This is a genomic window from Bacillus cereus group sp. N24, assembly GCF_016483345.1.
Taxonomy (GTDB): Bacteria; Bacillota; Bacilli; order Bacillales; family Bacillaceae_G; genus Bacillus_A; species Bacillus_A toyonensis.
In genome coordinates, this window is record NZ_JAEHCA010000032.1 from 1 (window position 1) to 48,493 (window position 48,493).

The window sequence follows — 48,493 nt, forward strand, 5'->3', positions numbered from 1 at the left end:
ATCGCTTCTCCTTTTTCATCTGTTATTAACTCCCCAACTACTTTTCCGTTTGAATCTTCTATATAAAACTTTGCTCCCACTAATTTTTTATCATCATTATTACTATCTACTTTTTTTATTTTTATTTTTCCTGTACTAGGCTTGTTCCAATGTTTCCAGTTAAATTTGAAATTGTGAAATTCGAATCCACCAGTTTGTTGCACTGCACCGACAAATGCTTGTCCATTAATTGAGCCGCCTTTTGTTTCTAATACAGCATTTGGAGCAAATACACTTCCAACAACACCATACCCCTCTGCTGTGATTTGTTTCGCATTAGGAAATACCCAAATCACTTTCCCATATAGCTCAGTAAACGGTGAATCTGGAGAATAGGGTTGTGATGTAGGAATTATCTCTGTAGCCCTTCCTATATTATTCGTGTCATATAGAATAGACCCATTTTTAAATGTAACCTCTCTTGCATCCGAGTACATAACAATAAAATCTTTGTCCTTAGCATTGGGTAAAAATACATCTCTTATTTCTAAATTTATTTTCCCTGTCAATTCTGATGAAACATAAATATTAGGATTGTTTATCTCTTTTCCGATGCCAAAACTCATATTTGGAATTGAGGTATTCGTTTTATATTGACCTGCATTTTGATTGACTTGGTTCACTATGTTACGGAACTCATTAAATTCCGCATCAATTTCTTGTTTTTCTTTAAAAACAATACGATCATAAGAAGATTGTATTGTACGATCTGGATCACTCTCTTTTGTCATAACGACTATTCCGTTTTGAATGATAAAAGATTCATCTCTTGATTTTTTAAATTTTCCAGACAATAACAAGGACGGATATCCTTCATCACTCCATTTTTCGCCAACTATATTAGATGTACCTGCCGCTGCACCTACAATCGTATAACCTGATGCATCCATATCACCTTGAACTGCGATTGCACCTTCAACGTCTCCACCAACTGCTTTATGGTTACCAAAGATAACTGCATTATAACGCGATATGTCACCTAAACCTTTTAAGTCTACCGTGGATCCATAAACTTCTTTTGGTACATATATGACAAAACTTACACATATCATTAACAAAACCATTAAATGAATACTTACCAGCTTTAATCGTAGCCTCAATTTCCTTGTTCCCACCTTTACCGTATTTTTCTACTGTCAAAAAAAGTGAACATTAATCAGTGTGGATTTACTTCATCCCTTCTATACCTTCCTTACTTATCCCTAAATTAATGGATCCACTGCCCGTTATTGCGGGATACATGCAATTTATCTAGTTATTTTTTTCTTATAAATTACGACTAGAAACGCACATAACAATAGGATTGGAACTATTACAACTATTACCGTCCACTTATTAAACATAAATACCTCTGTACTTATTTCTTGTTTTTCTTTCTGGTTGAACTCTACACGCTCACCTCGAACGAGCAATCTATTTGTATTTACTCCATAAGGCGTACATGTAATTAATGTTGTATAATCTTTATTTTCCACAATTTTCAAATCGTCCGTTTCGTGTGGTAAAACTACTTTAATTTGATCTACTTTATAAGCAAGAATTTTGTCTAAAGAGTGAATATAAAAAAGATCTCCTTCACTTAACTTATCTAAATCTGAAAATAACTTTGCTGATGGTAAACCACGATGTCCGGTTAAAATAGTGTGCGTATTCTCACCACCTACCGGGAGTGACGAATAATCTAAATGACCTATCCCCCGACTCAATACTTCTTCAGAGGTACCTTGATAGATTGGCAGTTTTATTTTAATTTTCGATATTTCAATATACCCCATTACATCACCTAAATTTAACGCATCGGCATACGCTTGTTGATTTCTATTTTCCTCAGCAAATGGATCTGCAAATGTTTTCGTGGAAGTTTGAACTTGTTTATTATAGTCGGCTGCTTCTTTTTCCCTACGTTCAATTTCTTTCTTTTGTAGCGCTTTAATCTTCTTATCATAAGAACTAATCTCAGAATAATGAGCACGAGTCGCCAACCAATTACTAATAGTAGGATATAAAAAAATACCTAATCCAAATAAAAAAATACCTCCTAAAAAAAGATTTCGTTTCATATTTCCACCTCTGTATATACTAAAATATCGAAAAGAGGAAAGCATTTTGCTTCTCCCCTTTTCACATCACATGGTTACATGTTCCTAAAACTTTATTTATTAGCAAATTTTTTTCTAAAGAAAACAAACGCTGCTGTAACCATTAACGTAAGGCCTAGTACAGTAAAAAGAGTCGTTCCTATACCACCGGTTACTGGAAGAATCCATCCACTTTTATTATTTTCTATCGTTAATTTAACCGTTTGATTATTTTCGCTAACCTTTACATCAATTGGGTCTTTTAATAATTGATAAGAAGCTGTTTTACCATCTTCTTTTGTATATGTTGGTGCTTTTGTTTCAAAAATTTGATAGTCTCCGTATGGAATGTTAGACCACTTAATAACACCATTTTCATCTGATACACCTATTACTTCTTTTCCTGCTACAACAACTATTTTCCCATTTTTATCTTTAAGTACAAACTCTGCACCTTTTAATTTCTTCTTATTATCACCATCAATTTTTGATAACTCAATAATTCCAGTTGTCGGAACAACAACTACTGGTTTAGATTCTTTTTCTCCAATTACATCATTTTTATTTGTAAAATCAATTTTTGCTATATTTAAAATTTCCGAACTAGATGGTACTCCTTCTTTTACTTGTGATTTAATTTGTAAATGAAATTCTTTTTTACCATCTAATTTTGTAAAATCTTTTACTGTAGCTGTTACTTTTTGACCTTCTACAGCTACATCTACAACGTTTGCATTTACTTCCGCTCCATCAATCTTCACGATTGGCTTTCCTTGCATCACTAATCGATTGTCCAAAGTATCTGTTACCACATATTTTTTGTATTCTTTAATGTCTTCTGGAATTAATGTTTTAATATCATAATTGTAATTAGTTAACGGATTTATTGGTAACGCTTCCAAATTACCATTAATCTTTTTATCAATAGTTGGTTCTTCATAGTTTTTCAATTCTACTTTAACTACTGTACCAGAAGTAATTGTTCCATCTTCATTAATTGTTCCGGAGTTCTTAATAAAAAACTCGCGTTTAGTTGGATCTATTACATAGCCTTTCGGAGCTTTTGTTTCTTGGAAATAGTATTCTCCATACTCTAATCCTTGCACACGAATATGACCATTAGCATCCGTTACTAAATCTTTTTTCACTTCTGTTCCATCTTTTTTAAATACAGAGAATGCTGCACCCGCTAATGCTTTATCGTTTGCACCAGTTTTTATTAAATCAACTGCACCGCGTTTAATCTCATTTTTTGGATACATATGAACATCATAGTTTAACACCTTACCCTCTTTATTCGTTAATGGAATATCTACTGTATACGTATTTGGATTTAGGTTAACATGTGGAGGGCCTGCCACCTCTTTCACTTCATAACGTCCTAGCGGAAGATCTTTTAATACAGCTTGTCCGTTATCATCAGTTACTACTTGAGATGGAGTTGCCCCCGTTACAGGTTTCACAGCTTCTTTCACGATTTTCCCATCATTTGAAATTTTTTCAAACGATGCAACCTTTTTTACTTCAAACGTTACACCTTTTAACGGTTTCGCATTTGTTGGCACCTCTTGATTTACGGAACCATCACCTTCTACTCCTGTTGTTCCCTCTTTTTCTTGTTCATACTTATGAATCGTTAAAGAACCTTTGGTTGGTGAAGCTGCCTTTACTAATACACTAGACCACGCTGAAAACGTTAAGAAAACAACTAGAAGCATACTTAATATTTTTTTCATTTCTCTATTATCCCCTTTACTACTTCTATCATTTTAAAAATCTATTTTTTACTATTACCATCTAAAGCTGCAATTGTGTACAAAGTAGTAGCCTTGAACGAATAACATAAAACATAGTTGTCTCAATACCCCATTGTTTACAATCACTGATTCACTGTGCTTATTTCTACTATTACGTTGTCTCCCCGTATGATATATGTAATTTTCTCTCCTACATTTCACTTATGTCTCTACTTCAAAATAATAGTTATTGTTGCATAGTAGCTTTCGTCGCTAATTTTTACTAATTACTTAGCGTCAATTCGTTAATCTCCCCCTCTTATCTCTATTTGAATCCAATCATAAACATTTTTTGATACATGTTAGCAGTAACTAGCAAATAAGTGTGATGATTCATATTTTATGTTACTCCCCAAAACCGTTACCTGTATATTCAAATAATATGTGCTATTCATGTTAAATTATGGTATTATTCTTAGAAGTTTATAATTTTTATTGATAAAGTTTTCCGTTTCCACTTATGAAAAAAGGAATATGTGTTTATTCAACTATCACACACAACTGTAAGGAGGAAGAATATGACTAAAAAGCTCAGTCTAGTTGAGATAGAGTACATTTGCAATATGTTTTTCCAATATTTTGAAGTTCCAGTTTGTTTTTTAGATTGCAACAAAAATATTCTTTTAGCTTTTACATCAAAAAATGATTCACTTTCATTGTATACATCAAAAATAGAACAGTTACATATGCTTTATCAGAAAAATGATTCATATAATTCTCCCATCTTCAGGACTCACCAACATCTAGGGCACTTCATTTTAATTCACATAAAGAGCGATTATATGGTGAACGGCACTGTTATTATTGGACCTGTAACAGATGTAAGCTTTTCTAAAAACAAAACGGATAGCAGCTTTCATTTTATGGCGAATTATAAAAAAACAAGAGACTATTACTTTTCATTGTCACTCAAAGATCAATATTTCTTTGTAAATATGGCGATTTTGTTCCATAACATTCTTTATAAAAAAATTTCAAATGTAAGTACCTTTGCAAATAACAGTGACTCATTTCATGTAAGTCCTAGCAGTATCTTAAACGAAGATGTATATATTTTAATGCAAAAAAACGAATCTTTCTGTCATAATTTGTATTTAGAGCAACAACTACTTGGAGCTATAGAAAACGGGGATAAAGAAGCAGTACTCAAATATTATTATGTATTTCAACAAGAGATTCTTTCATCCTTATCTTCATTCCATCAATTAAGAAGACATAAAAACATTTGTATTTCATCCATTACACTTGCTACTAGTTATGCGATAAAAGGAGGGCTTCCATCTGGGATTGCTTACAAGATTTATGATCTACACATCCAAAGAACAGAAAATTTAAAAGACAAAGAATCTGTTTGGCATTTATTAAAAAATGTTTTCTGTACTTTTGCAGACTGTGTAAAGGCACAAAAAACACAGCAACATTCACAGACTATTGCTATTTGCAAAAACTACATTTTCAAAAATATTTACAATCCAATATCTGTTAAACAACTTGCTACATTTTCAAACGTGAATTCGGATTATTTATCTATATTATTTAAAAGAGAAGTTGGTATTTCATTAAGTGAATATATTCAGCGTGAACGAATTGAAGAAGCAAAGAAATTATTAACTTTCACAACCTATTCCTTATCTGACATCTGTGCTTCACTAAATTTTACTGATCAAAGCTACTTCACTAAAATTTTCAAAAAATTCACTAACGAAACACCTGGTAAATACCGGAAATCTCATGTTGTCATATAGATGAAACTTCCATTAATACAAAGTGCTTTCAGTAATTAATGAATGGCTAATTAAAACTACTCCAATATTAATGAACTTTACGATTCAGGCTATTTTTAAACAACAAAAACACGTTACTATTTTTAATGAGAATAGTAACGTGTTTTATTTGTAATGTATTTCTGTAGACCGAATCGCATCCAAGCGCAAAGTTTTATGGAAGCCAAATGTACCACTTAACTACTAACATCTTAGTAAGTAAAAACTTCTTCTAAAAATTATTGTGTGTAAAAAAAGCCAAACTATTTTTCAGTTAGTGACATTCGCCCTTCGGTACCGATAATATAATTTATACTTAAGACAAACTGCCTTTTTTGTTTTACTTATTTTTCACTTTATTTTTTCTGGATTATGAATTCTTTTCTTCAAACGAATGATGCCTATGCCTACCATTATTTTTGTATCTTTCTACATTTACGAACCAAAGTGAGTACTGTAGCTGCAATAACCATCAACATGCCCATTATTGCACTGTTAGTTGTACTTGCACCCGTTTTTGGAAGCTCTTTATATGTATATTCTTTTTTATCAGAATTACTATTACTAGCAAGGCCATTAGCTTTGCTAGTGTCTTTATCTTTCACTAGTACTTTTTGTATTGCCTTTACCTCATTACCTACGGAATCTCTAACACTATATATTATTTCATAAGTATCAGCTTTAGATGTATCTACTTTACCATCTACTTTTACTTTAGAAGTAAGGTCATCGTTCTCTTTATTAGTAGCGGACACTCCTACCATTGGATCAAATTGATTATTCTTATTAATTGTAGTTGTAGCAGGTACTTTTAGTATTGGTTTTTCATTTTTAACTTCTTCTCTAACTTTAACCGTTACAGTTTGTTTCGCAGTTACTTCATGACCTTTAGAGTCTGTAACTGTGTATGTTAATACGTAAGTACCAGCTTTAGATGTATCTACTTTACCATCTACTTTTACTTTAGAAGTAAGATCGCCATCTTCTTTATCAATAGCTAACACTTCTGTCATTGGAACAAATGAATCTCCTACATTAATAGTCACTCCAACAGGCACTGTTAATTTAGGCTCTATATCTAATATTTCTCCATTTTCCTCTACAATTACAGTCTGCGTAGCCGTTGCATTACCCCCTTGGGAATCGACAACCAAGTAGTCCACAATGTATTTACCTGGTTTAGATGTATCTACATCACCTTTATGCTGTACTCTATTTGTTAAATTACCATCTTCTTTATCAGCAGCTGTTACATTTCTCATCGGGTCAAACGTGTCACTTACATGTAATGTAATTGTAGACGGTACAGTTAACTCTGGGACTTGGTTTTCGGCAGTTTTTTCGTTTTCTTTCACTGCTCCCTTAATTTTTGCTGCATCAAAAGCTTTTTGGACCGCTTGAACCTCAATTGAGTTCGCTCCATATTTGTTTGTTGCAACTTTAAGGCACGCTAATCTCAATTCTGAGAAATTAGAAGTCATGTTCAATTCATCAGTATTTGCATAGTAGAAAATATCAAACATTTTATCTTCACCAATACCATTTACAGTTACACCGTTATGAGTACCACCTTGAGCAATTAAATACGCAACTTTATTAATAATACTTGAGTTGAAATGAATGCCTCCATTATCCTCTCCATTTAAATCATTATATTTACTATAATCATCTGGATATGGTACTCCATTTGAATAATTGATTGAAGATGGGTTTTTCATATTACGGAAAACCGATCCAGTTTGTTCTCCTGTTGTCCAGTTAAATTCCCCGTTATTTATGTATTTCTCAATAGCCGTTCCCATAATATCAGATAACGCTTCGTTAATTGCACCAGATTCTCCGAAAAATTCAAGGTTAGATTCGCTAGAGGTAACCGCATGTGTAAATTCATGGCCCACTATATCGAACGCTTTCACCATGGGGTCACCATATATAAGCATACTAATATTATTAATATTAGCACTAAATGCATTCTCCCAATTTTTAGGGTTATTTGTTCCTCCAGAATCCCATGCATGTACAACTGATACTACTTTTTTTCCCTTATTATCAAAACTATTGCGCTTGTATTTATCTTTGTAAAAATCATATACCTTTGTTGCTAAAAAATGAGCACTTACCGCCTTTGGATCAGTAAATGTTGGTGAAGTGCTAGTTACTAATATACCAGGATAATATTTTTCTTCATTTGTAATATCTCTATAATTTACATCATATGTCTCAATTCCTTGCCCTCTTGTGTAATCAGCAAGCGAATATTTCCCATTACTTTGTTCAGAAATACCAAAAGTGCGAGTTATACCTAAATCATCTTTTCCTGTTCCAGTTAGTGATACGAAATTGTTTTTTCTACTTTCCTTTAAAGGTTCAACATACTCTTCACTTACTTTTAAACCTGATTCTTGTACCATATTCTTCAACATTTCACCATTATCGGCATTCACTAAGTAAGTTCCAGATACATAGCTTGGTGTTGCAGCAGTAAATGTAACTTGATATGCATTTGAAGCTTGTCCATTATTTTCATCAACAAAAATAACTTCCTTAACTTCTGGCTCCGATATAAACTTGATATCGTTCCCGTACTTCGTATAAATATATTGTTTGGCTTTTTCTTTTGATAGCTTAATAGGCTTTTTCAATTCTTCTTGTTTTAAATTTTGCGCGCTATCGCCTGAAACACTTTTAATAACACCCTTATTATCTACGTGTGCAGTTAATTGATGGCCATATACTTCTTTTTCTTCGTATGTTTGCTGCATACGTACGAGTGTAGTCCCATCATACGAACCACGTTTTTGAAGGACTTTATAATCTACTCCTGTTTCTCCATTGACTTGCTTTGGAGAAAGCGCTTGTTCTGTTTTCTCCTTAAGTGCATCCTTTACTACATTTTCTGGTGCCTTTTGTGACGGTTGTGTAAGTTCACCTGAGCGGAACGATTCCTCCTGCATTTGAACTTGTAGTTGATCTGTTTCCTCTGCATGACCTATTCCGTATGGCGCTACAGCTGTTAAAGCCAATCCCGTTGTTAATGCAACTATAGCTATTTCTTTTTTATTTTTCATGATATTTACCTCTTATAATTTCCTAAAATATAAAACTGCTAAAAATTATACTATTCATTCGTATCAAAAAAAAGAAAATAAAAAGTATATAAAATTAAACAAAATCGTATAATTCAACGATGTTAATTCATTATTTTAATATAGTTATTCTAGAAAAATCACTACTTTTAATGAACTTTTCTTTTATAGATATATATAATGGTTGCACTACATCGCTATATATAAGATTCGATAAATTAAATTTCACATGTAAATTCTCTTTTTTTAAAGATCCAGTTTGAGTTTTTTAAGGTTAGCATAGCAAATAAGCCTTAGTAGGTTTCTATTTTCAGATCTTTCTATTTTAATTTTCATCAATAAATGAAGTCATATAAAAGTGAATTGTGTAACACAATATATTAATTACAGATATAAAGCATATTATAAAAAGGTGACTTCTGTAATCAACAAAAGTCACCTTCTTACAATAGATTCGCAATACATATTACCCCAAAAATGTTTATAATGTATAATTTCTATGTAACAAAGAAAAATAATTTATTAACGAGCATTTTCCAAAACTTTTATTAGGTCATTTATATTTTCAATTTTCTGTTGAAACTGATCAAATTTGCTATGTAGCAATGAAGGATTTTTATCTTCTCTTGAAATAACTTGTTTTAATTCGTGTTCTAATTTATCATACGCATCAAAGAAATTATCAAATTCTACACTTACAAGCTCGTCATTTTCACGATAAAATCTTTTTGCTTCTATATAAGTCATATATGATTTATTTAAAAATCCTAATGAAATTAAATATTTAGAAGTGTTTTCTTGATAAATAGCAATATCACATGCTGTTTTAATATCAGAATAAGTCTTTTGAATGAAGCATTGTAATTCAAGAATCTTAAACTTTAAACCATAATTCATTTCATTCCCTCCCATCCTATCTATTCTACATAAAATAATAATATTTTACAAAATAAAATATTATTATGAAAGTGACATTTAAAAAGATAACGAAAGAAGAAACAAATTCAAACTTTTCAATCCTTACTTTTAATCTTCAAATAATCTTTTAATTGTTATATAATAAACTAAATATATAATTAGGAGTAGATGTAATGCCAGAAACATTAGAACTCATTCTTTTCATACTTATAGCAATTAGTGCTGCAGGTTATCTAATAAAAGAAATTCAAAAACCTAAGAAAAGAACGCTTGGAATTTCACTAGAATTTTTAGTTTTTTTCTGGTCAATATGGAGAATATCGACTATCATAATTTAATTTATATAATTCCTCTCGTCTCGATAAACCTTACTATTCAATCAATACTGTAAACACCCATTTCTTAACCATATGCCTTTAATGGAGCAGTTCACTTTTGCTAGCTGCTCTTTTCTTTGTAACCATTATACACAAATTTTCATATAATATAGTCATTCCTTTCTTATAAATTAAGCTCGTCACTTCGGTTATAAAAATGGGATTATATCCTATAACTTTTTTTAGAATCATACATAATTTATTTCTGAAAAAGTGCTTTGTTTTACTGAAAGGTGGTTGCGGAAACAACCGCCTTTTTATTTTCAAAAAATCTAATTTCCAAAAAACTATTCCCTGCTTTCTGGAACTGTTATATAATTTCTAACCTGCTTCCTCGTTTCTTATTCAATATGTAATCTCTCGTTATTTTACTGTCACTTTATAAATAAGCCTCTAATAAAAAAACCGCACATATAGTATGTGGGGATTATATGTGTGAACCATTTTACGCTCATAGTGCAAAAATAAAAAGCGCAAAGAATAATTCCTTCCGCTTTTTATAACAATAAATACATTTCATATTGTGCTAAAGAATTCTTTTTAAACCCAGATTTCTTTAAAAACCCTTCCAGTAAACTGTTGTTTGGAAAACCAATAGATAAACTTGATAAATTCGATTCTACTCTTGCTACTTGTAATAATTTCATCCCAATCCCAATATTTCTATAGTCTTTATCTACGAAAATATAACTAATTTTACCTTGTTCATTTACACATACAGACCCTTTTAAATCATTATCAACATATGCACCGTAATACGTATTATTTGTTTTTTCCATGTAATCAATATCATTTTGCCAATTTATATGGAAGTTAAGCCATTTCTGAATTTCAAGTTTAAATGTTTGAAATTCTAATCTTTGCACTTCAATATTTTTATTATCTTTATTTGTTAATTTAGTTACATCATTTAAATTATAATAAGAAAGATCATACACTTTTTCATAACCTAATTTGTTATAAAAATGAATCGCCCTATCATTACCTACAATAACTTCAAGAAAAAGTTGCTGGCATTCATTTTGTATCGCTTCTTCTTTATGTAGCTCAAATAACTTTTGACTTACTCCAATGCCGCGAAACTCTGGATGAACAGCTAATGTTCCACAACGCATTGTTTTTATAGTTTCATAAACCTTTATACCACCAAGTATTATGCCAACAGATTTGTCACCATCTAAAGCAAGAAAAGAGTGTTCTAGCGAGTTACCTTCTGGTCCCAAAAACCTTTGTATAAAATCTTCTTTTGAAACATCCATTTTAATGATGTAATCTGAAAATCCATCCTTAAAAGCTCCATACACTAAATCTATACTTACTTCACTACATCTTTTATATTGAATCATATAAATATAATCCTCCGCTTTGGCTTGTTATATACTACATTCAAATACATGAAATGAATTCCTTTCACCTGAATCTTTTAACTATCTATTATTTACTACAGTAATCTCATAAACACGTAAAAAAGCAATTAAATGCTCACATGCTCGTTCACATGCTAACATTTTAAAAACCTTTTGTTCTTCTTTCGTTTTATCATTCGCTTGATCTGAAGCAGCTTTTAAACATAAAAATGGTTTTTTATTTATATGACATACGTAAGCGAAAGCAGCGACTTCTTGATCAACCGCCAATGCTCCGTATACAGTATGCAGTAAATATCTCATTTCGGAACTACGAATACGCTGATCTCCAGATAAGAACGTACCGAAGTGAACTGGATCATAAGATCGTATTTTTTTTATTTTTCTTACAATTGACTTTGTTGTTTCAATAGGTGCTGTTCTACCATCATATAAATTAAAAACATCTTCCCCTGAACCAGCAGCAGTAACATCGTGTTGTATTGCATTAAGTGCTACTACAATGTGACCATTTTTCACCTTATTTGATAAACTTCCGCATATTCCTGTCATAAATAGCTCGTCCGGCTGAAATTCACTTATTAATAATTGTACACAACTAGCACAACTTACTTTGCCAACACCAGTTATTACTGAAATAATTTCCAGATCATTTATATAATGAAAATGAAATTCCCAAGCTGCTCTTTTTTCAATGCGTTCACTCGGATAATGTTGATGCAAATACGTAAGTTCTGGTTCCCATGCGGATACGATTGCGATACGTTTCATTACACACTTCACTTCCCCTACTGTCATTTAAATAAGCTATCTATACTTTCTCGTTCATAATCTGGAATCCACTCTTTGTATTTTTCATATAAGCCTAGTATTATCTCTTTATTCTTCGCAATGACTTCACATCCTCTATCATCATAAATAAACATGACAATATCTTTCGTTGCGTTAATGAGAAATACGTCTGGATAAAAAAACTCTTTTTTGCGTCCAAAACGAGGATAAAGATCTGGAAAATCCTCATGATTAACAGCTTGAATAAGTGGCTCATATTTAATATCTTCCGCAAGACATTTTAAAGAAAATTGAGATGTACAATATAAATCTGCTTCTTCATCTTCAAATAGAAAAGGTAACGTTTCTTGTCTTATACGAAACTTTAAATCTCTCTTTTTAATATATTTATTGTATATATTTATTTTCTGTGGAGTTTTTATATTTTCCTTTTTAAACCGATAAACATTTGCTACTATAAACACTACATCTTCTTTTAAAAATATATCTTCAAATAAGTATTTATTATATGTATATAGTTGAGAGAAGTATTCCATATTTAAATCGTCGGTTCCTTCTACAATTTGATATTTATCTTTCCCAAAATTAAAATGTAGATGATTTTCCCACTGAGAGTATATGGACGGTACTAACGTAACTCCTGGAAATGTTTGATTCATATATTCTTTTAACTGCATTTTCGTATCCTTTCTACTCTACAAGTTCTTTTAAATGCCAATAAGCTTCTTCTAGCCACGGATGTATAACTTTCAATGTATCTTTTCTTTCCCACAAATATGAAATATATACAAAAGCAGCATGTTCTAAAGATTTTTCTAATCTATTTTTTATACCTACTAAGTATGATGGTGTCCCATTTTGATCCCATTCTATTTTATCTGCAACAAATAACACTAAATCCATCTTCGTTGCATGTTTACGCAATGTAGTATGGCAACAAATTGCATCTAAAATCTCTTCATCTTCCACTTTAAATATCTCTTTTACGATTACTCTCGATAGTTTTTGATGAATAATCATTGGAAATTTCCGTTCTTCTTGTAATATTTCGATTCCAACTGCTTCAGCAACTTTAATCCGTTCCTCATTCGGAAAGATTGCACTTATATCATGTAAATACCCTGCAATTTCTGCTTTTTCTTCATTTTCATGAAACATTATCGCTATTTTTCGCGCTTCATTTGCCACACGAATTGAATGTTTATATGTAAATTCTTTATTGTATTTTAATAGAAACTCTTTTATATCATGTTCTATTTTCCCAGTTGGAGTAAATGAACATATTTCATTATATAACACGTTAATCTCCTCCTTATTACGTCCCTTCAATATAATAGGAAATTCAAATAATTCTTCTATTTTTAATTCGTTATGAATGCTTTAATTCCTTTTTAATACGTTACATGAAATTTTATGTAAAATCATTGCTACAAAGTACATAAATGTTTGTTATTATAGTAGTGTTGATGATTTGTAAGGAAAGGAACTAACTATATAATGAATAAAAGCATATTAATTATTGATGATGATAAAGATATTGTAGAGTTACTCGCTGTTTATTTACGAAATGAAGGATATAACATTTTTAAAGCTTATGACGGTGATGAAGCAATACAAATGATATCTGCATATGAAGTTGACCTCATGATTTTGGACATTATGATGCCAAAGCGAAATGGATTAGAAGTTTGTCAGGAAGTGCGTGAAAATAATACTGTACCTATCCTTATGCTGAGTGCAAAGGCTGAAGACATGGACAAAATATTAGGGCTTATGACAGGTGCAGATGATTATATGATTAAACCGTTTAATCCACTAGAATTAGTCGCTAGAGTGAAAGCTTTGCTGAGAAGATCCACTTTCCAAAACGCTGCTACTCAAAAGAAAGACGATGGTATCATTCGTATTCGAACAGCTGAAATCCATAAGCATAATCATACTGTTAAAGTAAATAATGAATATATTAAACTTACATCTATTGAATTTGATATTTTATATTTACTAGCGAGCAATACAGGAAGAGTATTTAGTTCCGAAGAAATATTCGAACGTGTTTGGAATGAAGATGGTTATGGCTCAAATAAAACTGTAATGGTTCATATTAGTAATTTACGAGATAAACTTGAAACAGTAATGAATGGAGAAAAATTTATTCATACTGTTTGGGGAGTAGGCTATAAAATTGAGAAATGAAGCATTTGATATTTTAAAAGATATCCCAAAATGGAAGATAATTTTTTGGTTTTTATTAGCTATCACTCTTACACCTATTACTGAATTAATTATATATCGCCTCATTACGAGTGTAATCGAGAGTTCACTTACTCTAACCGAACTCGGTAAAGAATTCATTCGGATTTTTGGTTATGAAAAGTATAAAGGGATTAAAGAATCTTTATGGATGATGATTGTTTCTTATTTATTTTTATTTTCTATTTTTTCATCCTATCTATACATTTTTTATCGTCACGAGAGAAAGCTTTACTATGAAACTTGTATTAAAAAAATGATAGAAGAGATTCGTTATATTGCAAATGGAAATTTCAATCATAAAGTTTCCATCGTAAATCATAATTATTTAGAAGAGTTAGCGACTGGGGTCAATCAAATTGTTGAACAATTAAAAGAGTCAATTGACGAAGAAAGACAGGCAGAACAAGCAAAAAGCGAACTAATTACAAATGTATCACATGATTTACGTACTCCCCTTACATCAATAGTTGGATACGTGAATTTAATCCATCATGATAATTATAGAGATGAAGTGGAATTACGTCATTACATACAAGTCATTTATGGTAAAGTAACACGTCTAAATGCATTAATGAATGACTTGTTTGAATACACCCGTGTTCAAAATAAAGAGTTAAGTTTATATTCTGCTCCCATTGATATTGTAGAGTTACTTGGACAATTAACTGTTCAATTCCGAATACAAGTGCAAGAAGCAAATATTCAATGCCGTCCTTCTTTCCCCTCTCAAAAACTCATGGTATTAGCTGATGGAGACAAATTAGTGCGTGTATTTGAAAATCTTATTATAAACGCTATCGCTTATGGAAACGAAGGTGGTTATATTGACCTTACCGCTTATGAAAGCAATAATATGATTACAATTGATATAACAAATTACGGACAACCTATTCCTAGTACAGATTTACCTCATATTTTTGAACGTTTTTATCGTGTTGAAAAATCACGTTCAACAAACACTGGTGGATCAGGACTCGGATTAGCAATTGCAAAAAGTATTGTCGAACTGCATAAAGGAACGATTGAAGTATATAGTGATGACAAGAAAACAACTTTCACTGTAAAACTACTACCATATAAAAATTAATACACCATAATTTTAGGTTCAATTTCTAATACGATAAGAAATTGAACCTTTTATTTTCCATCAATATCCAAAGTTTAATAATCTTTTATAATTCTTTAGAAATTCTTTACCTTTTCTTTCTTCCTAATTAAGCATTCCTTTTTACAATATTATTATTGATGTCATAGTAGGAGGATCGCTTATGCAATTCTTGAAAAAATTCACAATTTTATTATTATCTTTTATTATTACTGCACTTATCGTTTTATATTTTTATCTTTATGTAAATGGTCCAATTATTCAAGCTAAATCAGCTATTTTAATAGATGCTAATTCAGGTGAAGTTATTTATAAAAAAAATGAAGAAACCCCTATACAATCAGCTACTTTGTCTAAATTAATGACAGAGTATATCGTATTGGAACAACTGAATAACGGCAAAATACAGTTAGATGAATCCGTAAAAATAAGTAACGAATTATTCCAAGCGGAAACGACTCCTATGCAAGTAACAGCAAAGGATAAAACGACGGTTCGTGATTTACTTCATGCATTGCTTTTAACAGGAAATAATCGTTCTGCACTCGCACTGGCAGAACACATTGGTGGCAATGAAGATAACTTTACAACGTTAATGAATGAAAAAGCAAAACAGCTACAGTTATCACAGCCATCTCCTTTTCTAAACTCTACTGGAGCTAATCAAGATACAAATAAACAATCGAATACAACAGCGAAAGATGCAGCTAAACTAGCAACGCATTTAGTAAAAGATTTCCCTAATGTACTGAATATGACGAAACTAACCTCTTACCAATTTACCTTCAAAAATTTTCAAGTTTTCAACACAAATAAAATGATTTATTCCCTCAATGAAAACATTAAACTCCAAGGTGTTGATGGCTTGCAAACTAGTTTTTCAACTAACGGTAATAATAGTTTTGTCGGTACTGCAAAACTAGGAGATACTAGGCTTATTTCAGTAATATTAGAATCCGATGAAGAAAACACTACTTTTATTGAAACAAAAAAATTACTTCAGTACGGTTTTGAACCTTCCTCGTACTCTGCACTCCAAGCTTTTAAAGATACTCTTACATCTTGGGCAATATTGCTACAGTTTAAAAATTTAATCATACAAACGATGATGATCTTTTTCATTATTACAATTTTAATGTTTTTACATTTACGTCAAAGAAAATCCGAGGATTTCAACTAAGAAATCTTCTTACATATAAAAACCGACTTGCGTTTACAGTACAAGTCGGTTTTTACGTCTATAATCCTCTTCCAATTAAATTCGCTGAAACGGGCTGAAGATTTAACTCTCTTGCCCATATTGATAGCTGACCTATATGATGAATTTCATGTACGATAACATGTCGTAACACTTCACCATACTTGTACTCTTTATCCGTCCATGAAACTTTTAATATTTTATTCTCTAAGTCTTCTGTCCACGATTGTAAAAATCCCTCTAAATCCTTATTATACAAATGAGATAATGCTTTCACTTTTTGAATAGATTGATAATCCTTAAATTGCGGCTCACCTACTTCTTTTCCTTTCAAATCACAAATCCAGCTATACTCAACATCTACAATATGAAATAATGTTTCTAATATACTTCCAACACCACCAACACGTTTGCGAAGTAATTCTTCCACTGTAAGTTGTTCACACCACTTAAACCAATCTTCTCTTACTTGCCAGTTATATTGAAATACAGTGTACACATTTATCTCTCCCCTACCCCAAGTATCCACTTAACAGCACCTATAATATAATGTGGCTCATCCTTTTGAATATAGTGACCGCTATGTTCTGCAATTATAAATTTACTTTTACTGGATAATTGTAATAATTCTCTTTGTAATTGTAACCATTTCAGTTGTGCAGCTTGCGAATAAAAAGCTTTTTTACCAGCAGCTAGCACGACAAGGGGAATATCGTTCATTGATTTACAATGTCTATCTGCTTCACCTAGACTAAACATAAACTCTTCATATGAACTTTCATATGCAAATTGTTTATAGTAAGCTTCTTGAAATTCTGGAGACATGATTGGCAAAAATACTTCTTTATAATTTTCTGGTGTCGAATCAACCAAAACTGTTCCCAACATATCCTCGGGATAAAAAACCGTAAATAACCGTGCATTTATACCACCAAAAGAATGCCCTACAAAAATATAAGGTGGCTTCAGTTGTAAAAGATTTAAACATGTTCTTAAATCTTTGACCATTTCAGAACTAATACGTTGCTTGGAACTCTTCCCACTTTTCCCTAATCCAGCTCGATCATATGTAAGTATCGTCCCAAATTCCGTCAGTCTTTCAGCAATATAATCCCATGCCTTTGAATAATCCCCGTAGCCTGATTCCATTATAATAACAGGCTGCCGCTTTTTTCCTTGAAATACTTTCGTATACATTTTAAAATCATCAACTTGTACATATTCCTCTATACATTTAACCATTGACAATCACTTCTCTTCGGTCAAGTTCCTCAACAACATGATCAATTATTTCACTTACAGAAAAAGATCCATCCAATACGATATCTGAATTCGGTTTAACAGTATGAATTGCCTCTAAATAAGCTTTTCTCGCATGTGCCATGTAATGTTTTAAATCATTATGTATTTCACTCATAGTATCTTCTTTAAAATCTCGTAAAATTCTTCTAGCCATTGCAATATCTAAAGGTGTGTCAATAAATATAGTTACATCAATGAACTGCCCCATTTCTCTATTTAAGTATGCAAAAGGATAATCTACAATAATATAGTCTAATTTACTATCTCGTATAAGATGCTGAATATCATGAATTAATGGTGTAAGTACCCACTCGTCATAATTCGCTCCATCATCAATCCATTTACAAATATCAGCAGGACAGTTATCAAAGTTATAACTATCAAAAAATAGCGCTTTTGAATTTGTTAACTCATGAGTTAAACTTTCTGTAATAGTAGTTTTACCTCCCCCTGAAACAGCTGCAATTGTGATTACTATAGTCTTTCTATTCATAATTTCCCACCAATCCCTTTTAATTAACATAATAAAATTATAAGAAGCTATTATTTTTTATTAGTCCATTCATATTCTAGCATACTCATTTCCCATAAATTCCAATACGTTTCTCCTACTTTTTTTGAATCTCTTAATAAACCTTCTTTTACAAATCCTATTTTTTCATAACAAGAAATGGCCGACGTATTAAAATCATACACGCCAAGAGTTACTCTATGTAGTTTTAATTCTTCAAACGCAATATGAAGTACTGCTTTCATCATATGTTTTCCTATTGAACGCCCTCTCATTTTCGTATTACCAACTAACACTTTTCCAATTCTCGCAGACTTATTTATATCGTCTATTTGACCAAGTGAAATATGACCAAGTACTTCTTCAGTCTTTTCATCTATTACTTTGAAAGCGAGTGTATTTTCACTTTCTATATATTTCTCTAATTGCTGTTCGTTTAAAGGATATGTAAATGCATTTCCTGACCACTGTATTAAAAATTGTTCGGAATGAATCCAATTTATTAATTGTTTGAAATCAGATCTTTTAAAGGGCACTAATTTAATCACTCTCATTCTCCTTTCGTACATCACTCTTTATAGCCTCAAACTTATTTCTATATAAAGAATATATTCTCCTTTTATACGAAATTAAAATAAAGCCATTCATCAGAATGGCTTTACAAACAAAGCATAATTATGCTTTATTTGCTACGTCAACACCATTAAAATCAAACTCTGCAGTAATCGTTGTAACAGGAGGGAAAATTGCTTCAATTTTGCAAATGGAGATAATTACTGCAACAGATCCAGGAATAGCTGCAAGCTTAACTACATCGCAACTTACAGACGCAACAGTACCTACATAAGTACGTCCCTCTGTATTAATTTGAACTGTTCGATTAATTAATTTCTTAAGCTCATCTCTAATTCCTTGTACACAAGAATTATCACATTTCTCATGCTTTTCCTTTTTACACTCTTCGAATATCTCCCAACAATCATCCTGTTTACATGTACATTTCTTTTTACAATTATTAAATCGAGAACCCAAAACCTCACCCCCTAATCCTTTCTATTAGTAAAGTATGTCCACTAGCTTAAAAGTGTACGAGGCAAACACATAGAAAGAAAAAAACAAACAATTGTACTAAACATTTTTTTCTTTATTAATTATAAAAACAATTCTTTAACAGTTAGCGGCTTGTTTAGTGAGGGGACTTGGATTTAATTCTGCTGAATTTAAAGTTTAGATAACCTCTTTATCAAAAGAATCTTTTTTTCTTTTAATAAGCCCGCTCCTTTAAGAGTTAGCTGTTTTTCCTATTACTTTACATATACATAGGCTTTGTTTGTAGCAATATAGTATATTTTTTCTCCGCTGTTTTGAAATATACATTCAGAAAAACGTACTCCAAAATAAGATATTATTTATAATCAGAATGTTTTCTTCAACATGTGTTTATTGATAAATGTCATAACCAGTAATTCTCTCCACTATCTCTTGGAAATTAGCATAGTTTTTATGAATTCTATATGTAGTAGAAAGCACTCTATCATATAAAGGTAAAATAATAGGTTTATAAACAAGCCATTTCTTCACTAAAACATAGAATGATAGTAATCCTATTGAAGGGAGGTATAAAAAAATGTCCTGGAATAATGATTGCTGGAGTTCTAAGAAACAGCATTGTTGTGATGACTGGTGGAAGTCTAAAGAAAAGCATCATTGTGATGATGATTGGAGTTCTAAGGAAAAGCATTGTAATGATGATTGGTGGAAATCTAAAGAAAAGCATCATTGTGATGATGATTGGAGTTCTAAACGAAATAAGTGTCGTTGTAAATGTTTCTTTATTTGTTGTCATTGTAAAAGAAAACATTGGTAAGATTTTAATGTCAACTTAACGGAAAGAATATGTCTTTTGGGATCGATAAATACTAGAATATAATATACAAAAAGCTGGCTGAGTATAGTCGGCTTTTTGTATATTAACACATAAAGATTTAGACTGCCATCTATAGTTACAAGTTGAGTGGAGTGTCGAAATATAAGCTGACTCTTATAAATCGACTTTGTAATTATTTCACATACACTTTATTTACAGTAGTAAGTTTTCCTTTTGCTATGGTGCATTAAGTCCTGTAACACTTAATTTTGCATCAATAACAAACCCTCAGCATACTCACTTAATCGCTGCGACAACATAGGGTTTATCATTTCACGTTTACTATGAGTTACCCATATCTTATATTTTGTGTAACTAGCCCAAACGCTAAATTCCTTGTTATTCATAGCATCATAACATTTTATCTTTCTAGTTACACAATGCATTAACAATGAGCAACTAGAAATTAGCATCCGTGTCATTCTTCCCTGTCTATCGCATGAGCTCTTCTATGTAACTAAAAAATACACCTTAAATGGGTGGTCTTTTATGTAAGTGAATAAAAAGATTACATTATCCTTCCAAATGTAATTGTTCCTAGTAAGCCTAATAAAACAAATCCTGTCAAACAAACAAAATCAGCAAGACAAATGGAAGACTGTGATAAAGGAACAAATGACCTACTTGTATTAGATCCATAATGTTTTATTTTCTCATAATTTATTTCTAACATTACGTGTAGACATGATACACATTCTTCAGTTGTTTGAATAGATTCATCTTCTAATCGCTCCAATAACCTACTATTAAGAGCAAACGGAAGAGAATACTGCTTGTCTAATTTCATATTTTGGTACATTAATTGTAAACGAGATAACATATTATTTTTCTTTTTGTCAGACTTCAGTTTACTTTTCATATTATTAAATTCATTTAATAACATCGTCAACTCATCTCTGCTGCCATATAAATCTTTAGCTATTCTTCTTTTTAGTTTGTACGAATAAATCATAGATTTAATCTCAATCATTGTATTACACTTCCTAATTAAATTTTATTTAACCCAATATGTTAAAAACAGTACTTTCAAATCCTATTAAAAATACACTTAAGTATCTTGATTTACTATCGATTAATATTACATTAACCTTACACAGTTGTAATAATTTCTTTAACACCCCTCCCGAACAAACATACATTTCTTTCCGGTCAGTTTTAATTCGGAAGTTAATTGCGTCATTTATAAAAATAACCCTGATCTATTTTGTTAATAAAAAATAAAAAAGTGGCCACCAAACTACAGAGTAATATAACAACTCCCTTTTTAGTTTGATGTCCACGGATTCTTCCAGTAGGACTAAATTTATAATTATTATTATAGCCTTTTCTCATATTTTAGTATATTTCTCATTAGAAAAAGATTATTTTATATAGATTACTATAAGCATCCATAAAGCCAAGGCGCCAATGATAGCGAGCGCTATACGTGTAGATAGTATCCTTAATTCAAAATCAGTTTTCTTGGAGGGTTCAGGATATGCAATTATGTAAATTCCCTTTAATAATGCAAGCCATGCAATAACCGTTAGGAACCCCTTCCAGTTGAATGCCCATACATTATGTAAGATTACAGTGCCTAGCCCTAGGAAAATCGATAAAAAACCGTACATAATACCAAACCCTCTGTCTTCAACCACTAATTTTTTCAATTCACGTAATACCGATGGGCGTACGAAAAGTATTCCCGATACGATAACCGTGATCCATCCCCAAAACAATCCTAAAAAAGTGCTAGTTTCCATTTTTAGTTCACTCCCCTCAATTATTTATATTTCAGATATTCCTACCTTTAGAACAATTTCAACACCTATATATTGGCTATATTCTGCTCTTTATTCATACAAATATGGCATATTCAATACCTATCCTTAATCATCTCATTCTTCGTCATTATCTATCCGAATCAACCGAAGTCGCTTTATACTATTCCCGCACACTTTTTCATAACTTGGAGCTATCATGCACTGGAGCCAATATAATGATTTATTTGCCTTTTCACTAACCTCTACAATTGTCCCCTCTGTAATAAAATGATCACCTTGATACAATGTATACTCGCTTATCCCATGGAATCATCATTATTCCCTTCCCTATTAAAATAGCGTTTTTATTTCAAATGATACTCCTATTAATTTAAACGGATTTTTCAGTGTTTTTACCCAAAAATTCGTGATATCGTTAATTAGTCGAGTACTTCATTACTTGATGATTATCCTTAGGAGCCTCGCAGACAATCGGTGTTTCTTTTATGTAAATAAGGATTTTGTTTAAACTTTACGATATGCAACTATATTAAAATATCTTCTAAAATTCCCATTAAACATTTATAATACTTTTAAACGGTTTAAATTCTACAATCAGTAATGGAGGCATTTTAATGGGAAACATCCCAAAAGTATCATCACACCAATCAAGTCCTAATATACCCTCACAGCAAGTGAACCCTAATACACAACAAGGCAATAGAAAAAAAACAAGACGCCGTATTATAACTACTTTGGCTATTATGGTACCTATAATTTTTGTCCTTCAATATTCTCTGAATAACCAACAAGAAATGATTAAAGAAAAACAAATCACGCTGAATACGGAACAACAAAAATTATCTTCTGTAAAGAAGGATGGCCATTCCCTTAAGAATGATGTTAAAGCTTTAACAAGTAGTGAAGAAGAAATTTTAAAATTCGCAAGGAAATTGTATGGATTTTCTAAACCGAATGAAACTATATTTCAAATAACTGAATAAAATTACACTGCATTACCCAAAAGGCGATTTGAAGATAATCGCCTTTTTATATTTAATTTCTAAAGGAATCATACTACTCTCTCTTTCTATCAAATAACTATTTTGTTTAATTTATTAAAATACAACCGCTTGTCCATTTCAGTTTGCTCTGTCAGTACATTTACTAATAGTAATACAATTTTTAGAGGTGATAAATTATGGACGAGTTTTTATCTTTTGTTGCACATAATCCCGGTTCTATTGGACCTACACTTCCACCTGTTCAACCCTTTCAATTCCCTACTGGTCCCACAGGTTCTACAGGAGCTACTGGTTCAACTGGACCAACCGGATCAACCGGACCAACTGGACCAACCGGACCAACCGGACCAACTGGACCAACCGGACCAACCGGACCAACTGGATTTAATCTTCCTGCTGGACCTGCATCTATTACCTTGACTTCTAACGAAACCACAGCATGTGTATCCACTCAAGGAAATAATACTTTATTTTTTTCGGGACAAGTATTAGTAAACGGTAGTCCTACTCCAGGGGTAGTGGTCAGTTTTTCATTTAGTAACCCTTCTCTTGCTTTCATGGTTCCTCTTGCTGTCATTACCAATGCTTCAGGTAACTTTACCGCTGTATTTCTAGCCGCTAATGGGCCTGGAACAGTAACCGTTACTGCTTCACTTCTTGATTCTCCTGGAACAATGGCTAGCGTCACTATTACCATTGTGAATTGTCCGTAATGGTTTTGTTTTTAAGGACTAAGCAGTTTCTGATAAGATGAGCACTGATTTACAGTGCTCTTTTTTATCATTGGGATGTTCTTTTTAAATGAAATTTCGAAACACCCTACTAAAATAACGCTTTTATTAATCACTAATGATCTTTATATTTCTTCAGCTTGTCATCACAGGTAATTTTTAAAAGTAGTTAACTTCTCAATGTAGTTTGTGTATATAATTCCATTCAAAGATACATAATACCCACGTAACTATTTAAAAACACTTCGTTTTTATATCAAAGTTCAAAAAGGAGCTACACAACATGGATAAAAAAGATTTATTAAGTCAACAACTTGATCATGTATCATCTGATGCGCTGAATACTCCTAGTAAAGCCCAAGAGCAAATGCAAGAAACATCTCAGCAGGCACATAATTCAAACAAAAAGGGCAATACTCAATCTTTACATGTTGAAGATTTACCAAATTAAGACGTATATAGAATAACGAACAAATACTAAATTTTAAGGGGAAAAATTCTTAAGAACGAGTGAACTTAATTTTTTCCCTTTTCCTATTTACATAACACTTAAATAGGAAATACGTACACATTTTTGACACATTCCCTATCACAATCTCCTGAAAATTCGTGATAATATTAATTTGTCGAATACGCCAAATTTCGACATTGCACGACAATACTATCTCCCTTAGTGAATCCCTGTCCCCCAGGGATTTCTCCTTTTATTCATTACTTTTCGCTTCACTAAATTTTCATCCTTAACAAAATTCAATCACTCCAATGAATAGACATGCCACAATCCTATTTTGATAAAACTATAAAACAAACATACGTCGTAATAATACAAGTAGAATTTTACTACTTCAAATTTACTTCTTCTCTTTTTATAAACATGAAAAATGAGCTCCATTTACATAGAGCTCATTCCTACATTTATAATTTACTAGACTGTAGCCCCTGAATATGTGGAACTACTTCTGGATTTACAAGTGATGATAAATCTCCTAATTCTTTTCCTAAGTAAGCCGCTTTGATGACGCGTCGCATTACTTTAGAATTACGTGTTTTTGGCAAATCCTCTACAACGTGGATATCCTTTGGACATAATGCTTTTCCGATATGAGAATTTACTAAACTCATTAATTCTTTCTTTAATTCTGCTGTAAATATTACACCATCTCGTAATACTACAAAGCAATGACACACCTCACCTTTTACATCGTCAGGTACACCAATGGAAGCTGCTTCTATTACATTAATATGTTTCACAAGAATAGACTCATATTCAGCAGGCCCAATACGTTTACCAGCAATATTTAGCGTATCATCTGAACGCCCTGTAATGATATATTGTTCACCATCATAAATAACCCAGTCACCATGAACCCATTTATTTTCAAATCGTGACCAATATGTGTTCACATAACGCTCATCGTCTTCCCAGAAACTTTTCGTCATTCCAACCCAAGGTTTCTCTAAACATAATTCTCCAACTTCATCACGGATTGGTTTACCTTGATCATCAAGTACAACCGCAGCCATACCTGGTAACGATGCGTTAAAACTAATTGGTGCGATTGGCTTAATCAGAACATTACCGAAAATCCCACCAGAAATTTCAGTTCCGCCTGAATAGTTACAGATTGGCACTTTTCCTTTTCCAACTGTTTCAAACAGCCACATCCATGGATCAGGATTCCAAGGTTCTCCTGTTGATGCGAATACTTCTAAACTCTTTAAAGAATGTTTATTCACATACTCATCACCTTTTGCCATTAATGCACGGATTAACGTTGGCGAAATACCGAGATGAGTAATTTCATATTTATCAACCGTCTCCCATAAGCGATCTGCTTCTGGAAAGTCTGGAACACCTTCGTACATAACCATCGTTGCACCATTTATGAGTGAACCGAATAATAAAAATGGCCCCATCATCCAGCCCATATCAGTTACCCATAATACACGATCACCTTGTTTAATATTCATTCCAAATCCTGCATCAAAAGCTGCTTTCAAAGGAAATCCTGCATGCGTGTGTACCGTTCCTTTTGGCTTACCAGTCGTTCCTGATGTATATATGAGCATTAAAGGATCATCACTATGCATTTCATCGGCATGTATGAATGGTTTTTCTTTTTCTAGCGTACTCCATGAAAAGTCATAATGATGCGGTGTAAAATCATTTCCTGCATGACGAACAATTACCACCTTTTCAACAGTCGGGCAATGTTCACAAGCTTTATCTACTTCATCCTTTAAAGAAACAATTTTCCCGCGGCGTGAAAATCCATCTGCGGTAATAATCATTTTTGAACCAGCTGCTTGTACGCGTGTCATAACTGCATCCGAAGCAAATCCCGAAAATATTGGTGAAATAATTGCTCCGATTTTCATTACAGCTAGCATCGCAACAACTGTTTCCGGAATCATCGGCATATAAATTGTTACACGATCGCCCTTCTCAATACCCGCTTGTTTCAAACCATTGGCAACACGGCTTACCCAATTGTCAAGCTCTTCATATGTAAATGATTTTGAAGTTCCATTTTCCCCTTCGTACTGAAGTGCTGGCTGTTTTCTTGTCACTTCATCCGCAATCCAGCGGGATAAAGCTGATTCTACAACGTTACATGTTCCACCATTATACCACTGTGCAAATGGCGTACCATTTTCTAAATCTAACACTTCTGTATAAGGTTTCATCCATTGATAGCCAACTGCTTTTTCTGCCTCTCCCCAAAACCAAGCTGTTTCCTCAATAGATTTATTATAAAAAGTTTCATAGTCTTCATATCCCAATGATTTCATCCAACCATATAAACGTGTTTTTTCCTTATACTCTTCTGTTGGAAACCAAACTGCTTGTTTCAATGTTTTCCCCTCCTTGACTTTTTGAGCAAGAAAGCCCTAAATAGGGCTTTTAAACTGGATATACAGGATGTTTACGATCCGTAAATACTTGATATTTACTCATATACATTTCGAAACGCCCTTTTAACTCTTCACGTAAATTGTTTGGATGAACAATACCATCAATCACCATCTCTGATGCTAAATGATAAATATCAATATCTTTCTTATACTCTTCACGTTTTTCAGCAATGAAGCTTGCACGCTCTTCTTCTGGTAAAGCCGCAATTTTATTTGCATATACAGCATTGACCGCTGCTTCTGGACCCATTACAGCAATAGAAGCTGTCGGTAATGCTAAGCAGCAATCTGGTTCAAATGCCGGACCTGCCATTGCATATAAACCAGCTCCATATGCTTTTCGAACAATGATAGAAATTTTCGGTACAGTTGCTTCACTCATTGCAGAAATCATTTTTGCACCGTGACGAATAATACCAGCGCGCTCTACTTTCGTACCAATCATAAATCCTGGTACATCTGCAAGGAATAATAATGGAATATGGTATGCATCGCATAAATTAATAAACTTTGCTGCTTTATCAGCTGAATCGTGGAATAAAACGCCACCTTTCATACGCGGCTGATTTGCAATAATACCTATTGGCTTACCATCAATGCGTGCTAAACCTGTAATGAGTTCTTGAGCAAATAATTTTTTCACTTCAAAGAATGAGCCGTCATCTATAATTCTGTTAATCAGATCTTTCATATTGAAAGGAGCATTTTGATTTTCTGGAATGATTTGTTCTAACGTTTTATCGAACTGTTTCGGTTCTTGAGGTGTCATCAATGGAGTCTTTTCTAAGTAGTTGCTTGGAAAATATGAAATGTATTGTCTAGCCTGTGTAATTGCATCTTCTTCTGTCTTACATAAAACGTCTCCGCATCCTGATACTGAGCAATGCATACGAGCCCCGCCCATTTCTTCTAAAGTTACCTTCTCACCGATAACCATTTCAGCCATACGTGGAGATCCTAAATACATAGATGCATTACCTTCCACCATCATAACAACGTCACAAAAAGCTGGAATATATGCACCACCAGCAGCAGAAGGACCAAATAATAAACAAATTTGCGGAACTTTACCTGATAATTTCACTTGGTTATAAAAGATTCTTCCCGCACCGCGGCGCCCTGGGAACATTTCTACTTGATCTGTAATACGCGCTCCAGCAGAGTCAACTAAATAAAATAATGGAACACGTAACTTTTCAGCCGTTTCTTGAATACGTAAAATCTTTTCAACTGTACGAGCTCCCCATGATCCGGCTTTCACAGTTGAATCATTTGCCATTACGCACGCAGTACGCCCATGTATTTTACCAGTTGCAGTTACAACACCATCAGCCGGTAACCCTGTTTGCTCACAATTTGCAAATAATGCATCTTCTACATATTCGCCATTATCAAATAGAAGAGCTAAACGATCTCGAACAAATAGTTTTCCTTTTGCTTTGTTTTGTTCATGATATTTCGGTGCTCCACCTTGTTTAATCGTTTCAACTCGTTCTTCAAAATTATTTGATTGTTGTTTTTGATCTAACACATTTACTCCCCCTTATACATCGGTTTGCGTTTTTCCTTAAATGCCTGTAATCCTTCTAATCTATCTTCCGTATGGATTACACCCTCGTACGCCTGTTTTTCCATTTGTAATCCGGTATGTAAATCTACTTGAACACCATTAGAAATTGCTTCTTTTGCTAATCGAACTGCAATAGGACCATTACTAGCAATTTGATTTGCAATTTCAATCGCTTTCTCTTCTAGTAAATCAGCTGGTACGACGAATTCTACTAAACCATATTCTTTCGCTTCTTGCGCCGATATACGTCTTCCTGTATAAATTAATTCTTTCGCTCTCCCAACACCAATTAATCTCGGTAAACGCTGCGTACCACCTGCTCCAGGTATAATTGCAAGGGTAGTTTCAGTCAGACCAAGGCTTGCATTTTCAGAAGCGATTCTAAAGTCACAGGCTAAACTCAATTCCGTACCACCACCAAGAGCAATTCCATTAATAGCTGCAATAACTGGTTGTGGTAATTGTTCCACCATTTCCATAGTAGTACGAATCATACCAACCGCATGGCGAACTTGCTCTTCATTCATACCAGCTCGTTCTTTTAAATCTGCGCCAGCACAAAACGCTTTTTCACCAGCCCCTGTTAAAATAACTACACGTGTATTTGACTCTTCACTTATTTCCGTTAATATTATTTGCAATTCTTCTAATAACGCTAAAGATAAAGAATTTGCTTGTCTTTCACGATATAACGAAACCTTTACAACATGCGGTGTTACATAGTCAACTGAAATATTTTGTAATTGTAGCATCTTCTCACCTACTTATCGTTTTATGTTGAAGCGCTCTATACACATGACTCGGTAATTGGATATTTAACTTACTTTGAATAAATTGACTAGCTCTCCATAACTTTTCTTCGTCTATATTTGTTTGGACACCTAACTTATGGAGCATATGCACTAAATCATCAGTTGCAACATTTCCTGATGCTCCCGGTGCATATGGACATCCCCCGAGTCCACCACAAGAACTATCAAACGTTGTAATACCGTGTTCTAAAGACTTCACTACATTTGCAAGTGCCATCCCATACGTATTATGAAAATGCATTGCAAACTGCGAAGCATCATACTTCTTTAATAGATGTTCTAATACTTGTTCTACTTGTAATGGATTCGCTACACCAATCGTGTCACCGAGAGAAACTTCATAAATGCCGTATGAAAATAGTTGATTACATATTTCATCAACTGCTGTGGCACTTATATCTCCCTCATACGGACATCCAAATACAGTAGAAACATAACCTCTAACCTTTTTCCCTTCGAATATTGCCTGTTTTGTTATATCTTCAATAACAGTTAATGCTTCTTTAATTGATTTATTAATATTACTTTTATTATGAGATTCACTCGCTGATAAAAAAACATTCACCTCATCTACATTTTGCAAAAAAGCTCGTTCCAAACCATTTTGATTTGGAACAAGCGCAGCATATGTAACATTGGGATCCCTTTTTAGCTCAGAAAAGACATCATTTGCATCCGCTAAGGCAGGAACCCATTTTGGGTGAACGAATGAGGAAACTTCAACGTACGACAATCCGGCTTCTGTAAGTAGTTGAATCCATTTTACTTTATCTTTTGTGCCAACAATCTTTTTTTCATTCTGTAAGCCATCACGTGGCCCTACTTCTTTAATGACAGCAAAATTAGGTAGTTTCAATTCGCTTCCCCCTATATCTCCCTATTCAATTTCTAGTAATACATCTCCTTCATTTACAAAATCGCCTTCTTGCACATTAATTTTCATAACTGTGCCAGCTTCTTCTGAAATGATTGGAATTTCCATTTTCATAGATTCCAAAATGACGACATCCTGCTCTTCCTCTACTGTATCTCCTACTCCTACAACTATCTTCCAAACATTTCCTGCCATCGATGCATATACTTTCGTCATCATTTTTTCCCCCTTAATATTCATAAATCTTATTTTTTAACAAGCTGTTTCGTTACGAAACCCGTTGTATAAATACCACTTTTGAACACATCGTCTCCGAGCACTTGCAGTAGCATCGGTGTATTTGTTTTAATACCTTCAATTTTTAACTCTTCTAAAGCATTTTCTAATTTTAAAATTGCCTCTTCACGAGTTTCACCATGAGCAATGACTTTCGCAATCATTGGATCATAAAACGGTGTAATTGTTACATGATTCTCTAAAAAGTGATCCATACGTATATTTGATGGTAATGTTAAATCTGTAATTTTCCCAGGTGACGGGAAGAATGTTTTCGGATCTTCTGCATATATACGTGCTTCAATGGCATGACCACTACGTTTTACATCATCCTGAGTAAATGATAGTTTCTCTCCACTTGCGATAAGAAGTTGTTGTTCTACAAGATCTAACCCCGTAATTTCTTCTGTAACGGGATGCTCTACTTGTAATCTCGTATTCATTTCTAAGAAATAGAAATTTTTCTGATCATCTACAAGAAACTCAACTGTACCTGCATTTGTATACCCAAGAGCTTTAGCAGCTTGTACAGCCACTTCTCCCATTGCTTTTCGTGTACCTTCATCTAAAAAAGGTGAAGGTGCTTCTTCGATTACTTTTTGATTTCGGCGCTGTACAGAACATTCACGTTCCCATAAGTACACTGTGTTACCATGTGTATCTGCTAAAAGCTGAATTTCAATATGATGCGCGTCTGCAATATAACGCTCTAAATACATTTCTCCATTACCGAAGAAATTTTGTGCCCTTGTTTTGTTACTTTCAAATGCTTTGGTGAGCGTTTGCTCAGTTTCCATCAACTGCATTCCAATGCCTCCGCCGCCCGCGGATGCCTTAAGCATTAATGGATAACCAATTTGTTTTGCAATTTCAATTGCCTCTTCAGCAGTTTCAATATTTGTAGTAATACCTGGAACTACTGGTACATCTGCTGCTTGCATTGCTATACGTGACTCAATTTTACTTCCCATCTTCGTAATGATTTCTTCTGAAGGACCAATAAATACGATTCCTTCTTCTTTACAGCGAATCGGAAAAGATGGATTCTCTGATAATAATCCGTACCCCGGATGGATTGCTTCAACATTTGTCTTCTTAGCTATTTCAATAATTTTTTCAAGGTTTAAATAGCTTTCTTGAACTCGTGGACCACCTACTAGATAAGCTTCATTTGCCATTTTTACATGAAGGGCATTTTCATCAGCCTCAGAATAAATAGCGACGGTACGAATTCCAAGTTTTTGACAAGTTTTCATAATGCGAACTGCGATTTCCCCGCGATTGGCAATTAATATTTTTTGAAACATAGTGATTCCTCCTTTTTATCTACATCCTAAATGTCTAGCAATTACGAGACGTTGAATTTCAGAAGTTCCTTCACCAATTTCTAACAGTTTTGCATCACGAATATGTCTTTCAACTTCATATTCACGCATATAGCCATAACCGCCATGAATTTGTACTGCATGATTCGCAATACGACTAGCTGCTTCAGATGCAAATAGTTTTGCCATAGCCGCTTCTTTACCGAAAGGTTTATCGTTATCTTTTAACCATGCTGCTTTATGTACTAAATTACGTGCTAACTCTACTTCAGTCGCCATATCCGCTAATTTAAATTGAATCGCTTGGAAATTAGAAATTGTTTTTCCAAATTGTTGACGTTCTTTCGCATATTGCAATGCACGTTCAAATGCAGATTGTGCAATACCTACTGCTAATGCTGCAATTGAAATACGTCCTCCATCAAGTGTATATAAGAATTGTTTAAATCCTTTATTAACATCACCAAGAATATTTTCTTTCGGTACACGCACACCATCAAGTACGATTTCACAAGTATTAGAAGCGCGAACACCCATCTTATCGTAAGGACTTGAGATCGTTAATCCTTCACTTGTAGTCGGTACGATAAATGCAGAAATACGTTTTCTACCATTCTCTTCAACACCGTTGATAGCGGTTACAATAATTGTATTTGCATACTCTGCGTTTGTAATCCAGCACTTTTCACCACTGATTACATACTCATCGCCATCTAATACAGCTTTCGTTTGTGTGCCTCCTGCATCTGATCCAGCGTTTGGCTCCGTTAATCCGAAAGCGCCTAACGTTTTACCTGATGCCATTGGAACTAAATATTTTTGTTTTTGTTCTTCTGTACCGAAATAATAAATTGGAGAAGCACCTAATGAAATTGTTGCAGCGTAGCTTAAGCCTGTACCACCACAAGCACGACCAATTTCTTCAACTGCTAGCGCGTACGATACTGTATCGCCACCTGAACCTCCATACTCTTCTGGGAATGGGATGCCTAATAATCCTAGTTCGCCCATTTTTTGAAATGTTTCATATGGAAACTCTGCAGTTTTGTCATAATACACAGCTTTCGGTGCGATTTCCTTTTCAGCAAAGTCACGTACCATTTCTTTAATCATTTGTTTTTCGCGAGTTAGAGTAAATTCCATTCCGCTACACACCCCTTATCGAATATTGAGTTTCGACAGCGTGCGAGTTTCTACTACAAACATTACTTCTTAAAAGACAAGAATATTAGTTAGACAATTGCTACAATTCTGTCATAACTTAATTTTAAAACAGATTCTGTACTAATGCACAAAAAAATTCCTACATTGTTCTACAACAACATAGGAAGTTTCATGTCGAATTATGTAATTTATTGTTTAATAATCTCTACCTTTTCCCGAATCAGAAATTTCTACTAACGCTTCAGGATATGGCTCAAAATATGTTTGTCTTAATAAATACTTTTCATCAAACCGAATGGCCCATGATTTTAAAATTGCAAGCAAACTACTAAGTGGTATTTTCTTTTCTGCATACTTTTGTATCAGTTCTAAAAAATAATCTTTTTCTTGTTTTTTTAATTTCGTTTTAAAATATCCGAAAATATGTTCACATACATTTACATTCGATGTATAGCGGGGCGCGCGCAAAAATAATTCATATAAAGACTTCTCATAATTATCAAATACAATTTCAATCGTTTCATTTTTTTGATTTGCAATAATACGCCCTAATTCTTTTTGTTTTACCTGATTATATGCCATAAATAAATATTTATTGTCCGACTGAAACGATACAAGGTCTTTCATATTTTTATTATGTTTAATCATTTTGTAATATGCGATTGTAAATAACCTTGTAAAGAAATGTTCTCTAATAATAAAATTCGACAATCTACCTTCTTCTTCAATTGGAAGGTGCGAAAATTTTTTTAATACTGCTCCGCCAAATAAGCCTGGTCCCTTTCCTTTTGCTGGCGCTTTTTCAAAACCAGAATAAATTTTCACATCACGCGTACCACAACTTGGCGAGCGATTCTTTAAAATAAATCCATCTACATCGGATATCGTTTGTAAAAATCTATTTGAAAATTGCTCCATTTTTTCAGTAACGTCTTCTCTTGTCGACGGTTGCACAAGTTTATTCACACCATTTTCTTCTACGATTCGTATCGTTTCACGAGGAATTCCCAATCCAATCTCGACTTCTGGACAAACAGGTATAAATGTAACAAATGGCTGCAAATTTCGTATTGTTACATCCGGAATCATTTCTCCATTATAACGACAAGCATCAAATTCTAAACATTTACTTACAACGATTGTCGGTTTAGCAAATTGGCGCATTTCCTTACCTCCGTGGCGTTAGTCCGTACAAAATAAATTGAATCGTATTTTCAATTTCCAATTCATCATCCCAATTCTCTTCAGGTAATAATAAAAATCGAGTTAATAGAAATCCTAAAACAGCTGATAATGTAAGACGTAACACGGAAGGTGGTGGCATCTCAATAATTTCCCCTTCTTCTTGAAACTTTACAATTAACTTTTTAAAATGTGAAAGCAGTTCTGTTTCTACTAATTGTTGTATTTCACTTTTTAGCTCTGGCTGAAACGGCACTTCTTGAATTAATATTTTAATCATTGGAAAGTGCTTTTTGGCAAATTCAAATCGATTAAGAATGACTACTCTTAAAAGCCCTTCATACGATTCATAATCAGTTTTAAATATTTCTTTCGCAAAAGCTTGTACGAAAAATGGTGCAGCAAACTTTGTTAAAGTTGGCATTACGACCGCTAACAATAAATCTTTTTTCGTCTTATAGTAGCGGAAGATTGTTCCTTCCGCTACACCAGCACGCTTTGCAATTTCACTTGTTGAAGTTGAAGCATATCCTTTTTCTCCAAACATATCAACAGCTGCTTCTAAAATACGCATTTGACGTTCATTTCTTTTATCAGTATTAGTTGCAGCAATTAATTCCTCAAGCCAATCCTTCTTCATGTATAAAGCTCCTTTTTGTCATTATTATATTTTGCGATGTTTCTTTAAAGCAAATACATTTCCTACTGCAAATAATAGTGAAAAAAGTAGTAATACAGTAAGATCCAATGCAATTTCTGTAAATCCTTGATTTCGAATCATCACTTGCCTCATTGCATCAGCGCCGTATGTGAGTGGAAATAATTCCCCTAACATTTGGAGCCACTTATTCATAGATTCAATTGGAAACAAGCCAGAAAAGAATATTTGTGGCACAATAACTAGCGGTATAAACTGAATCATTTGAAATTCATTATTTGCGTATGCTGATAAAAACGTCCCTAATGTTAGTGCAGTTAAAGAGAGCATACATGTAATAAGTAGCGTTAGCCATATAGAACCTGCTACATATAAATCTAAAACATAGACTGAAAAACTTACAATTATAACAGATTGTATGAATGCAAAAATTCCAAAACCAATTATATATCCAACAACTATTTCCCATCGTCTAACTGGTGTGGACAATAATCGCTCTAATGTACCACTTAAACGTTCTCTTACGAAAGAAACTCCTGACAAAATGAATACAAAGAAAAATGTAAAGAATCCAATTAACACGGGACCGAGCCCATCAAACATCGTAAAGTCTTTAGAGCCATGTAAATAATTCACTTCAGGCTTCATAATCGATGCATCATTCTTCTCTGTGCTCTTTTGCAATATTTGGAGTACAGCACGGTTTTTCGATGAATCACTACCTTCTAACAAAAGATTCATTTTTCCATTCTCTAAATGAATTACTGCATCGATCTTTTGTTTTTCCAACTCAGAAATCGCTTTCTCTTTGCTATATTCATAAATTGAGGCTTCCTGATTTTTCATCACATTTACTATTGGAGCGGGCACATCAACTACAGCAATATGTGGTATATAATCTTTTTGTGTAAATATTAAAGACAATAGCCAAAGTAATAACATTGGTGCCCCAAACATCATAGCTAACGAACGTTTATCTCGAAAAAATTGACGAATAATACGAATGATTACACCATTAACTCTCACGATTCAACCCCCTCTTCTAACAAAAAGACATCTTCAATTCGTCCTGATGATACACGTTTTTTCAATTCCTCTGGCGTTCCAACCGCAACTAAGTTCCCTTCTCTAATCAACCCTAAACGCTCACAAAACTCTGCTTCATCCATAATGTGCGTCGTTACAATAATAGTTGTGCCCTTCTTTTTAAGTTCATAAAATTTTCCCCAGATTGTTTTTCTAAGAAGCGGATCTATCCCCACTGTTGGCTCATCTAAAATTAATATTTCAGGTTCATGAAGAAGTGCTATTGCTAATGAAAGACGCTTTTTCATCCCACCTGAAAAATGCTGTACTTGCTTTTTCATATGTTGTGATAATTGTACAAGGTCAAAAACCTCTTTGATTCTTTCCTTTTTATGCTTTCCCTTTAATCCATACATCGTTGCAATAAAATCTGCATTTTCATATGCTGATAGTTCTTCGTATAATGCATCAGCTTGAGCCATATAGCCAATTCTTTTCATCTCATTTAAATTTGGCATGTTAATGTTGTATACAAATACATTACCTTTAGATGCCTGATTAATACCTGCAATCAATTTAATAAGCGTCGTTTTCCCCGATCCTGAAGGCCCAACTAAACCAAATATCTCTGCTTTTTCAATTTGTAATGAAAGATCGTGTAAAACTTCTTTTTTCCCAAAACTTTTCGATACATTCTGTAAAACAATTGAAGGTTTTTGCACGTATTATCCCTCTTTTCTATAAAATAAAAGTGAGTACTCACTTTTATTTTACTCTTGCGTCATTATATGTCAATCTTCATTGATTAGTATTTATTTTCAATCAACAATATTAAACAATGAAACAGAGTCGACATTAGAATATAATTTCTTAAAGTCGACTCTGTTTCATTTAAACTATGCATTTCACTTTATGTTTCTAAATTCATATACTTCCTAATTCTAGCAAGGTCTAAAGAATATTCGATAACTAATTGCTGTAACGGGAAAATAACTGTATCGGGATATAAATGTGCATATTGCAATGTTTCTGCATATTTTTCTAATCTTTTTTCTAAGTATTTTATAATTTGCTCAGGATGGCTCACTAATAAACATTGACAATAATAATGTATTTGTTCCTCAATCGCCGTATACTCTTCAATTTCATATTCTTTATGCATGTGTACACCCCTTTAAGTTTTTTACATAAATTCCTTATCACACTTTTCACTCGACAATTTTTAAGTTTTTTGATTATTTACACTATAACAAACTCTTCAGGTCAAATTTTGTTACTTTATGTAACGTAGAGAATTTTTAACAAAATTGTAATGTAAACTTGTACAAAATAAATAAAGCACCTTTACTCATTCTGTACACCAAAAGTCGCCCAATTTAATTTAACTGGGCGACTACAATTTCTGGCCTATTAAAAATCCTTTGCGGAATGATACTATTTCCTAATCCTCTACTAACCACCATCGATGTATTTTGTTTTTATATACTTCCATATAAACCGTGATCCTTATTGTCTTGCAATAACACAAACAATAACATTATTCCTACTTATGAGATAATCCAATAAAAAACATTTTACTACACACTGAGATTATATGTAGTATAAGGCAGTCCTGCTTTTTTCCACGCAAGAAATCCTCCCTTTAGAATAACTACTTCCTTTATACCAACTTTTTGTAAAATACTAACTGCTATAGCGGAACGTAATCCAGTTCGACACTGTAAAACTATTGGAAAATCTTTCTGTACAAAACCTGCTGCTCAATTACCTACTCTTTTATGTACCTTTGTCATAAATGTTAATACATGCATTTGAGAACGTCTTTATTGTTTTTTTCAGTCCCTCAATAATAGTATAGTGAAATACTGTAACTATTAAAAAACGAATGGCACAAAAAAAGCATACACCTGCATTTTCTGCAAAGTTATGCTTTTTTGTTTTCACTTGCATTTTAAACTCTTATATTGGCTTCACTAGTTATATAATTTTTCTATTCTACATATCTTCTAAAGTTTTCTATATTTCTGACAATCAATTTTTTATTTCCAATTGATGTAATGAGTCCCAACTCTTCAAACTTACTAAATTTACGGCTGATTGTTTCTCTTGTCATTCCTATATAACTTGCTATTTCTTCTCGTGTTAACGGTAGATTTATAAGTATTCCTTTATCTGTTTTCTTTCCATATTTCTCACAAAATTCTAGAATTATATAGGCTATTCTAACTTCAGGGTCATTTGTTGCTAGATTGTGTGCCAAATTCTCTGTTTGCGCTAATCTTTTAGTAACAGTCTTTAATAATTTTAATGCAATACTTGGATTTCTTTCCATAATGTTATCCATATCATATTTGGTTAACATGCAAATTTTCGTATCTTCCATCGCATATGCACTAAAATTGCTCTTTTCCTCATGATTAAATATGTTTAATTCACAGAAACATTCACCACTCATTAATATATGCAAGATTTGCTCTTTTCCTTGTAAAGTTAATTTAGATAACTTTACTCGTCCCTGATTAATAATAAATAAAGTGTCAGATCTCTCTCCTTCTTGAATTAATAATTGACCTTTTTTAAATTTTTTATGTTTTGACATTGAGGCTATTTTTAAAATTTCCTCATCAGATAAGGAATTAAAAATTAGTACTTTTCTAGGACAAGGTAATACTATATTTTTTTCATAGCAATTTTTTGGCATATTTCCTCATTTCCTCTTTCTTCTCTCACAACATATTGAATAAAATTATTAAATATAGTATACCGTTTCCTAAACAATAAATTAGTGATTGAAATCACGTCGTACACTTTTCTAAATATAGAATAGTAACGAGAAATCTAATTTCTTTCCCGTTACTTTTCGTTCTATTCTTCTATTGGTGCAAATTTTTCAGTATCTTCTCCACATACAGGACACACCCAGTCTTCTGGTAAATCATCAAAACTCGTTCCCGGTTTGATGTCTTCATCTGGATCTCCGATTTTTGGATCATAGATATAACCACATGGTAAACAGATATATTTTTTCATGATAAAGCCTTCTTTCTATTATTATATTAAGATTTTATTTCCATATTTACTTTGTTCATTATTTCACTTATAGTTGTATTTTGTAGATCAATTTTTTGTAATGATACTTGTTTTTCAATCGCAAATTTGTAAGGCATCGATGCAGTAACTCCTTCCAATGAAATAACACCCACTATTTTATTATCTTTAATAAATAACCTTGTATACTTCTCCTTATCATCTTTTTCAACAATTGTTGTATCACATTGGTTTTCATTCACGCATCCAATTGAAAATAAAGATACATCGAATGCATTAAAAATAGTCATTGCAATTTCTTTTTTGTAAATGGCAGGATTTGATACCATATTACTTCCTGCTATTCTCCCTTGTTCCATTGCCGTTCCCCATAGTCCTTCAATCTCACCATTTACCTCTGCCACATCTCCCGCAGCAAAAACAGCATCTATATTCGTTGCCATCTTCTCATTAACAAGAATACCTTTATTTAATTGAATAGGAGTATTATTCACAAGTAAGGTGTTAGGCGTGACACCAATTGAATACACAATACTATCACAATCGATTTGATGATTACCATTTAGCTTTATCCCGGTTACTGATTCCTTTCCTAGAATAGAATCTATTGTAGTATTTAAGTATACTTTAACTCCAGCACTTTCAATTTTTTGTCTTAAGATTAGAGAAGATTTTTCATCTAATTGTTTTCCCATTAATGTAGACGCCACCTCTACAATGGAAACCCTTTTACCAGCTTTTAGAATGGACCAAGCTGTTTCTAGTCCTTGTACACCTCCACCAATGTTGACCACATTCTCTTTATCTTCTAGGCATTTTTTTAACTCGTCTGCTTCTTCTATATCCCTAATAGAAAAAATATTTTGTTTTTCAATTCCATCTACCTCTAATTTTCTATTATTTGCTCCCGTACAAATTAATAGTTTATGATAAGAAAATTCTTCATTATTTGATGTTACAATGGTTTTCTGGTCTGTATCAATTTTCAATATCTTTGTATTCGTGAGAACTAATATATTATTAGCTTGATACCATTTTTTCTTTTTAATCAACACTTTTTCACTGTGTAAATCTGAATATAAGTCTTTGGACAACTTAATTCTTTTGTAAGGTAATGAAGGTTCTTCACCAAAAATAAATACATTTGAATCTTTATCGTTTTCTCTAATAGTTTTAGCAGCATTCACAGCAGCTACTCCGCTTCCTATAATAATAAAATTCTTTTTCATGTTTTCACATCCATTTTTCTATTAAATAGAACTCAATAATAAATCTGTGACAAATGTTGTAGCATGTTTGATTTTCTTTACTTTCTCCTCATCTTTTGGAGAGAATCTGATACGAATAGGAAATTCAACATGAGTCATACCTGTAGATTTAATAACCTTTGAAGTACTTTGTACATTCATATTTGTTTCATTTAGATAATCTTGTACTACCTCGATTGCTTCTCCACTCCAGCCATAAGAACCAAATGAAGCTGCAATCTTCCCTTCTAAATTCATTTCTGTCATTTCTTTTAAAATTTCTTCTAAGTTCCCAATCATATCTGCATATTTAGTTGAAGATCCAATGAAGACTGCATCTGCTTCTTGAATACTTCTCATAATTTCATTTCTTTCTGCTTTATCTGCATTAAATACTGTTACTTGAATGTTATCAGTTTCGAAAGTTTCTTTAATTATATTTGCTATTTTTTTTGTATTGTTTTTAATTGTTGTATAAACAATTGTTACTTTCTTATCCTTTGTTGTATCGCTACTCATTTTCGCATATAAATCAATATATTTTTGAATATCCTGACGAATAATGTATCCATGAGACGGTGCAATCATTTGTACGTCTAAATCTTTTAAGGCTTTTATTAATGTCCTTACATATCTTCTATGCGGATGAATAATAGCATTATAATACCCAATGAAGTCTTCTGTAATATCTACATTCACTTCATCACTGAAAATCTCGTCATTTGCTACATGCGTACTAAAAATATCGCACGGGAATAAAATCTTATCCTCCACGCAGTAGGTAATCATCGTCTCTTCTGTATGAAGATATGGAGTTTCTTTAAATTTTAATGTCTTTCCACCAATATCTAACGTATCACCATCTTTTACAATTAAAAACTTCCGATGATGCAGCTTATACATTTCTTGTATTTCCGGTACTGCAATTTCCGTGCATACGATTGTAGCATTTATAGCTCTTGATGCTAATGCTGCCAAACCTCCTGAATGATCGGGTTCAGTATGATTCACTACAATATACTGAATTTCTTCTGGATCAATTAATTTACTTAAAGATTCTACAAATTCCCTTCCAAATTCTAAATCAACTGTATCAATCACTGTTGGCTTTTCAGTTTTTAGAAGATATGCATTATAAGTCGTTCCTTTCGCTAAGATTAAGCGATGAAACGGAACCTCTCTATTATCAACTTTCCCTACCCAATATATATCCTCGGTTAGCTTAATTTCTTTGTTCATATAATTTTATTCCTCCTCAAATATATTTGATGTACAGTTAGATTATATAAATCTTGCTACAATAAAAAGAGGACTAGAATCACATTTTTTAAAATCAATAAAAAATACCTTAGCAAAAATAAGACTAAGGTATTCCTCCATAAATATTTATTTTATAGCCACAATTACTAGAGCGGGACCATCAGCTGAATACATTTGTTTTTCAAAATTAGCGTAAATCTCTACTGACTGAAAACCGCACTCTTTTATTATAGGTAGTAATTGATTCTTTGTAATTGGATACAGCGAAATACTATTTGAAAATTCTTTACCATCTACATTCAATGTTGCAGTAAATATTACTTTTTCTCCCTCAATTTTATAATCTCGTTTAAACAAGAACTGCTCCTTCTGAATTTCAGGAAATATGAACTGTTTTTGAATCAATATTCTTTCATAATTTACAATTTGAATAATAAACTTCCCACCTGTTTTTAGTTTTTCTAAAGATTTTCGAGTAAAATCTTTAATTTCTTCAATATTATCTAAATGAACAAGAGTATTCCCAATACAATAAATACCATCAAATAACCCAGATACATTGTCTATTTGTTGCATTCCAAATGTATTTACATAGAATTTCCTTTCGTGGATTTTAGCTTTCTCACAAATTTTAGCTGCCATCTTCTTCTCGGGTTCCATCGCAGTCACGGTCATACCTCTTTTGACCAACGCTTCGGCTACATTCCCTGTTCCTGCCCCAACATCAAGCACAGAGTGTCCCTTTTCTAAATAAGAGGTAATAAAATTTATTTGTTTTTCATTTGCTGGAAAAATTTCATTATAATAAGGTGATAATACTTGATAAAATGTCATTAATTAAACACTCCTTTTTGTATTTGAATAAAAGTTATTTTAAGGAAGAAAATTGGATGCAACCTTGATTTAATTCCAGACACTCTAAATTGCTTCTTTAATATAATAACTGCAAGAAACTATTAACCTTTATAAAATAAAGTATTTAAAAATTAATATTGTTGTAATGAAAAAGTAAATAGAATTTATAGTCTCTAAAATGCCCACTTTTAAAATAGAGATATTTCTACCATAAAGAACTATAGAACGTATCAAACTTGGTATAAATATAATGCTAACCCACGGTGATGCAATTAAACTAGCGATCACAAGGATAGTATGATACCCCCATGAAACAAAGCGATACGTTAGATTCTTTTTTTCTCGAATCATCGTTTTCACATAGAATGTACTTCCTATAAAATATAAAAAAGATATAGTTACTATCATAAATATGTTTTTATCAACTGTTTTCATTGTGAAATAATAACTAATGATCCCTCCTATACAAAATAGAAGAATAGCACATATATCATTTAGTAAAGCTCTTTCGTTTTTCTGGCTAGAAAAGTAAATATTGATGAAAAAAAATGGAATCATAATAATAGAAAAAAACACTATACGCCACTCATAGAAAAGAGCAATGATTGCACATACACAAGTCACACTCAAATACGTAAAGAAGCATTGTAAGTAGCCTTTCTTTCTTGGCTGTTTTACATACATTAACAAAGGGTATGTAGCCAAATATACAAATAACCATGCTAAAAAAAGAGGTATATGATACCATGTCCATTTGCCCATTAAAATACCCAAAACAAACGGAATTAACAGCATGCCCCAAGCTCCATGCTGTTTTGGAATAATCAACTTCATTTTACCAACACCTCACACTTGATTTTTTTATTAACAACGTTAATAAAAAGGATACATAACATTAAATCTATAATGTAAAACTTTTATCAACGGGATAGCTCCTCTAGTGATAATTCCTCTCCCCACCAATCATGAAATTACCACTCTCGAAAAGTGGAATGAAATATTTTTCAAACCACTCTTTCCTTTAAAGATAAACTGTGTTGAAAACAAAAGCTGTGAGTGAAATCACTGCATTCTATTTTTTAACCTTTTTGTTATAAGTTGTGACTTTGGTCAGTTAGTTTTTAATCGCAACTCTTTCTCCTTTTTTTAACTCTAAGGTAAGAGGGTTACTGTCCAAAATAGTGGGATAAACCTATATAAAAAGAAATAATAATGAAATAAACAAAAATATATGTCATTACATCAAATTATAAAACCAAAAAAACGGGACATGAGTAAACTCTTACTCATGTCCCGTTTTTATACACTCTTTTTCTGTTTTCGCAAGGATTTTGGAATGTATACACAGAAAGGTTCACTGTCCATATACTCTCCTGTTATCGCATATGCTCTAGAACGTGATCCCCCGCAAACATATCGAAACTCACAAACACCGCACTTTCTTTTATATTTTTCCCGATTACGATAATCTTTAAAAACAGAGGAATTTCGATAAATTTCAACTAACAATACTTCTGTGTAGAAGGAAAAAATGAAGATAAAACTAATCCATTAAAAATACTTTTCACGAATTCAGATAAGTAATATTTTTAAGAAAGACAAGATCTAACATCTTAGCTGTTACAATGGGTAGATTCACATAATTCACACCTATGATAAGTATTACATATCGCTTATTTCCCGTTACCTTTTTCTGTATATAATGATAAAAAATTGTGAAATTTTATCGCATTATGTAAGACATTTAATATCAAATATATTATTTTCACTATGAATTTAATGTGTTTATAGGATTTGTATCGATAAACACAGTGCTAAATTGACTCTTAAGAAGTAATTAACGTTTGATTTATCGGAAAATTGAAAAAATATGTGTAGATAGATATCATTGTAAATGAATATATAATTAACTTTAATTTCCTGACATAATTTCACTTAATTCTTAATTTTTTTCGTGCACTATGAAATAAAATATTGCACCATGTCAGTCTTTAAAAGATTATATATCATAACTTTAAGAGAGGAAGGAAAACTATGAAAATGAAAAGAAAAATCATGATGACAACAGCACTTGCAGCTACATTAGCTACAGGTGCACTACCGACTACATCGGTGTTTGCTGCAGAAAAAGAGGCTCCTATCCAACAAAAAGAGGTACAAGTGAGTATTCAACCATTTGCACAAAATAATTTGGAAACAGCCGTTAATGCTGCCTTAAATGGCCCAGAAGTCAAAAAAATAAAAGTATTTGAGCATGAATTTAATGTAAAAGAAATAGAAGTAGTAAATCTAGGGGCTGGAAAAAAATATGTTAAAGGGCAAATTTCTCATCATTTAAGTTTTCGTCCAGATGATCAATTTTATTATGAGTTTACAGTGCAAGATGGAAAGGTAATAGATAAGCCTGTATTTAATATTGATAGAGGTGGTTGGACACCATTTGCTGCTCCACTTTTATCAATTCTTGCTGCCTATAATGGGATTCCAGTTAATCCAAATGATTTAAATGCACTTGGTCAGCAGCTTGGAAAAGTTATAGATGGAAGCTGGGAACATGCAGCCCAATCTATCGCAACTGTAGTTAGTTTAAGTTTTAATGAGTAGAATTTTTTAATTTTTATTAGCCTTGCAGAGGTCCATTTTTCGTAGGTAACCTTGTTATAAGAGATTCTGAAACAGCTATAAATAGATTTTTACCACTCAGTCACATTATCTTGATTTGTTAACCACCTTATCATTCATTATATGTCACAGAATAGAAGTCTTTTTTAAGGCTTCTGTTTTGTTTGTATACAATAAGATAAAAGGTTGTTTTTTCGAGTCTATACTTCGATTCTTTAAGAATCCGTTTGGTTATTAAGTACAATTCATAACAACAAATTATTAAAGTCTCAAATAAGTTACTCCCCCTATTTTTAATTATTTTCAAACACAAAAATTCATTACTTTAAAAATGAAAACAATAAATATAGTGCAAAATCATCTTAATCTATTGTTTAAAGGTCAGGAGAGATAAAATGAACAAAATAAAAATGAGAAATTTCTTTAAAATTAGCATCCTCACATGTTTTACACTAGCAAGTTTAAGTACACCATCTCCTATTTTAGCTGATAGTCATCCAGGTTATTCCTATGAATCCAATATAGGATATCAAAATCCATCGTGGATGTCGAAAGTAGAAGATTCAACAAAACTAAGTAAAATATCTATTCCAGGGACTCACGGTACAATGGCTTTACATGGAGCAAGTTTTCTTGATGAAAATTTGACAAGAAATCAAACTATGAGTCTATCCCAACAATTAAATTCTGGAATTCGATATGTAGATATGCGTGTTAAACGTGTAAAAGATTCTTTTGCAATGTACCATGGGATTGTAAATCAAAAAGCAATGTTTGAAGATGTATTAAAAGAGGCAATTCAATTTTTAAAAGATTATCCGACAGAAACAATTTTAATGCGCTTAAAAGAAGAAACTACTCCTGAAAATGGATCACTATCATTTGAGGAGATATTTTTAAAATATAAAAACGTTAATGCTTCATATTTTTGGGATTCTAATTCCGTACCAACTTCAGATAGAAACAACCCTACTTTAGGAGATATCCGGGGTAAAATTGTAATCTTACAAAACTTTACTTCCTCTCAATTGTACGGTATTGATTACGAAAGTTTGAATATACAAGATAAATTTGAAATTGGAAGCGGTCCAGACGAAATATATGGAAAATGGAATGCAGTAAAAACACATCTACACAACGCAAATACTAACTTTAATAACGGAAAAATATATCTCAACCATTTTAGTGGTACAGGTGGTGCAGCAGCATTTTTAAATAATGTATATCCTTGGTTTGTTGCAAGCGGAAAAGAGAATAGAAATACTGATAGTAGTCCTAAGTTGATTCAAACGAATTTCACTAATGAGTGGAGTGATTTCCCTCGCGATAGAAATGGGCAAGTATATTATGGTGGGATGAATACACTTGGGACCGAACTCTTGCATCAAGGTGAAATAAAACATGCTGGTATTATCGCAGCTGATTTTCCTGGACCAGGTTTAATTGATAGTATCATTAAATTAAATGGTACACATTCAAATGAAAAAGAACTATTAATTTCGCAAATTTCATCCGAATCTAGTCCTTTATCCGGACAACAAAATCGATCCAGTCAAAACTTTAAAATTGATAGTTTACCTGTAGGTACTAAGGAATTAAAATGGATTATTGAGCCTTCAGAAAAAGATCATCCTTCTACTATTTCTTTCAATGTAATGATTGATGTTTCCCTAGGTACAGATTCTACTCGTTGGAAAAATATTTCACATGGATCTAGGACCGAAGCTTACACGAATACTAAATATTATATTGCAAGTCCAATTGGTGCCACTAACAAATTTACAGTGAAAATATACGCCATTACAAATTAGAAAATAAAGAATCCCAATGGAATTCCTTTTTGATGGAATACCATTGGGATTCTTTCTTGATTTCATTTCGTAAACATTAAGATGGTGATTAAATTTATTCACATATCATTTAAACCATTAGATAATCCATATTTGGAACGACCCTTAATTTTCAAAAAGAAGTGCTGAAATGTTAACTACCTTTTTCCGCTTATCATTTATTCAAAACTGGCTTCCAAAGCGATAGGGCAAAAATCCAATTTGAGTCGCCATTTCCTTGATGATCTTGAACCGCTTCATATACTTTTCCCTCATATACAACTCTATCACCTTTAGTATATGCTTTTCTTGCATCCCATTTTTCATATATGGAATCCTCTGACTTTGTAGTTACATTCAAAACATCACTTCTACTAGATTCATTTCCAACTAAATCAACCGCCGTCACTACATATTTGTACGATGTATTAGCCTTCAAATTTTTATCCATAAAGGATGTATTATCCGCTGTCCCAATTTTATTCATAACCCCAGCGCTTTCTCTATATACAATATAATGGTCAACACCTACATTATCTTCAGATGGACTCCACATCAAATCAACAGTTGTCGCTGTTGTACCCATACTATGTAATCCTTTTGGTTGAGTCGGAGCCTCTATATCTGGGGTTGCATTTGTTGTCTTAACCTTTATTTTTTCACTTTCTTTTGATATGTTTCCAGCAGAGTCTAATGCCTTTATTGTATAGGTATATTCCGTATCTGCTTTTAGTTTTTTATCGATAAAAGTTGTACCTGGTACCGTATCAATTACTTCTCCATTGCGTAACACTTGATATTCTTTTACACCTATATTATCAGTAGAGGCCTTCCATGTTATTTCAACACTATTGGCAGAGACTTTAGACGCATTTAATCCAGTTGGTTGACTTGGAGCTACTGTATCGGGAGTTTCATTATTTACTAAATTTACATCAATTACATTATAAAACGCATTTGACGTATCTGCTACATCCCATACAGCTAAAATAACATGATAACCATTACGATCAGTTGGTACATTAATTGTATGTGCTAAATTATTTGATGCGGCCGAACCATCATGTTTCACAGTTCCAATTGGTTCTAATTCAGCACGTGTTAATGGTTTATTAGGATCCCACCCCTTTTTTGTAATGTAATAATGCCATTTGCTTGTAGAATGTGCCGCTGTATATTTCCATGTAAATGTATTTGCTCCACCCTTAATTGTGTTTTTGAACCAGCGACTTGATGTTTGTTGGTCAAGAGTTCCTCCAAACAATCCTCCTGCCGAAGCAATTTTCCCATCAATTGGTCCACCTTCTGGGAATCCTTTAGGTGCTTCTAAACTTTGAGGTTCGTACATTACATTTCCACAATTTAAATTTAATGCTCCATAATTCTGACTACATAAAGCAGCACGACTACTTGGTTTTTCAACAAACCCATGTGCATATGTACTTTGAGGAATCATTGTAATTGCTGCCACCCCTGCAGCTAAAACACAAGCACCAATTCCTTTTTTACTTTTTCTTAATCTTTCTAATTTAGATGTTAATTTCAAATTCATTCTTATCCCCCCAATATATTGTTTACGCTAATATAATAGCAATATAGGGATAAACGAACAAATCGCTAATTAATATATTAATATCTCTCATAAATTGGTACATTTATTAATATTTTTAATCTCCTATAAACATAAAGTAAATACAATAACTCTATTTTGTAACATTATGTATTAAAAGAAGAATAAAAACTTCATTTAATTTCACAAAAAATTCAAATATTATTATAGAGAATCTGTCTCTTATACACATCTCCGAGCCCACGAGAC

Annotated in this window: 47 protein-coding genes and 4 pseudogenes; 11 read left to right on the forward strand and 40 right to left on the reverse strand. The window is 32.6% G+C overall.

What is annotated here, in order from left to right; translation table 11 throughout:
- The 3 genes from JDS95_RS26680 to JDS95_RS26690 form a co-directional block, all read right to left on the reverse strand.
- A partial coding sequence (locus JDS95_RS26680; protein WP_199690883.1) for a collagen-binding domain-containing protein occupies window positions 1-1,139 on the reverse strand: 1,139 nt, incomplete at its 3' end.
- Window positions 1,140-1,286: 147 nt separating this feature from the next.
- Window positions 1,287-2,099: a class C sortase gene (locus tag JDS95_RS26685; protein WP_000827934.1), complete on the reverse strand. Its 813-nt coding sequence runs from the start codon at window positions 2,097-2,099 to the stop codon at window positions 1,287-1,289.
- Between the two features lie 92 nt (window positions 2,100-2,191).
- Window positions 2,192-3,853 (reverse strand): SpaA isopeptide-forming pilin-related protein, encoded by a 1,662-nt coding sequence (locus JDS95_RS26690; RefSeq protein ID WP_085450760.1) that lies wholly within the window; start codon window positions 3,851-3,853, stop codon window positions 2,192-2,194.
- A 578-nt stretch (window positions 3,854-4,431) separates the two neighbouring features.
- On the opposite strand from JDS95_RS26690, the gene JDS95_RS26695 reads away from it, so the two are divergent.
- Window positions 4,432-5,658: an AraC family transcriptional regulator gene (locus tag JDS95_RS26695; protein ID WP_139823531.1), complete on the forward strand. Its 1,227-nt coding sequence runs from the start codon at window positions 4,432-4,434 to the stop codon at window positions 5,656-5,658.
- A gap of 431 nt (window positions 5,659-6,089) precedes the next feature.
- Here JDS95_RS26695 and JDS95_RS26700 read toward each other — a convergent pair whose 3' ends face one another.
- Window positions 6,090-8,744 (reverse strand): M4 family metallopeptidase, encoded by a 2,655-nt coding sequence (locus JDS95_RS26700; RefSeq protein ID WP_085450761.1) that lies wholly within the window; start codon window positions 8,742-8,744, stop codon window positions 6,090-6,092.
- A 540-nt stretch (window positions 8,745-9,284) separates the two neighbouring features.
- Entirely contained in the window at window positions 9,285-9,659 is a 375-nt protein-coding gene (locus tag JDS95_RS26705) for a hypothetical protein (RefSeq protein ID WP_001106151.1), read from the reverse strand.
- Between the two features lie 194 nt (window positions 9,660-9,853).
- Between JDS95_RS26705 and JDS95_RS26710 the strand changes: the two genes are divergently transcribed.
- Window positions 9,854-10,018, forward strand: coding sequence for a hypothetical protein (locus JDS95_RS26710; RefSeq protein ID WP_001115305.1), 165 nt, complete (start codon window positions 9,854-9,856; stop codon window positions 10,016-10,018).
- Window positions 10,019-10,554: 536 nt separating this feature from the next.
- Here JDS95_RS26710 and JDS95_RS26715 read toward each other — a convergent pair.
- The 4 genes from JDS95_RS26715 to yqeK all read right to left on the reverse strand — a co-directional run bounded on the left by JDS95_RS26715 (window position 10,555) and on the right by yqeK (window position 13,515).
- Window positions 10,555-11,403 (reverse strand): GNAT family N-acetyltransferase, encoded by an 849-nt coding sequence (locus tag JDS95_RS26715; RefSeq protein WP_000617091.1) that lies wholly within the window; start codon window positions 11,401-11,403, stop codon window positions 10,555-10,557.
- Between the two features lie 81 nt (window positions 11,404-11,484).
- Window positions 11,485-12,222 (reverse strand): 5'-methylthioadenosine/S-adenosylhomocysteine nucleosidase, encoded by a 738-nt coding sequence (mtnN, locus tag JDS95_RS26720; protein WP_000215738.1) that lies wholly within the window; start codon window positions 12,220-12,222, stop codon window positions 11,485-11,487.
- Window positions 12,219-12,893 carry a DUF3885 domain-containing protein gene (locus JDS95_RS26725; RefSeq protein WP_001176124.1) on the reverse strand — a complete coding sequence of 225 codons (675 nt, stop codon included), beginning with the start codon at window positions 12,891-12,893 and terminating at the stop codon, window positions 12,219-12,221. Before JDS95_RS26725 ends, mtnN begins: the two co-directional genes overlap by 4 nt.
- 13 nt (window positions 12,894-12,906) lie before the next feature.
- Complete coding sequence (yqeK, locus tag JDS95_RS26730) at window positions 12,907-13,515, reverse strand: bis(5'-nucleosyl)-tetraphosphatase (symmetrical) YqeK (protein ID WP_000966607.1); 609 nt, start codon at window positions 13,513-13,515, stop codon at window positions 12,907-12,909.
- A gap of 198 nt (window positions 13,516-13,713) precedes the next feature.
- On the opposite strand from yqeK, the gene JDS95_RS26735 reads away from it, so the two are divergent.
- The 3 genes from JDS95_RS26735 to JDS95_RS26745 all read left to right on the forward strand — a co-directional run bounded on the left by JDS95_RS26735 (window position 13,714) and on the right by JDS95_RS26745 (window position 16,754).
- Window positions 13,714-14,409 (forward strand): response regulator transcription factor, encoded by a 696-nt coding sequence (locus tag JDS95_RS26735; RefSeq protein WP_001043192.1) that lies wholly within the window; start codon window positions 13,714-13,716, stop codon window positions 14,407-14,409.
- Window positions 14,399-15,556, forward strand: coding sequence for a sensor histidine kinase (locus JDS95_RS26740; protein ID WP_001243280.1), 1,158 nt, complete (start codon window positions 14,399-14,401; stop codon window positions 15,554-15,556). The genes JDS95_RS26735 and JDS95_RS26740 overlap by 11 nt, the downstream gene beginning before the upstream one ends.
- Window positions 15,557-15,737: 181 nt before the next feature.
- A complete protein-coding gene (locus tag JDS95_RS26745) occupies window positions 15,738-16,754 on the forward strand; it encodes a D-alanyl-D-alanine carboxypeptidase family protein (protein ID WP_001160074.1) in 1,017 nt (338 codons plus the stop codon).
- Between the two features lie 58 nt (window positions 16,755-16,812).
- Here JDS95_RS26745 and JDS95_RS26750 read toward each other — a convergent pair whose 3' ends face one another.
- From JDS95_RS26750 to JDS95_RS26770, 5 genes are all read right to left on the reverse strand, one after another.
- Complete coding sequence (locus tag JDS95_RS26750; RefSeq protein ID WP_000288863.1) at window positions 16,813-17,271, reverse strand: DinB family protein; 459 nt, start codon at window positions 17,269-17,271, stop codon at window positions 16,813-16,815.
- 2 nt (window positions 17,272-17,273) lie between these two features.
- Window positions 17,274-18,014: an alpha/beta fold hydrolase gene (locus JDS95_RS26755; RefSeq protein WP_000237662.1), complete on the reverse strand. Its 741-nt coding sequence runs from the start codon at window positions 18,012-18,014 to the stop codon at window positions 17,274-17,276.
- Window positions 18,007-18,567, reverse strand: a complete 561-nt coding sequence (locus JDS95_RS26760; RefSeq protein ID WP_001080627.1) for a nucleoside/nucleotide kinase family protein — start codon at window positions 18,565-18,567, stop codon at window positions 18,007-18,009. Before JDS95_RS26760 ends, JDS95_RS26755 begins: the two co-directional genes overlap by 8 nt.
- Before the next feature lie 50 nt (window positions 18,568-18,617).
- Window positions 18,618-19,157 (reverse strand): GNAT family N-acetyltransferase, encoded by a 540-nt coding sequence (locus JDS95_RS26765; RefSeq protein ID WP_134853371.1) that lies wholly within the window; start codon window positions 19,155-19,157, stop codon window positions 18,618-18,620.
- A gap of 103 nt (window positions 19,158-19,260) precedes the next feature.
- A complete protein-coding gene (locus JDS95_RS26770) occupies window positions 19,261-19,617 on the reverse strand; it encodes a hypothetical protein (RefSeq protein ID WP_000535569.1) in 357 nt (118 codons plus the stop codon).
- Between the two features lie 595 nt (window positions 19,618-20,212).
- Between JDS95_RS26770 and JDS95_RS26775 the strand changes: the two genes are divergently transcribed.
- On the forward strand, window positions 20,213-20,452 hold the full coding sequence (locus tag JDS95_RS26775; protein WP_073990633.1) for a hypothetical protein: 240 nt from the start codon (window positions 20,213-20,215) through the stop codon (window positions 20,450-20,452).
- 568 nt (window positions 20,453-21,020) lie between these two features.
- Here JDS95_RS26775 and JDS95_RS26780 read toward each other — a convergent pair.
- Both JDS95_RS26780 and JDS95_RS26785 read right to left on the reverse strand, forming a co-directional pair.
- Entirely contained in the window at window positions 21,021-21,482 is a 462-nt protein-coding gene (locus tag JDS95_RS26780; protein ID WP_000569862.1) for a hypothetical protein, read from the reverse strand.
- A gap of 391 nt (window positions 21,483-21,873) precedes the next feature.
- A complete protein-coding gene (locus tag JDS95_RS26785; RefSeq protein ID WP_000450238.1) occupies window positions 21,874-22,254 on the reverse strand; it encodes a hypothetical protein in 381 nt (126 codons plus the stop codon).
- A gap of 635 nt (window positions 22,255-22,889) precedes the next feature.
- Here JDS95_RS26785 and JDS95_RS26790 point away from each other — a divergent pair.
- Both JDS95_RS26790 and JDS95_RS31720 read left to right on the forward strand, forming a co-directional pair.
- Entirely contained in the window at window positions 22,890-23,258 is a 369-nt protein-coding gene (locus JDS95_RS26790; protein ID WP_000526889.1) for an FtsB family cell division protein, read from the forward strand.
- A 197-nt stretch (window positions 23,259-23,455) separates the two neighbouring features.
- Window positions 23,456-23,512 (forward strand): annotated as a pseudogene (locus JDS95_RS31720) (exosporium leader peptide-containing protein); the annotation flags it as partial.
- Between the two features lie 17 nt (window positions 23,513-23,529).
- Here the strand turns inward: JDS95_RS31720 and JDS95_RS31725 are convergent.
- Window positions 23,530-23,715 (reverse strand): hypothetical protein, encoded by a 186-nt coding sequence (locus JDS95_RS31725; RefSeq protein WP_275952108.1) that lies wholly within the window; start codon window positions 23,713-23,715, stop codon window positions 23,530-23,532.
- Window positions 23,716-23,730: 15 nt separating this feature from the next.
- Entirely contained in the window at window positions 23,731-23,976 is a 246-nt protein-coding gene (locus JDS95_RS31310; RefSeq protein WP_000237381.1) for a hypothetical protein, read from the reverse strand.
- Between the two features lie 317 nt (window positions 23,977-24,293).
- Here JDS95_RS31310 and JDS95_RS26800 point away from each other — a divergent pair, with 317 nt between their 5' ends.
- On the forward strand, window positions 24,294-24,461 hold the full coding sequence (locus JDS95_RS26800; protein WP_000358201.1) for a hypothetical protein: 168 nt from the start codon (window positions 24,294-24,296) through the stop codon (window positions 24,459-24,461).
- Window positions 24,462-24,925: 464 nt separating this feature from the next.
- On the opposite strand, the gene JDS95_RS26805 is transcribed toward JDS95_RS26800, so the two are convergent.
- The 21 genes and pseudogenes from JDS95_RS26805 to JDS95_RS26905 all read right to left on the reverse strand — a co-directional run.
- Window positions 24,926-26,866 carry an AMP-binding protein gene (locus JDS95_RS26805; protein ID WP_000806476.1) on the reverse strand — a complete coding sequence of 647 codons (1,941 nt, stop codon included), beginning with the start codon at window positions 26,864-26,866 and terminating at the stop codon, window positions 24,926-24,928.
- Window positions 26,867-26,915: 49 nt separating this feature from the next.
- Complete coding sequence (locus tag JDS95_RS26810) at window positions 26,916-28,457, reverse strand: acyl-CoA carboxylase subunit beta (protein WP_000886736.1); 1,542 nt, start codon at window positions 28,455-28,457, stop codon at window positions 26,916-26,918.
- 2 nt (window positions 28,458-28,459) lie between these two features.
- Window positions 28,460-29,248, reverse strand: a complete 789-nt coding sequence (locus tag JDS95_RS26815) for an enoyl-CoA hydratase (protein ID WP_000939825.1) — start codon at window positions 29,246-29,248, stop codon at window positions 28,460-28,462.
- A 4-nt stretch (window positions 29,249-29,252) separates the two neighbouring features.
- Window positions 29,253-30,164: a hydroxymethylglutaryl-CoA lyase gene (gene mvaB, locus JDS95_RS26820; RefSeq protein WP_000775420.1), complete on the reverse strand. Its 912-nt coding sequence runs from the start codon at window positions 30,162-30,164 to the stop codon at window positions 29,253-29,255.
- Between the two features lie 21 nt (window positions 30,165-30,185).
- Complete coding sequence (locus JDS95_RS26825; RefSeq protein WP_001987345.1) at window positions 30,186-30,401, reverse strand: acetyl-CoA carboxylase biotin carboxyl carrier protein subunit; 216 nt, start codon at window positions 30,399-30,401, stop codon at window positions 30,186-30,188.
- A gap of 26 nt (window positions 30,402-30,427) precedes the next feature.
- Entirely contained in the window at window positions 30,428-31,765 is a 1,338-nt protein-coding gene (locus JDS95_RS26830; RefSeq protein WP_000486759.1) for an acetyl-CoA carboxylase biotin carboxylase subunit, read from the reverse strand.
- Between the two features lie 15 nt (window positions 31,766-31,780).
- On the reverse strand, window positions 31,781-32,926 hold the full coding sequence (locus tag JDS95_RS26835; protein WP_000397277.1) for an acyl-CoA dehydrogenase: 1,146 nt from the start codon (window positions 32,924-32,926) through the stop codon (window positions 31,781-31,783).
- Window positions 32,927-33,142: 216 nt separating this feature from the next.
- A complete protein-coding gene (locus JDS95_RS26840) occupies window positions 33,143-34,111 on the reverse strand; it encodes a YbgA family protein (protein WP_001248626.1) in 969 nt (322 codons plus the stop codon).
- Window positions 34,112-34,115: 4 nt separating this feature from the next.
- Complete coding sequence (locus tag JDS95_RS26845) at window positions 34,116-34,769, reverse strand: TetR/AcrR family transcriptional regulator (RefSeq protein WP_000711176.1); 654 nt, start codon at window positions 34,767-34,769, stop codon at window positions 34,116-34,118.
- A 24-nt stretch (window positions 34,770-34,793) separates the two neighbouring features.
- Complete coding sequence (locus JDS95_RS26850) at window positions 34,794-35,813, reverse strand: ABC transporter permease (RefSeq protein WP_001265598.1); 1,020 nt, start codon at window positions 35,811-35,813, stop codon at window positions 34,794-34,796.
- Window positions 35,810-36,535, reverse strand: coding sequence for an ABC transporter ATP-binding protein (locus tag JDS95_RS26855; RefSeq protein ID WP_001171601.1), 726 nt, complete (start codon window positions 36,533-36,535; stop codon window positions 35,810-35,812). Before JDS95_RS26855 ends, JDS95_RS26850 begins: the two co-directional genes overlap by 4 nt.
- Before the next feature lie 188 nt (window positions 36,536-36,723).
- A complete protein-coding gene (locus JDS95_RS26860; RefSeq protein WP_000548626.1) occupies window positions 36,724-36,975 on the reverse strand; it encodes a hypothetical protein in 252 nt (83 codons plus the stop codon).
- 214 nt (window positions 36,976-37,189) lie between these two features.
- Window positions 37,190-37,291 (reverse strand): annotated as a pseudogene (locus JDS95_RS26865) (metallophosphoesterase); the annotation flags it as partial.
- A 99-nt stretch (window positions 37,292-37,390) separates the two neighbouring features.
- Window positions 37,391-37,564, reverse strand: a pseudogene (locus tag JDS95_RS26870) (rhodanese-like domain-containing protein); the annotation flags it as partial.
- Between the two features lie 239 nt (window positions 37,565-37,803).
- Window positions 37,804-38,514, reverse strand: a complete 711-nt coding sequence (locus JDS95_RS26875; RefSeq protein ID WP_001125574.1) for a Crp/Fnr family transcriptional regulator — start codon at window positions 38,512-38,514, stop codon at window positions 37,804-37,806.
- Between the two features lie 164 nt (window positions 38,515-38,678).
- Window positions 38,679-38,843 carry a rubredoxin gene (rd, locus tag JDS95_RS26880; protein ID WP_000759863.1) on the reverse strand — a complete coding sequence of 55 codons (165 nt, stop codon included), beginning with the start codon at window positions 38,841-38,843 and terminating at the stop codon, window positions 38,679-38,681.
- A gap of 26 nt (window positions 38,844-38,869) precedes the next feature.
- The gene (locus JDS95_RS26885; protein ID WP_000739216.1) at window positions 38,870-40,090 is read right to left on the reverse strand and encodes an NAD(P)/FAD-dependent oxidoreductase; all 1,221 of its coding nucleotides are present in this window, start codon (window positions 40,088-40,090) and stop codon (window positions 38,870-38,872) included.
- Between the two features lie 21 nt (window positions 40,091-40,111).
- Window positions 40,112-41,347 carry an FprA family A-type flavoprotein gene (locus tag JDS95_RS26890; protein WP_001031033.1) on the reverse strand — a complete coding sequence of 412 codons (1,236 nt, stop codon included), beginning with the start codon at window positions 41,345-41,347 and terminating at the stop codon, window positions 40,112-40,114.
- A 147-nt stretch (window positions 41,348-41,494) separates the two neighbouring features.
- A complete protein-coding gene (locus JDS95_RS26895) occupies window positions 41,495-42,202 on the reverse strand; it encodes a class I SAM-dependent methyltransferase (RefSeq protein WP_085450764.1) in 708 nt (235 codons plus the stop codon).
- Window positions 42,203-42,331: 129 nt separating this feature from the next.
- Window positions 42,332-43,057 (reverse strand): YwiC-like family protein, encoded by a 726-nt coding sequence (locus JDS95_RS26900; RefSeq protein ID WP_000766861.1) that lies wholly within the window; start codon window positions 43,055-43,057, stop codon window positions 42,332-42,334.
- Between the two features lie 448 nt (window positions 43,058-43,505).
- A pseudogene (locus JDS95_RS26905) lies at window positions 43,506-43,729 on the reverse strand (radical SAM/SPASM domain-containing protein); the annotation flags it as partial.
- A gap of 528 nt (window positions 43,730-44,257) precedes the next feature.
- Here JDS95_RS26905 and JDS95_RS26910 point away from each other — a divergent pair.
- Both JDS95_RS26910 and JDS95_RS26915 read left to right on the forward strand, forming a co-directional pair.
- Complete coding sequence (locus tag JDS95_RS26910; protein ID WP_000782801.1) at window positions 44,258-44,827, forward strand: hypothetical protein; 570 nt, start codon at window positions 44,258-44,260, stop codon at window positions 44,825-44,827.
- Between the two features lie 413 nt (window positions 44,828-45,240).
- Entirely contained in the window at window positions 45,241-46,656 is a 1,416-nt protein-coding gene (locus tag JDS95_RS26915; RefSeq protein ID WP_085450767.1) for a phosphatidylinositol-specific phospholipase C, read from the forward strand.
- Window positions 46,657-46,849: 193 nt separating this feature from the next.
- Here the strand turns inward: JDS95_RS26915 and JDS95_RS26920 are convergent, their stop codons facing one another.
- Window positions 46,850-48,226 carry a lytic polysaccharide monooxygenase gene (locus JDS95_RS26920; RefSeq protein ID WP_001049836.1) on the reverse strand — a complete coding sequence of 459 codons (1,377 nt, stop codon included), beginning with the start codon at window positions 48,224-48,226 and terminating at the stop codon, window positions 46,850-46,852.
- Window positions 48,227-48,493 lie beyond the last annotated feature (267 nt).

Excerpts from the sequence above, each read along its gene's own strand:
- JDS95_RS26685 (WP_000827934.1), bottom strand. The coding sequence starts at position 2,099 with ATGAAACGAAATCTTTTTTTAGGAGGTATTTTTTTATTTGGATTAGGT.
- JDS95_RS26690 (WP_085450760.1), bottom strand. The coding sequence starts at position 3,853 with ATGAAAAAAATATTAAGTATGCTTCTAGTTGTTTTCTTAACGTTTTCA.
- JDS95_RS26695 (WP_139823531.1), top strand. The coding sequence starts at position 4,432 with ATGACTAAAAAGCTCAGTCTAGTTGAGATAGAGTACATTTGCAATATG.
- JDS95_RS26700 (WP_085450761.1), bottom strand. The coding sequence starts at position 8,744 with ATGAAAAATAAAAAAGAAATAGCTATAGTTGCATTAACAACGGGATTG.
- JDS95_RS26705 (WP_001106151.1), bottom strand. The coding sequence starts at position 9,659 with ATGAATTATGGTTTAAAGTTTAAGATTCTTGAATTACAATGCTTCATT.
- JDS95_RS26710 (WP_001115305.1), top strand. The coding sequence starts at position 9,854 with ATGCCAGAAACATTAGAACTCATTCTTTTCATACTTATAGCAATTAGT.
- JDS95_RS26715 (WP_000617091.1), bottom strand. The coding sequence starts at position 11,403 with ATGATTCAATATAAAAGATGTAGTGAAGTAAGTATAGATTTAGTGTAT.
- mtnN (WP_000215738.1), bottom strand. The coding sequence starts at position 12,222 with ATGACAGTAGGGGAAGTGAAGTGTGTAATGAAACGTATCGCAATCGTA.
- JDS95_RS26725 (WP_001176124.1), bottom strand. The coding sequence starts at position 12,893 with ATGCAGTTAAAAGAATATATGAATCAAACATTTCCAGGAGTTACGTTA.
- JDS95_RS26735 (WP_001043192.1), top strand. The coding sequence starts at position 13,714 with ATGAATAAAAGCATATTAATTATTGATGATGATAAAGATATTGTAGAG.
- JDS95_RS26745 (WP_001160074.1), top strand. The coding sequence starts at position 15,738 with ATGCAATTCTTGAAAAAATTCACAATTTTATTATTATCTTTTATTATT.
- JDS95_RS26755 (WP_000237662.1), bottom strand. The coding sequence starts at position 18,014 with ATGGTTAAATGTATAGAGGAATATGTACAAGTTGATGATTTTAAAATG.
- JDS95_RS26760 (WP_001080627.1), bottom strand. The coding sequence starts at position 18,567 with ATGAATAGAAAGACTATAGTAATCACAATTGCAGCTGTTTCAGGGGGA.
- JDS95_RS26775 (WP_073990633.1), top strand. The coding sequence starts at position 20,213 with ATGTCCTGGAATAATGATTGCTGGAGTTCTAAGAAACAGCATTGTTGT.
- JDS95_RS26780 (WP_000569862.1), bottom strand. The coding sequence starts at position 21,482 with ATGATTGAGATTAAATCTATGATTTATTCGTACAAACTAAAAAGAAGA.
- JDS95_RS26785 (WP_000450238.1), bottom strand. The coding sequence starts at position 22,254 with ATGGAAACTAGCACTTTTTTAGGATTGTTTTGGGGATGGATCACGGTT.
- JDS95_RS26790 (WP_000526889.1), top strand. The coding sequence starts at position 22,890 with ATGGGAAACATCCCAAAAGTATCATCACACCAATCAAGTCCTAATATA.
- JDS95_RS31310 (WP_000237381.1), bottom strand. The coding sequence starts at position 23,976 with ATGGTAATAGTGACGCTAGCCATTGTTCCAGGAGAATCAAGAAGTGAA.
- JDS95_RS26800 (WP_000358201.1), top strand. The coding sequence starts at position 24,294 with ATGGATAAAAAAGATTTATTAAGTCAACAACTTGATCATGTATCATCT.
- JDS95_RS26815 (WP_000939825.1), bottom strand. The coding sequence starts at position 29,248 with ATGCTACAATTACAAAATATTTCAGTTGACTATGTAACACCGCATGTT.
- JDS95_RS26825 (WP_001987345.1), bottom strand. The coding sequence starts at position 30,401 with ATGATGACGAAAGTATATGCATCGATGGCAGGAAATGTTTGGAAGATA.
- JDS95_RS26830 (WP_000486759.1), bottom strand. The coding sequence starts at position 31,765 with ATGTTTCAAAAAATATTAATTGCCAATCGCGGGGAAATCGCAGTTCGC.
- JDS95_RS26835 (WP_000397277.1), bottom strand. The coding sequence starts at position 32,926 with ATGGAATTTACTCTAACTCGCGAAAAACAAATGATTAAAGAAATGGTA.
- JDS95_RS26840 (WP_001248626.1), bottom strand. The coding sequence starts at position 34,111 with ATGCGCCAATTTGCTAAACCGACAATCGTTGTAAGTAAATGTTTAGAA.
- JDS95_RS26845 (WP_000711176.1), bottom strand. The coding sequence starts at position 34,769 with ATGAAGAAGGATTGGCTTGAGGAATTAATTGCTGCAACTAATACTGAT.
- JDS95_RS26860 (WP_000548626.1), bottom strand. The coding sequence starts at position 36,975 with ATGCATAAAGAATATGAAATTGAAGAGTATACGGCGATTGAGGAACAA.
- JDS95_RS26875 (WP_001125574.1), bottom strand. The coding sequence starts at position 38,514 with ATGCCAAAAAATTGCTATGAAAAAAATATAGTATTACCTTGTCCTAGA.
- rd (WP_000759863.1), bottom strand. The coding sequence starts at position 38,843 with ATGAAAAAATATATCTGTTTACCATGTGGTTATATCTATGATCCAAAA.
- JDS95_RS26885 (WP_000739216.1), bottom strand. The coding sequence starts at position 40,090 with ATGAAAAAGAATTTTATTATTATAGGAAGCGGAGTAGCTGCTGTGAAT.
- JDS95_RS26890 (WP_001031033.1), bottom strand. The coding sequence starts at position 41,347 with ATGAACAAAGAAATTAAGCTAACCGAGGATATATATTGGGTAGGGAAA.
- JDS95_RS26895 (WP_085450764.1), bottom strand. The coding sequence starts at position 42,202 with ATGACATTTTATCAAGTATTATCACCTTATTATAATGAAATTTTTCCA.
- JDS95_RS26900 (WP_000766861.1), bottom strand. The coding sequence starts at position 43,057 with ATGAAGTTGATTATTCCAAAACAGCATGGAGCTTGGGGCATGCTGTTA.
- JDS95_RS26910 (WP_000782801.1), top strand. The coding sequence starts at position 44,258 with ATGAAAATGAAAAGAAAAATCATGATGACAACAGCACTTGCAGCTACA.
- JDS95_RS26915 (WP_085450767.1), top strand. The coding sequence starts at position 45,241 with ATGAACAAAATAAAAATGAGAAATTTCTTTAAAATTAGCATCCTCACA.
- JDS95_RS26920 (WP_001049836.1), bottom strand. The coding sequence starts at position 48,226 with ATGAATTTGAAATTAACATCTAAATTAGAAAGATTAAGAAAAAGTAAA.